Origin of the sequence: Colwellia sp. 6M3 (genome assembly GCF_014077595.1) — a bacterium.
In the GTDB taxonomy this organism is placed as follows: Bacteria; Pseudomonadota; Gammaproteobacteria; order Enterobacterales; family Alteromonadaceae; genus Cognaticolwellia.
This window is the reverse complement of sequence record NZ_JACGWF010000011.1, coordinates 1-57671: the sequence shown is the minus strand read 5'-3', so window position 1 is coordinate 57671 and position 57671 is coordinate 1. Positions and strand designations below refer to the sequence as shown.

The window sequence follows — 57671 nt, the reverse complement described above, 5'->3', positions numbered from 1 at the left end:
AACACAAAATAAAGTGTTAGCCGGTGAAAAGCGTATACATATTGTAAAGTCAGGTGACACGCTTTGGGATCTTAGCCGTACCTATAATGTTTCAACGCGTAGCATTGCTAAATGGAATGCTATGGCACCTAGAGACACCATTAAACCAGGACAAAAATTAGTTATCTGGCAAAAAACTGCGGTTAAAGAAGTTTCGACAACAAACTTAACACCTAGTGAAAAAGCGATAATACGAAACATTCATTATCGTGTTCGCAAAGGAGATTCTTTTGCCCGCATTGCCGACAAGTTTAATGTAAAAATTAAAGATATTGAGCGTTGGAATAGTCTTAATCGTAATAAATATTTACAACCAGGGCAGATGTTGAAGCTATCGGTAGATGTTACGAATAATATTTAACGCGCTATATATTTTTAATACTCAGCAAAACTTGTGTATTGAGTAATTATTACGAAGTCAGAAATGAAAAACGCTAACTAGGTTAGCGTTTTTTTTGTCTCAATTTTGAACTCTACGAGTAATTTTTTTTGCACGTGCCTTGCTTAGAATTCTAAAACTTATTTAATGGCTCTTTATTCTAAGTATGATTAAACATTACAAGGCCTTGGCGTTTAAATTACTTCATTATAATTCTGCAACACCCTGAGTAATAATATTTTTTGTTTGATTAATAATATCGGTTAATGCTTGTTGATCATAAGCCTTAATTCTTGGCGTATGAATATGACCAACTGGCAATGTTAGATTAAACTGATCACGTAACAATATACTACGATATGAAATTTCGTTTGAAAGATAGCCGCCACCAGAGCCGCTAACTGATGTTTGTTTGATTAAATCTACAAGTGCTTGACCATTAAATGTACCACCAGAAAGGGTCGATACTTTACGATTATCATTAACTTGATACTTACCTGACCCTTTTAACATTGATGAAATCGGTAAACTAAACTCAACAAATTCAGGCCCACGTAATTCAGTGTTATGTAACTTAGGTACCAGTGGGTTACTTTTTGTCGCTCCGGTTAATATATTAAGATTGTCTGGGGCGTTGGCGCTGCGTCTTAATGCTGGATAACGCTCTAAATCAAAATTTTCTCGGCCCATACTAACCGTTAACACCATATCAACTGACTTATCAGCAATATAAGGTTTGAGCAGTTCTTCAATCATGCCTTGGTCAAAATCAGCAAATCGTACCGGTACAATTAACACTTCTATCTCTGCCGTTTGCCCTTCCATGCTAACCACGATGTCATCTAACGAAAGCGCTACAACACCAGACGGGTTACTTTGATCAATGTGCTTATCTAGAAAAAAGGGATCAAAGCCGGTCAGTAATATTTTTTTATCGGTATTTTTATCAAACTTAATATCCATTTGCCCACGTGAAATCAATTCAAGTGACCATAATAGTTTTTCTTGCTGATTAGAGAAAAGCTCTGCAAATGTTTTAGATGAACGCAGTGCCTTGCTCATTTGTATGCGCGCCCAATAAAGTGGACGGTCATCAACATCATTTAATTGATTAAAGGATGTTTTAGCATCAAGCCATAGCCCTGTACCATGTCGGATAACTAACTGCGTAAGTACGGTATAATTAGTGGCCTGATTTACTTGTTGAGTGAACTCGTCGACACGTGCACTTAATCTTAATGCCACATCAGGCATTGATTTAATGGCTTTATCTATGCGTAATTCTTCAACGGTGAGTTCAGTATTATTAACGACATTACTCTGAGCACTAAACACTAAACCTAGTGATATAGCGATAGCCAAAGACTTTATACTTATTTTTTTTATAGTGCTTAACATTGATAGCTCTTATTTTGAGTAAATTTAAGTTCAAAAAACGAATTTTTTGCTTATTTTCATCAACATATTAAGGTATCTATTTTTTTAACACTAGCGTTTATTATTCCGAAAGCACATGTGATTATGGTTTTTTATTACTTTAGAGTAAAAATTCTATTGATTTATTATCAAATACTGTCAAAGTGTACCAACAGCAGGTTTGCTGAGCGATAATTTATCTGTGAACAGCTTAAGGTTTACTTTGAAATAAAACCGCAATTTACGGTTCAGCTAATTTAGCTGACGTATCCATCACACAATTTGTCATTAATAAATATAAAGGGGTAGCACTTCAATGTGTTCGATATTTTGTATATTAGATATTAAAACAGGTGCAGACGCACTTCGTCCTAAAGCTTTAGAATATTCTCGCTTACTTCGTCATCGTGGTCCAGATTGGTCTGGCATTTACAACAATGAACATGCAATTTTAGTGCATGAACGTTTATCTATTGTTGACACTGAACATGGCGCTCAACCACTTTATAATACTGATAAAACAAAAGTTTTAGCAGTCAATGGTGAGATTTACAACCATAAAACATTAGCCAGTCAGCATACACCTGATTACCCTTTTCAAACGGCGTCTGATTGCGAAATTATTATTCCAATGTTTGAAAAATTTGGTAGTGATTTTGTCGATAAACTTCAAGGTATGTTTGCTTTCTGTTTATACAATGAAGTTGATAATAGTTACCTAATTGCTCGTGATCACATGGGCATTATTCCACTTTATACTGGTTATGACGCTGAAGGTAACTTCTATGTTGCCTCAGAAATGAAAGCGTTAATGCCGATTTGTAAAACAGTAGAAGAGTTTCCTCCAGGGCATGTATTAGATAGTCGCGTGGGTAAACTTGAAAAATATTACCAACGTAACTGGCAAAAATACTCTGCAATTAAAGATAACAATACCAGCAAAGAAAAAATTCGTGAAGCGCTTGAAGAGTCTGTTAAAAGTCATTTAATGACTGATGTACCTTACGGTGTATTACTTTCTGGTGGTCTAGATTCTTCATTAATATCTGCAATTACACAAAAATTTGCCGCTAGACGTATTGAAGAAAACGATCTATCAGAAGCTTGGTGGCCGAAAGTGCATTCTTTTGCATGTGGTTTAGCCGGTTCTCCAGACTTAATTGCTGCAAAAACCGTTGCTGATAGCATAGGTACGATACACCATAGTGTTGTCTTTACCGAGCAAGAAGGTATAGATGCACTTAGAGAAGTTATTTATCACCTAGAAACTTACGATGTAACTACTATTCGTGCGTCTACACCTATGTACTTAATGGCGAGAAAAATTAAAGCCATGGGTATTAAAATGGTGCTTTCTGGTGAAGGTGCTGATGAAATTTTTGGTGGTTATTTATATTTCCACAAAGCGCCAAATTCTCAAGAGTTTCATGAAGAATTATTACGTAAGCTTGATCGTTTACATAAGTTCGATTGTCTTCGCGCTAACAAATCAATGTCAGCTTGGGGCATTGAAGCACGTGTACCATTTTTAGATAAAAACTTTATGGATGTTGCAATGCGCATCAACCCTGAAGATAAAATGTGTGGTAATGGCAAAATGGAAAAAGCGATTTTACGTGAATCATTTGAAGGTTATTTACCAAAAGAGATTTTATGGCGTCAAAAAGAGCAATTTTCTGATGGTGTAGGCTACTCGTGGATTGATGGTTTAAAAGCCTATGTAGAATCACAAGTAACTGACCAACAGCTTGCCAGTGCTAGCTTTAAATTTCCAGTAAATACACCAGATAGTAAAGAAGCTTACTTTTACCGCTGTGTATTTGAAGAGAAGTTTCCTTTAGCCACTGCGGCTGATTGTGTTATCGGCGGCAAGTCGGTTGCATGTAGCACGCAAGAAGCATTAGCTTGGGATGAAAGCTTTACTAACATGGCAGATCCATCAGGTCGAGCTGTGCAAAGTGTGCATAACGACAGTTACTGATCAAAGCTAACGTAATTAACATTACGTTTAATCAAATAAAAACCGACTTATTAGTCGGTTTTTTTGTACAAAATTTAAGAAATATTATAAAGTTACTTTATGCTTTAATTTATAATTCAATTAATTTTATAACCACCGTTAGTAGGATGCTCTTTTGTCAAATCGTGTAGAACCAGAATTACCAACAATTAACATCGATCGAGATCAAGTGAAAGTTGCTCGTGACCCTTCAGTAAAAACACAAAAAACTGACAATTCACAGCAAGCTGTTAAATCAAAAAAACCTTCTTCTGTGGCAAAAATATGTTTAATGTTAATGCCCTATGTTGCACTCGCAGGTACAGGTTGGTACTTATATCAACAACAAGTCAATGTTAATAATGTTGTAGAGTCTAGCTCGCAACGAATACAACAATTAGAAAACCAACTCTCAGCTACAGGCGAAGAGATGGGAGAATCTACCATTGCTTTAAAAGTTAAATTAGAAGCAATTGGCGAAAAAACTGAATTATTACTCTCTGAAATGGATAAACTTTGGGCATCAGCTTGGCGTAAAAATCAAAAAGAAATCAAAGAATTGAATTCACAAAGTATAAAGATGGGGCAACAGCAAGATAAAATTTCTGAAACTACTAGTCTTCACAGTAATACCTTAAGTGAATTAAAAGACAAAATTACGGCAACAGAATTTTCGATTAATGCTGTTTCAGAGCAGATGATCGCTGTCAACAGTGTAAAAGCTGAAATTAAAAAGTTATCGTCGGCATTAGACACCTTAGATGCCAATGCTAAGAGTCGTGATAAACAACAAATGTTTACCGCCACAACAGTGAATGAGTTTGATACTAGCTTACAGTTACTTTTAGAGCGTATGGAACGTTTAGAAGCTATTTTAGCCAGTAAATCTTAATCGTCCACCTAGCAAAATAGCAATACTAGCTTTTAATAGAAATTAAAAAGGCCATCAACTACACAAGCGTTGATGGCCTTTTTGTTTTAACTAAAGTAATTCGATGTTTAATAATTTTTTATCAAAATGTTCGTTCTGCAGAGTTTAGCTATATTATTCGGTATGCTGCTTATTTAAAGCTTTTTACAATGTCTTTAATTAATTCAGGACCCTGATAAATAAAACCAGTATAAACTTGAACTAACTTTGCACCCGCAGCTATTTTTTCTTGAGCATCTTCACCTGAAGCAATACCACCCACACCAATAATCGGTAGTTTATTATCCAATGCTTTGGCAAGCAATTGAATAACTTTAGTGCTTTGATCTTTCACAGGAGCGCCACTTAAACCACCCTGCTCATTACCAAAAGGTAAGTGTGATACTTTGTCACGAGCTAACGTGGTATTGGTAGCAATAACGCCATCAATATTATTAGCAATTAAACACGCTGCAATAGAGTTTACTTCTTCTTCATTTAAGTCAGGCGCTATTTTCACAGCAACAGGAACATATTTTCCATATTGCTCAGCGAGTGCTGTTTGCTCTAATTTTAATGCGGATAACAACTCATTTAACGCATCACCATATTGTAATGAACGTAAACCAGGTGTGTTTGGCGAAGAAATATTTACCGTTATATAAGTGGCAAAATCATAAACCTTGCGCATGCAATGAATGTAATCATCTTTAGCGTTTTCATCTGGCGTATCTTTATTTTTGCCTATATTGATACCCAAAACACCACTGTATTTGGCTTTGATTACTTGGTCAACAAGATAATCAACACCTTTATTATTAAAGCCCATGCGATTAATAATGGCATTAGCCTCAGGTAACCTGAAAATACGAGGTTTGTCATTACCAGGTTGTGGTCGTGGTGTAACGGTACCAACTTCAACAAAGCCGAAACCTAAAGCTTCAAACGCTTTAATACATTCGCCATTTTTATCTAGTCCAGCAGCTAACCCTACTGGGTTTGGAAATTTAATGCCCATAACCTCAACAGGCTTATGGGGTATAGTTTGCTTATAAAGCTTATTGAGCGGCGAAGCACCTGTTGCTTTAAAGCCTTTAATCGTTAATTCGTGAATTGCTTCTGGATCGAATTTAAAAAACACTTTACGAATAGCTGAGTAAAACATAATACCTCTTTAATTAAATGTAATAAGAACCGTACGAGAAATCGACCTGATATAAAATTGAAACAAAAAAATCCCCGCTCATGGCGGGGATCTTAACACTTATTTCACTGGGTCGCAGTGTAAACTTAACAACATCAATTCTCGTAAAGCAACCGAGAATTTAGCAAACTCATGTGTTTTACCAATTCTAAAGTCGGCCAAAATATGTTGCCAGCGCTCTAATGGTTGAGCGCTTTCTACAAGCCAACGTTCAATCATAGTATCTACGTCAGTCTCAGCTTTATGACCACGTAATATTACAGAGGTTAATGAACGTTGTTGCCAATCTAACTCTTCTCTGAAAGACGCTCTTGCGAGTGCTTGCCAATGATTATTCACTGGTTGAGAAGTAATTTGGTCTAAGAACCAATGTAAATCTAATCTTGCACCAAGTTTAAAGTAAAGATCAGTAGCTAGTTCAGTTGATACTTCATCAGATTTTGAAATCTCAGCCAAATCCATCACAGAGAACAATGTACTCAATAGTGAGATTCTAAGTGCTACAGACTCTGGCACACCTGCTTTGACTAAGTCAGTTTCAACACGTTTAATTTGTGCAGCTTCTTTTTCAATCATGAAGCTTGCAATATTGCTAGAGAGCTCAACAAATGTTTCATGATAAAAAGCGATAGACTGCGCAATATTGAGTGACTTATTACGGTGACGCAAGAACCAACGTGTCGCTCGGCGAACCGTTCTACGTAACTGAAACAGCATTTCTGTTTGTATTGAAGTAGAAATTTTATTATCTAAATCACTGATTTGTTTCCAAACATCTGAAAGCTCAAACACTGCACTTGCCATCGTATAACAATTAGCAATTTCTGACGTTGTTGCGCCAGTTTCTTCCTTCATACGATGAACAAAGTTAAAGCCCATATCGTTGCCAATATTATTAGCTAATTGTGTAGCTATAATTTCAGCACGTAATGGATGATCTTGCATTTGTGCACTGTAACTTGCTTGCAATTGCTTAGGAAACGCTTCAATCAATAAACTTTGATGATATTCATTGTCCGTTATTTCAGGACAAACCAGCTCTTCTTTAAGTACCATTTTGCTATAAGCAAGTAACACAGATAGCTCAGGGCGAGTTAAGCCTTTACCTAATGCTAAACGTTCAGCAATTTCTTCATCACTAGGAATAAACTCTAAGGCTCTGTCTAGCTTACCTGAACGGTCTAATTCACTAATAAATTGTGCTTGTTCTTTTAACTGTCCACCACCACGTAATTCAGTGATTGATAATGAGTGAGTTTGACGGTAACAATCGTCAATAACGATATCACCCACTTCGTCAGTCATGTCGTATAGAATTTTATTACGTTGCTTAACGGTTAAATCACCATTTTGCACTAAGCCGTTTAATAAAATTTTAATGTTAACTTCGTTATCTGAACAATCAACACCACCAGCATTATCAACCGCATCAGTATTTATTCGGCCACCTTTAGCACCAAATTCAATACGCCCAAGTTGAGTGAAACCTAAGTTACCGCCCTCACCAACTATTTTAGCTTTAAGATCCGCGCCATTAATACGTAAGGCATCGTTAGCTCTATCACCGACTTCTAAGTGTGTTTCTTTCGAGCCTTTAACATAAGTACCAATGCCGCCATTCCACAACAGATCAACCTGCATTTTTAAGATAGCTTGCATTAATTCAAGCGGAGACATAGTTTGCTTTTGCGTACCCAACATTTTTTTAATTTGAGGGGTCAACTTAATTGATTTTGAATGACGACTGAAAATAGCACCGCCTTCAGAAAGCAAATCTTTATTATAATCATCCCACGTACAACCCGGTAAGTTAAACAAACGCTCGCGTTCAACATACGAACTCGCAGCATCAGGCGTTGGGTCGATAAAAATATGCATATGGTTGAATGCAGCTTGCAAACGAATATGCTTTGATAACAACATACCATTACCAAATACATCACCCGCCATGTCGCCAATAGCGATACAAGTAAAGTCGGTTGTTTGACAATCTATATCCATTTCACGGAAGTGACGTTTTACCGACTCCCAAGCGCCTTTAGCTGTAATACCCATAGCTTTATGGTCGTAACCTACGCTACCACCAGAGGCAAAAGCATCACCCATCCAGAAGTTATATTCTTCAGAAATAGCGTTAGCAACATCAGAGAACGTCGCTGTTCCTTTATCTGCTGCAACTACTAAATATGGGTCGTCTTCATCTAAGCGCACAACATTAACCGGTGGTACTATTTCACCATCGACAATATTATCAGTAATATCTAATAAACCACGTATGAAGGTACGGTAGCACTCTTTACCTGCTTCAAAAATTTCATTTCTGTCACCATCAGGTAGCTGCTTACAAACAAAGCCACCCTTTGCACCTACAGGTACAATAACGGTATTTTTAACTTGTTGTGCTTTTACAAGACCTAAAACTTCAGTACGGAAATCTTCACGACGGTCTGACCAACGTAAACCACCACGAGCAACCTTACCACCACGTAAATGAACACCTTCAACTTGAGGTGAATATACAAAAATTTCAAATGCTGGCACAGGAAGTGGTACATCAGAAATTTGTGAAGGTAAAATTTTAAATGAAATGTAAGATTTTTCACCAGTTACAGCATGCGGTTGGAAGTAGTTAGTACGAATAGTCGCATTAACCATTTCAACAAAGCGACGTATAATGCGGTCATCATCCAAACTGGCAACACTGTCTAGAGAAGACTCAAGACTCGTGTGTACTTTTTCAATTGCTTTTTCATTTGACTTTTTATTAGGTGTGAATCGTAATTTAAAAAGTTTAATCAATAATTTGGCAATACTTGGATATCTAGCAAAAGTATCTTCAATATAGTTTTGGCTAAAAGTACCACCAATTTGACGTTCATATTTTGCATATGCACGGATAATTGAAACTTCACGGCCACCCAATTCAGCACCTAAAATTAGACGGTTAAAACCATCATCTTCTAATTGACGTGACCATACTCTTGCAAAAGCGTCTTGGAATAAGCTCTGAACAATTTCTAAATTAAATTTACCCTTGCCTGTTAGCAACATAGAGAAATCTAAAATCCAATAAACTTCACCGTTATCTGCTTTTACCGCGTAAGGGCTTTCACCAATAACACGTAAACCAAAGTTTTCTAACATTGGCAAAACATCTGATAGATGTATAGGGTCACCTGAATGGAATAACTTTAATTTAACAAAGCGGCTGTTAGCATCTTCTTCTTGTGGCTGATAAAACAGCATTTCAAGTTGATTTTCAGGTGTTAACGCTTCAAACTTTTCAATATCTACAATCGCGGTACCTGGTAATACTTCATCTTTATAGGCTTGTGGAAAGTTGATATATTTACGGCTTAACGCCTTGCCTTTAGCCTCACCTTTATGCGAATTTAACGCGTCAGCTAAGTTATCATCCCAGCTGCGTGCAGCATGGTTTAAATTCTTTTCAATTTCTTTCACATTAATGTCTGCTTTTGTCGAATTAACTCTAACGATATAGTGCGTACGTGCCTGTGCTGATTCTGAGAAGTACGTGGTAAATTCTACTTCTTCATTACTGCCTAGCGCTTCTTGTAATAGCTTTTGTGTATTAATACGTAGCGCGGTGTTATAGCGCTCACGCGGAACATAAACCATACATGAATAGAAGCGATTAAAAGCATCACGGCGCATAAATAAGCCTGAATAATCACGCTCTTGCATTTGGAATATACCCAGAACGTTTTTCAATAATTCAGCAGGTGAACTTTGTAAAATTTCGTCACGTGGGTAAGTTTCAAGAATATTGATCAACGCTTTGTACGCGTGTGTTCCTTCAGCAAAACCAGAGTCTTTGCAAACCCCAGCCACTTTAGATTTAATTAGTGGTAAATGCAGCGCACTATTTGTGTAATAAGCAGAGCCAAATAAACCAACAAAGCGCTCTTCTCCTATAACGTTACCTTTATCATCAAAGCGCTTAATACCAATATAGTCTAAGTGTGCAGGACGATGTACGCGTGATTTAGAATTAGTTTTGGTTAAAATTAATAAATTTTTTCCTAAAGCAATTTCTCTAGAAGATTCACTTAGTTCAGAAATAAGACGTTCTTTAGTGCCGTCATATTGGTTCATTAAACCTAAACTAGAGCTAACATCTGCCTCTAATGCCATATCACCTTCTAAAGCTTTGATATGGTATGCACGATAGCCTAGTAAAGTGAAGTTATCGGCTAAAATCCACTCTAAAAAATCGATACTGTCTTTATGTTCTTCAGATGAACAAGGTAACTTAGCTTTTTTAACTTCATCAATTACGGTGCTTAAACGCGCTTTCATTGGTTTCCAATCACTTACCGTTACGGCAATATCACTCACTACTGAGTGCAACTCTTTGGCGATACTTGAAAGCACTTTTGTGTCATTTTGACGGTCAATCTCGATAAAAAATACCGTTTCAACCGAAGTCGATGTAAACGATTGGTCAACAGAAGAAGAAAGTTTAGTAATATTTTTCTTGTTATCACGAATTATTTTAATTGGTGAATTTAACATTAAATGGGGTGTTAGGTTCAATCGACTTAAAGCTATGCGCACAGAGTCGACTAAAAATGGCATATCTTTAACAATAATTTCGATTATAGTATGGCTAGATTTCCAACCATTTTTTGAAACCTGTGGATTAAAAACTTTAATAACAGGGTTATCATCTTGATGATCGTTTAATGTATTCCAAAGACTTAGCGTGGCACCGTACATGTCACTATCATTTCTATGATCTAAATCTAAGGTTGAAATATTTCTATAAAGCAACTCTGCAAACTGCTTAACAAGAGGTGCTGTTCCCGCTGGAACTTTTTTTTCTATTAACTGTGCTACGTTCGAAAGTATCACTGAAGGTAAACCGTCTACTAACGCCATGCCTTTTTCCTTTTTGGATAAAACGCTTGAAATGATTATTTGATTCTAGTCTTTATAGAATAATAGTCTAGAATCTTGATCTTATTAATAAACTCGGGCGATTGCGAGCACTATTTTAGATGCATTACTTTAAAAATGGCTTATTTATGTGTTTGATATGAAAACATTCAGTTGTTTATTCAGAAGTTATAAATAGAAAATGACCTTTCGGCCATTTTCTTGTTTATTTATGCATAATTATATTATTAATTAATTATAATTTATTTTCGCTCAGGCCAGAGAAATGCTGCTATAGCTGGTAATACCAGTACAGCTGCAATCATATTAACTAAAAACATAAAGGTTAATAGTATGCCCATATCAACTTGGAATTTTAAATCTGAGAAAAACCAAGTCGACACACCAATAGCTAAAGTTACGCCCGTAATTAATACTGCACTACCACGCTCTTTCAATGCGTCAAAATAGGCACTTTGAACGGTTGCACCATTTCGCAGTTTAACACTCATGGTTGAGAGGATATAAATGCCGTAATCAACACCAATACCTACGCCTAATGCAATAACAGGTAATGTTGATACCGTTAAGCCGATATCAAGCGCTGTCATAAGCCACTGTGCTAACGTTGACACAACATAAAGAGGAACAACGACAGCAATGGTAGCTCGTAAACTTCTAAAGCTTAATAAACATAAAATAATTACCGCGCCATAAACATAAAGCATCATAGGTATTTGAGCTGCTTCTACTGCCTCATTAGTTGCCGCCATTACACCGACAGGGCCTGAAGCCAATTTGAAGACTAAATTATCATTACCTAATTCTTTCGCCACAACTTTAACAGCATCAACGACTCTGTTAATTGTTTCAGCTTTATGATCTTTCAAAAATAAAATAACGGGCATAGCGCTACAATCGCTATTGAGTAGTCCACTTGATGATGGTACTCGTGCGATTGATTGTACTAAGGTTTGTGGGTTACGTGATAAAACGCGCCATTTAGGGTTACCTTCGTTATAACCTGCATTAACGATTTTTGCGATTGAGGCTAAACTAACAGCTGATTGAACACCTGGTACATTCTCCATACGCCATTGGAACCGATCAATAACGCTCATCTGGTCGTAATAAGTACAAGCATCAGCGGTAGTTTCAACGATAATAGACATATAATCGACGCTAATAGCGTACTTATCCGTAATTAAAAAGGTATCTTGGTTATAACGTGACTCTTCATGCAGTGAAGGTGCACCGGCATGTAATTCGCCTATTTTCATATCTTGCGCATTTATATAGCCAACGATATAAAGTACAGCAGTAAACGCTAAAATAAACATAGCAACTTTACGCGTAGCAAATGTAGACATTAAGTGCCAAATACCATCGGTACCTGAAGTGGCTTTTTCTTTTGCTGTATCATTTTTTGTTGGCACTTTCATATAAGAAACTAACAAAGGTAACAATACTAAGTTAGTCAAAATGATCATGGCAACACCTAAAGATGCTGTAATAGCTAACTCACGAATAATACCAATATCAATTGATAATAGGGTCATAAAGCCAACAGTATCAGATAGTAAAGCAATACCACCGGGCACGAGTAATACTCTGAAACTTAGTTGCGCAGCCTCTTTACTACTTTTGCCCTTATTAACCATTTTAGAGACCGAGTTAATCATTTGCACACCATGACTAACGCCAATAGCAAAGACTAAAAATGGTACTAAGATTGACATAGGGTCTAAACCAAAACCTAATGTCGATAGCATACCGAGCTGCCATACAACCGCGATTAATGAACAAGCGATAGGCAAAATGGTAAGGGAAATTGAACGACAAAACCAAAATACCATCAAGGTTGTGATAGCAATAGCAATGGCAAAAAAGGTCACAACACCTTTAGCTCCTTGAGCTACATCACCCACCATTTTAGTAAAGCCAATAATATGTACTGAAATATTATCTTTTTCGAATTCACCACGAATTTCATTTTCTAATTGTGCAGCAAGCACAATACTATCTAACTTTTCGCCCGTATTTGGGTCAATTTCCATCAATGAAGTCTTAACCATTGAACAGCTATAATCATCGGCAACAATACTACCAACAATGCCTGCTTTTTCTATATTGCCTTTTACAATTGCTAAGCCAGCTTCATCAGGTTGAAAGTTAGCAGGTATAACCGGACCACCAGCAAAGCCGTCTTCGACAATTTCAACAAAACGAGTGCTTGGTGAAAATAAAGATTTAACCTGAATTCTGTCAACCCCTGGAATAAAAAACAGTTTGTCATGTACGCCTTTTAAAGCAGTAAAGAATTCAGGGTTAAAAATATCTCCACTGGTATCACAAACTGAGATCAAAACGTTATTAGCACCACCAAAGTTTGCCCTATGTTCTAAATAGGTTTTCATATAACTGTGGTTTAGTGGAATGTGTTTTGTGAAAGCGGCATCAAGTTTAATTTGGCTGGCTTGAAACAACAAAAATATGCTGGTGAGCATAAAAAACACCAACACAGCTAAACGACGACGGAAAAGTGTTGCTTCTACAACATTGATAATAGAATTAAATTTCATGACAATTACTTCGTTACGTTAATAGTTTTAATGCCAACATCAGAGACGGCGATAATTTTATTATTAAACCAAACCCCTGCGATAAGAGGTTTACCATCTTTTTGAATATGTTTGGTAAATGTAGAGCCATCATCACGACTTTCTAAAAGCACTCCGTTATTTCCAAGTACGAATATACGATCGTCGTCTGTAAGTACTATAGCACTTAACAGTGCGGTAACCTGGCTATCACTTTCTTGCCAAGGAGTACCATTGCGTAAACTGCGGAATATATGCCCTCGTAAACCCACAACAAGCAAGTTACCTTCCTGTGTACGATTTATGTCATAAAATGAACCTGGATATATTTCGTCGAGTTTTTGCCAATTGACACCAAAGTCATTACTTTTAGCGATTAAACCGATTTCACCGGCAAGATATAAAGTACGGCCATCGGCAACTACGCGATTAAAATGCGGTAAAATACTGCTTTGTTCATCTAAATAAGCTTTCTCATCTTGGAGTTTTAACTCTTGTAGATACGCTTGGTCTTCTGGAAAAAGAAACTCATTATGATATTCAACAACCCAGTGCTCGCCGCCATCATTGGTTCGATAAAATAAACCGTAAGCACCTATGGCTATACCATTTAGATCATCTGTAAATAGTACATCTAACAATGGTTTTTCAACCTGTGGTAAATGTTGTTGCAGCTGCCAAGTCAAACCACCGTCATTGGTTGATAATATTGTCGCATCATGACCAACAGCCCAACCATTATTTTCGTTAGTAAAATAAACGGCAGTTAATGTTACTTGTACCGGCACTTGAGCTTGTTGCCACTGTTCACCGTCGGTGGAAAGAACAATATGACCACGCTCACCCACGGCAACTAATTTTGAATTGTTTACAATAGTAATATCGAGTAAAAGAGATTTGCTCGCTAAAGGAGCACGTATCGCGTCTAGCGTTTGTGCACTGGTAATTGAGATAGTAAGAAAACTGATTAAAAAAACGAGAAGGCGCATCATTAACTATATTAGCTCCATTGATTTGGACTGAGACATTATGTCTAAAAATAATATTTATAGAGGTATTAGCGCGAACAGAGCCCAACGCTTGTAAATTAACCGCTTAATTTAGTTTAGCTAAAATTACGCGGAATGAAAAATAAATAACCATTTGAAAACTTTAAAACAAAAACGGCTAGCACTAGCCAGCCGTTTTATCATTATGATTATTTATCTGCGACCTTCACGGCGCAATGCTGAAGAGGTAAAGTCTACATCTTGTAAGTCAGCTGAAAAGTCATACATGTTAGCTTCATTATCTAAACCCATCGCGATATAACGACGAGATTGTAGATCATGAAATACTTCTAATGTTGACCATTGTGTCGGTACTTCATAGTAATTAATACCATGTGCAACACCTACGCGATATAACTCGTCTCGGTTATCATAAATATCGGTAACCGCTACTTGCCAGCTATCTTCGTCGATATAAAATACACGTTTTTTATAAGTATGACGTGTATCCGACTTTAAGTTAGCTTCTACTACCCAAACACGATGTTTTTCATATCGAACTAGCTCTGGGTTAATGTGACCAGGCTGAAGGATTTGATCATATTTTAAATCATCACTGTGTAAACGATAATCATTATATGGGATTAATAGCTCTTGCTTACCTTTTAATGTCCAGTTGTAACGATTAGGTGCACCGTTAAACATATCAAAGTCATCAGTTGTTCTTAAACCATCTGACGCTGTACCTGGTGCATCATATGCAACATTAGGCGCACGACGAACACGACGTTGACCCGTGTTATAAGTCCATGCTTGGCGAGGAGTCTTTATTTGATCCATTGTTTCATGAACTAATAAAGCTGTACCTGCTAAACGTGCTGGCTCTGTAACTTTTTGCTTGAACTTAAATAAAATATTAGTTTCTTGAAGCTCTGAAGCTTTAACCCCTTTTACACCATAAGGGATCAATAATTGGTCATCGAACCCCATGTAAGTATAGTCACCTGATGCCGTTGGCGCAGCTTGACCACCTTCGCGTACAATTTTTTCGCCGCGATAGCGTAAAATATGATTCCAAATAGCTTCTAAACCATTTTTTGGTACCGGAAATGGAATACCAATTGCCGCTTCAATTATACCGTTACCACCTTCAACTAATTCAGTTTTAGTCGCATTTTCCAAAGTAGCTTGATAAACGTGTTCAGGGTATGACGCTGAACGACGTGATTTATAAATACTCATTTTATAAGTATCAGGGTAAGTTTCAAATAACTTAACTTGTCCTGGTGTTAATAAGTTTTTATATTCAGCTAAGTTCTTAGCAGTAATAGTATAAAGCGCTTTATCTTCAGCAAACGGATCAATGTGATGATCGCCAACGGTATAGCCTGCAGGTGCAGATGTAATACCACCTGTCCAAGCTGGAATAGAACCGTCTTTATTTGCAGCACGTACCGCACCAAAAGGTGTTAACTCTTTTTCTAATTTAGCCGCATCTTGATCACTAACTTTAGCAGAAGCAGAAGCTGACGCTAATGCTACCGTCACCGCCATTGATACTATCGTTACCTTTTTAAAGGTGTTTTTAAAAATGTTTCTCATGAAAATAGTCCTCATACAACCTTAAATTGAATACTTAATGTTAAAAGATACGTAATCGCGGTCTTCCATTTGATTGGTTGTGCCTACACCACCAAAAAAGCTGTTGTAGCTTAAGTCTGCAGACCAACGGCTTTGGTAATCGAAACCTAAACCTAGTGATACTGACTTTCTATCTTCAACAAACAAAAATAAAGGATCCGGAGTAATACCGTTCACATCATGTGAAAACACAACTTTTGGCGAAACGTTAATGCCTGCAAATACATCGTTATAATCAAGTTTTGCTACAAAGCGGTAACCCCATGCAAATGCACTTGGGAACGGGTTAGTTTCAACACCATCTTGCAAGGCCATTTCAAGACCTTCTTTACCTGCAACACCACCATTTCTAGATGTACCTGGACCATTTAAACGTAAAACGTCTTGATCAGGCATATCTTGAATATCGATAGCACCAACTTCAAGCAATGTTACGAATTGGCTTGCACCAAAACTTGGACCCCAAAGATGAGTTAATGTCATTTGTGCTTGCAATGTATCAGATAAAATATAACCGTTTGCACGCTCTCCACCGGCAAAAACTGGCATTTGTGAAATACCATCTAATTCAGAGCGTCCTAAATTGTTTGCTAACTGTTGTGGCATAGCGGCAAATAATAACTCAACATCATCAATTTGAAGTGGTTCATCTTGACGGAAAGTTACTTCACCAGCGACAGAAGTTGTTCCTATAGCCGTATTAAAGCTTAATGCATAAAGTTTAATATCTTCAATATAATCAAGTTCTACACGAGAAAATGCTTTTAAATCAGTATAGTTGTCATAGGTTATTTCAGTTGATGCTAGCATGCCAACATCGTGAGCTAAAGCAGCTGGTGTAAAATCAGCTGTAACTCCAGAAAATACTGGACGACGACTATGATAATTCATGTGGTAAAAGCTAATTTCTGTATCATTTAGCTCAGGTAAATACCAAGAAAGGCGTAGACCATATTGACCACCGTCTTCAGGATCGTTTTCAGCACCCTCTTCACGCAGTGTTAACTTAGTTGGAAAACCACCAACATAAGCTCCACCCGCATCAGAAATAGGTACGTTACCATTTAAAATTTGAGCTCTTAAGCTATTTAAATTAGTAATTAGTGAATCAAGATCCATATCTGGATTGCTAGCAAAATTTAACTGTACGTTATTAAATTGACCACCATCACCAGCAAAATCGTTAGTAGAGAAGTAGCTTCCAGGTGCTGGTAAAACTGTTTTCTCCCAATTATATTGATAAAACATTTCAACGTTAAAGTTTTCTGTAACACCTAAAGATGCCCAAACAGCGCCAAATGGAATAAACGCTTCTTTTAACTCAGCACCAGGTGCTTTAAGACGTGAAATATCAACTGGGTTTAATTCACTAATACCATGAGAAATCAGCGTACTTTCGCCCCAGCTAATGACTTGCTGACCAACACGAACAGAAAATGGCATTTCACCTAAGTTAAAGTCGCCATAAACAAAAGCATCTAACATACGTAGATCGCGACATACTTGGTCACGTGCATCATCATCACGGCACGGGTCATTTACCACACCTGAACTAGGATTAGTCCAAGCTCTTTCACCGTCAACCATTTCAAAATCGTAGAAATACATGGCACGACCAAAGAAACCTATGTTGTCATAACGTATATCTAGATCGTGTGAACCTTTAATAAGTTTAGAGAAACTGTCGCCTGAATTATAATTTAAATTACCATTATCACCATTAGTTGAATAACTACCAGCGCCATCCCAAACTGTTGATGCACTTGGAGTAGTATTTAATATTGGATGATATTGGCTAAAGTCGAAACCGTTATTAACATTGTTAGATTTACCGACGTTATCATTCCAATTTCTGTCTTCTACGCGCCAGCTTGTACCGGCTGAGAAGGTAGAATCAAAACTGATATCAAAGTTACCTAACTGAAAGTTTTTTGCCTGGACATTAGCAGAAGCCAATGTGATTAAGGCGGCGGCTATACTGACAGCCAGTGGCTTTTTGTAGAAGCCTTTACGAAGGTTTTTTTTCATTTCCTATCTCCCCAGATGTAATTCTGCATTTTTATTTTTATATCCACGTACATGGTATGAAACAATAATTACATCATTTAGACCAAGTGGCAAGCGCTAAAACCTTACTTAAAGTCCTTTATATTAAAGACTTGAATCAAGTGATCAGATGAGAACAAAAGGGCGTTTAAAACACTTGTTTTAAACGCCCTTATAATTAAGCTACAATATGCAAATAGTGAACAGAAATAGCCTCCGTCATAGAAGTTGTAACTCGATGCTGTCAAGTTGCGATGGTCTGACCACTGTTTAAAGCAATAACTCTAATCAAGATATTATATCTAAAGACAAAAATTTATTGTTCAATGTTTGCAAACAAAAGTACCCTTTTATACCCATTCCAGTTAAGTGTTTTCGCAAATGCATAGCAGGAAACTCTACTTTAACGCCCTGCTCTGTCATTACTACAATCGACTGAACTCGTCCTTGATAATAAGGTAAATACTCTTGATTCGTTATATTTAAGTAAAAGTAATACTTCATCACGTTTTCCTATAATGCTAACGCCGCATCAAGTTTTTCTTTTAAATCCTTTGAAAGATCAACCTGTTTAGATAATTGCTCAAGTTTAGCCTTTATCATGGTTTGTCGGTGATGATCAAAAGATTTAAATTGAATAAGTGGTGTGATCATACGTGATGCTACTTGTGGATTAATTTCGTTAAGTTTAATTAATTGCTCAATTAAAAATTGATAGCCCCTACCACTAGCACAATGGAAGTAACGCGGATTATTGTTGATAAAGGCACCGATTAAAGAACGCGCTCTATTAGGGTTTTTCAAACTAAAAAGTGGGTGTGAGAGAAGTTGCGGCAGTTTTTCAAATATCGACTCATCATTAACACTACCTTGTATAGAAAACCATTTATCCATTACTAAAGGTGTATCACGCCACTTTTTCTCAAAGTCAGCCATCATTGCATTATAATTTTCATGAGAGTACTTTGCTGCACAATTAAGTGCAGAAAGTGTATCAGTCATATTGTTCGCACTACTATACTGTTGTGTTACTAAGCTTTGTTGATCATTTAAGTTGTTTAAGTAACTTAAACAAACATTTTTTAATGCTCGTTTGCCAATAGACTTGCCATCATTAGCATAATCAGCCTGGATATTTTGCTGATATTGCTTTAAAAACATTGGCGCGAGCTTATTCGCTAATTGAAGCTTCATGCTTTCAATTGCATCAAGTAAAGCGATAGGGTCAACTTCTACAATACTATCAGCTAACTCACTAAAGCTAGGTAGCGTTAACTGCTCAGCTTTAAAAGCCGGAGAAATATCAGCATTTAAAATTTCAATAAACGCTGCATATAAACTTTCAGGTAGCGTTAATGTCGGCTGCTGTAGTAACTTCATAATATAGGTAGTTAGCAGCTTTTGTCCTGCATCCCATCGACAAAATTCATCAGTTGCATCTGTCATTATGCATTGTAATGCTTGATCAGATTGTGTGAACTTTGTTTTAACGGGTGCTGAAAAATTAGTTAATAAGGCTAACACAGGCTTTTCGCTGTAGCCTTTAAAGGTCCAGGTTTGCTCTTGTTGAGTTAATTGCAATAATGTTGATTGATTTTTTTGACCATTTAAATCGATTAGTTCAATTCCAACGGGAATATGTAATGCAGGATTATTACCATTAGCTTGGACAAGTGTTAATGAGTATTCAGACAGTTCAGCATCAAAGCTTTCGCTAACACTTATTACCGGTGTACCTGCTTGAGTATACCAATGCTTGAATTGGCTAAGATCAATATTTGATGCATCAGACATGGCATTAATAAAGTCGTCGCAAGTTACTGCCATGCCATCAAAGCGTTCGAAATATAAGTCTATGCCAGCTCTAAATTTATCTGCACCTAATAAAGTATGTATCATGCGAATAACTTCAGCACCTTTTTCATAAACCGTTAACGTATAAAAATTATTCATTTCTATAACTTTTTCTGGTCTGATAGGATGTGCCATTGGACCCGCATCTTCAGCAAACTGAAGCGAACGTAAAACACGCACATTTTGAATTCTATTTACAGCGGCAGAATGCATATCGGCACTGAATTGTTGATCTCTAAATACCGTTAGCCCTTCTTTAAGGCTCAATTGAAACCAATCTCGGCACGTAACACGATTACCGGTCCAGTTATGAAAATATTCATGAGCAATAACCGCTTCAACATTAAAATAATCAACATCAGTTGCACTGGTTTCGTCAGCTAATACAAATTTACTATTAAATACGTTTAAGCCTTTATTTTCCATTGCCCCCATATTGAAAAAATCGACCGCTACTATCATGTAGATATCTAAGTCATATTCAAGTCCGAAGGTATCTTCATCCCATTTCATAGAATGCTTTAACGATGCCATTGCATGATGGGCTTTACGAACATTGCCTTTATCTACAAATATCTCTAGGTCTACATTGCGACCAGAACTGGTCATGAAGTTATCTTTTAGCACATCAAAATCACCAGCCACTAAAGCGAATAGATAACAAGGTTTCGGGAATGGGTCATGCCATTGCACAAAATGCTGACCAGAAGCTAATTCTCCTTCTGCTATTTTATTACCGTTAGATAATAAATAAGGAAAATTTTCTTTGTTGGCAATAACTTTTGTGGTGAACGTAGCCATGATATCAGGACGGTCTAAATAATAGCTGATACGCCTAAAGCCCTCGGCCTCACATTGCGTACAATAAGCATCCCCTGATTTGAATAGGCCTTCAAGTGCGGTATTTTCCACAGGGTTAATTTCAGTAATGATTTCTAAGGTAAACTCATCTCGGTCAATAACGATAGATAAGCTATCTTCGTTTACTTGGTAATCTTTACTCGTTAAGGCGATATCATCTATTGAAACCGATAATAGCGTTAGGTGCTCACCATCTAGAATAAGTGGTTGCTTTGTATCTACTTTGCGTGTCATTTTCATTCGATTAGTAACACGGGTTTTATATTCGTCTAATTCAAAGCTTAGCTCGACAGTGGAAATGGAAAAATTAGCTTCGCTGTAATCAGCTAAATATCTTGGGGCAAAATCACTCATGTGCATCCTCAGTAGATTCTAAATGTATATCTGTCAGTAAATAACACAGGTAACAGATATTAAAAAGCCTGTAGTAAACAGGCTTTATGAATATTTATTAAAATTTAAATATATTAAGTTTTTGTCACTAATTTTTTAATTTTAAAGCCCATATAGCCATATGTCACGGCTAAAATAGGGTTAATTAAGTTAAAGAAGCAATAAAATATATAATCATAAGAAGTTAAGGCCATAGCGCCAAACATAAAGGCACCACATGTATTCCAAGGTATTAATGGTGATGTGATCGTTCCAGAGTCTTCTAGAGTTCGACTTAATACAACAGGATGTAAACCGCGCTTTTCATATTCTTCTTTATACATTCTTCCAGGCATAACAATAGCCATATATTGATCAGCAGTGATTAAGTTGGTGCCAATACATGTTGCAACCGTGCTGGCAATCAAGCTACCAATTGATTTTGCTTTCGCTAAAATTGACTCGACAAACTTTTTCAACATACCTAAGTGCTCTAAAATAGCACCGAAACTTAGGGCTGTAACAACAAGCCAAATAGTATTTAACATACCAGACATACCACCACGGCTTAATAGCTGGTCTATTTCTGCATTACCGGTTTCAACCACAACGCCGTCGAAGAAAGCAGTCCAAACCACCATAATCGTGGCTTTAGTTGAGTCAATACCCTCAACAGCCATACCTAAAATTAATTCCTGCTGAAAAATCAACGCCCAAATAGCACCAATTACAGCGCCGATAGCAACCGCAGGAAATGCTGGCATTTTCTTATAGGCCATCACTAATAAAATAAGCAAAGGAATTAAATTTAAGGCAGATATGTTGTATGTATTTTCTAAGGTGCTCGTTAATGACACTATGCTGTCTGTACTACCAACTTCTACTGATGAGTGATTAAAACCTATAATCAGAAAAAGAATCAGCGCAATGGTGATTGAGGGAATAGTTGTCCATAACATGTAACGAATATGTTCGAATAACTCGCTGCCTGCGACTGCTGGTGCTAAGTTAGTTGTTTCTGATAAAGGTGACAGTTTATCACCAAAATAAGCCCCTGATATCACTGCGCCAGCGGTAACTGATGCAGAAAGCTCAAAGCCTCCAGCAATCCCGATGAACGCAACACCGACGGTAGCCGCTGTGGTCCAAGAACTGCCTATACTCATTGCAACAACGCCACATACTAGGCATGTTGCAGCATAAAACCAGCTAGGATCTATAATTTTCAATCCATAATAAACCATGGTCGGTACAGTACCAGATAACAGCCATGTACCAATTAATGAACCAACGGCTAATAAAATTAATACAGCGCCTAACGATATTGATATACCATGGATAATCGCCTTTTCCATAGCATGCCACTTATGACCATTTTTAAGTCCTATTACGGCTGCAACACCAGTAGCTAATAATAGTGCAATTTGGTTAGGTCCAGATGATGAGCTATCACCAAAGAAGGTAACACCGGCTATTAATAAACAAATGAGCACAATAATTGGAATTAAAGAATCCAACATAGACGGTTGTCGAATTGATTGAGGATCAGACATAGATAAATTTACACCTTATTATCTTTAGTTATTATAGTGGTTAAATTATTAGTATGAGTAAGATGCCGACTGTTGTCATAGAGTGCAAGTTTTTTTTGATAAATCACAGTTAACAAGCCCTTTGTTTACAAGGGATAATAAGAATAATTATGCAAAAATTTCAGGTAAAAATTAGTAACGGCATCATGACAATAAAAAACCACCTTTCGGTGGTTTTTTTAGAAGTTGTAAAAATGCTATTTTTTAACCATTTTATCTAGTGATACTAAATCGAGAGTAATTTTTGCAGTTTCATCTAAAAATGGATCTAACTTCTCTAAATCTTCTGGTAAGTCATCTAAGTCAGTAACTTTTTCTTTACCCATCATGGTTAGTCGTTCATTTGCACGCTTCAACTGTTTAGCTTTGCGACTTTCTTTTTTCTCTTTTCGTTCAGCTAAGTTTAATGAAATAGTCTTATCATCTTTTTCTGCTTTATATTCTGCAATATCAGAAAGCAAATAATTAAACTCTTTATTTTGTGCAACACGCGAGTTGTGCAATGAAGTTAAGTAAGTGACATCTTGGCTAATATCTTTCAGTTTATTATAACGCGCTTGTGGAATTTGGTCCCAAGGTAAAGCGTTTTCTTCTTTACTCTCACCCCAGTCAGCCGGATCTATCGCCGATGGAAATTCAATATCAGGTAAAACACCACGATGTTGAGTGCTACCACCATTAATGCGATAAAATTTAGCAATAGTAAATTGAATACTACCAAAAGGGTTTTCGTACAGGTCATAAACACGGCCTAAACCACGGTGTTGTTGAACCGTACCTTTACCAAAAGTATGTTCACCTACTACCAAGCCCCTGCCATAATCTTGAATGGCTGCGGAAAATATTTCAGACGCTGAGGCACTGTATCGATCAACCATAACGGTTAATGGACCTTCATAAAAGCTAATACCATCTTTGTCGCTATTAACTTGCACGCGGTTAGCACCATCACGTACTTGTACTACGGGGCCTTTATCAATAAACAATCCAGTAAGTAAGGTCGCCTCAGTTAATGAACCACCGCCATTACCACGTAGATCAACAATAATTCCTGATACATTTTCGTCTTTAAGTTTTGCTATTTCTAACTTAACATCACGAGAAAGATTGTTATAAAAACTAGGTATCGTAATAACACCTAGTTTTTTCGCATTTTCATCAGCTTCATTTTCATAATAGACTTCTGATTTAGCTGCACGGTCTTCAAGTTTAATTGTGTCTCTGATAATTGAAACGATTTTAATGCTGCTATCGTCTTCAGATTCTTCACCTAATACTTGTAACCTAACTTTAGTGCCTTTTGGGCCTTTAATCAGTTCTACAACATCATCTAAACGCCAGCCAATAACATCAACAAATTCTTTGTCGTCTTGAGAAACACCGACAATACGATCTTTAGGGTTTAATTCTTTAGATTTATCAGCAGGGCCGCCAGCAACAACACTTTGAATAACGGTATAATCTTCTTCTGCACGTAAAACAGCGCCAATACCTTCCAAAGATAAATTCATTTCCATTTGAAAGCGTTCAGCGTTTCGCGGAGATAAATATGATGTATGAGGTTCAACAACACGTGCAAAGCTATTCATGACTACTTGGAATACGTCTTCACTTTCACTTTGCTTTAAACGTTTAATAGCATAGCGATAGCGTTTACCGAGTACTTCTTGAATTTTTTCCCACTCTTTACCTGCAAGCGTTAAATTAAGTGCATCATATTTTACTTTTTTGCGCCATAGCTCGTTAAGCTCAGCAGTAGAGGTAGGCCACTCGGCATCTTCACGGTCAAAGTTGTAATACTCATCAAGTTCAAAGTTAAAGGGCTTATCGCTCTCTAATAAGCTAATTGCGTACTCATAACGCTCAAGTCTGCGTTGTAAGTTAAGATTATAAATTTCATAGGCAATATCGAGTTTACCACGAGATATTACGGTATCAAATTCATCGCGATATTGCTCAAAACCTTTAACATCCGAGCCCAGAAATACGTTACGAGCATAATCTAGTTGCTTGATATAACGGTCAAAAATTTGTTCAGACAGTAAGTTATCTATTTTAATTTGTTTGTAGTGTGCACGCGTAAATTGCGCCGTTATTCGCTTAGTAGATGTAGCGTGTTGGCTCTCTGGCGCTAATACCGGTAAAACTAAATTGTCTTCTTTGGTGTCAGCAAATATTGATATGCTGACAAATGACAATGATACCGCAACAGCTAAACGACAAAACTTATGCATTCACTTACTCCAAATTTATTCTGTAAAAATATTTTTAACTTGTGTTTTAACAACCATACCTGAGTTTAATTGTACGCTAACATCTTTACCTGAAACTTCTGTTATCACAGCGTCCATTGAAGATTGACCCAATTGCACTTTAATATTTTTGCCAACCACAACATTACTTGTTTCAACAGGTTTAAGTTTAACGGCGGGTTTTGTAACAGCACGTTTAGTTGACTTGACCGTATTGAACTTTTCTTTGCGACTATTATCAGTAGAGTCTTTAGGAGCTGGTTTAGTTCCCTTAGCAGCATTACCTTTATAAGGTTTTTTCCCTGCTTTGTCTTTTGATTTTTTGTTACCAAATTTTTCTTGGCTTTCGGCAAGTGTTTTACTCGCGTAGTCAGCTTGTTCTTGATCGATTTTAGCATCGTCATTACCGTCGATATCAACACGATACACATCAAGTTTAATCGCTTTTAGATAGCGCCAACTACTTGTGTAATGTCTTAATGCTTGACGTAAACGTGTTTTGCTAACAGTTTCATCATCCGTTAACTTTTCTGCTAAGTCCTGAAATATACCAATTTTTAATGGTTTTGCAGCACCTTCAATAGAAAAACAAGCCGGAAATTTCTCTGCTAAATAAGCAATAATTTCTTTCGTGCTAATACGTTTAACTTCTGCTTCAGCATTTGACGTTGTTTCAACTACTTCGTCTGTTGCTACTTTTACTTCACTTTCTGTTTTAGTTTCCATAAATACAACTTTTAAAAATTTTCATTCTGATCTGCAAGATATTGTTCACGATTTTCCAACAAATGTCGGCACCAATCATAAATATCTTCACTTTCGATTTCAGCTAAGGCTTCTTGCCCTATCCACGTATCCCACACCAAAGCAAGTAACTGCTCTAAAATCTCTGGTGCAATATCTTCTTCTGCCAAATCATAAACGGTATGATAAATCTCGTTAATACGTTCAGCAACTTCTTCTTCTTGACCATCCCAATCACCAACTACGGCTTCTGATACGAGATAGTCATGAATAACAATAAATTCTTTCATTAGTTTAACACGCCATGAGAGATCATAACATTTTCAAATAAACTAATTATTTTTTCTAATCCTACTTGGTCGTCAGCATCAAAGCGATTAAAAGCTACGCTGTCTATATCAAGTACTGCGATAACCTTGTTGTTCATGGTTAAAGGTAATACTATTTCAGAGTTAGTGCTAGCATCACAAGCAATGTGGCCATCAAATTCATGCACATCGGCAATACGCTGTACTTTATTCTCACTTACAGCGGTACCACAAACACCACGTCCAACGGGGATGCGAATACAAGCAACTTTGCCCTGAAATGGACCTAATACAAGCTCATCATTTACCATTCGGTAAAAGCCTACCCAGTTAACGTCTGATAGTTGCTCAAATAATAAGGCGCTTACGTTTGCCATATTGGCAATAACATCAGCTTCGTCACTTATCAATGCTTCAACTTGGGTATATAAGTCACGATAAAAAGTATTTTTAGTCATTAATAATCATGCCTAGAATAAAAGCGCATAACATACCCTGATAGCGCATTAAATTAAAGCGCTATCAGCAGGATTTAGCAATTATATGTAAAATTATGGCACTTTAATGCGAAATATTAACCCTACTAGCTATTTTTAATTAAATATTGGCTTAAACATTTATAGTTTTTAAAATTAAGCCCGTTGCTTCCTATGTACATTTTGCTAGACATCTAAAAACTATTTATTTACCGGGCACCTTAGCAAAACTTGGAATATTTACAATATCACTGAGCCAAGGCACTGAAGCACTAAACCACATCTGAGTTTTTGGTACTAATTGATTACGTTGATCGATACAACCCGCTCGAATGCCATATACCCTGTTATTTGTATCTTCAGAAGTAGCATAAATGGCACTGCCACAATTTTGGCAAAATCCTTGAGCTCGTCGATTACCACTTTCGGCTACCTTGATGTATTCTTTAGTTTTTCCGCGAGTAAAAGTCAAACCGTTTGGCTCAGAAACCACCACAACTCTAAAGGCTGTGCCTGATAATTTTTGACAATCTTGGCAATGACACAACAAGACTTTATTTTCGTCAATTTCAGCTTCAAATGTTATTTCACCGCAATGACAGCTACCGTTTATTTGCATCTTTATCACTCATCTATCTTAAAGGAGGTTAGTGCTAAGTAATTTAAATTCAATTAGCGTAATATTAATTTTATTTTACCTTTTTAAAAATCATTAGAAAACATGTGTTTATATTGTTCAATAAATTATATCTATCAAGTACAAAAGTTAACAACCAATATCTGAGTTTTAACGATATTGAAATCTAACTCAACCTACAGCATGTTAACTTTTAGAAAACTCATTATTGCTTCAAATTAACTAAACCTGAGTTGAATCGAATTATTAATAGGATGGATACCCTCAAATAATGTATCAGTTATGCTAATCTCACAGGGTAATTATAATAACAACCGACAGCAGGACATCGTTATGTTTATTCAACCTTCGCAAAGTAAACGTTTTTCACTTAAACCCTTATTAAATTTTATTACCGGTAGTAGCCTAGGTCTATTCTGTGCATTGAGCACTTTAATACCTACTTATGCCTCAACGATTGTTGTACCTGCTAATGAGCAATTAGTATTACGTGAAATACAACAACAAGTCAGCGCAGAAAGACTAAAAAAAGATGTTACAACGTTAGTTGGCTTTGGAACACGACATACCTTGTCGGAAACAAAGTCAGATACGCAAGGTATTGGTGCTGCGCGTCGTTGGATTAAAGCAGAGTTTGAAAAAATTTCCGCACAATGTGGTGGTTGCTTAGAAGTAATCTACCAAAAACAAGTGTTTTCAGGGGAAAAACGTATTCCTGAACCTACAGAAGTTGTCAATGTCATTGCCATTCAGCGTGGCCAACTTGATCCTAATCGCTATATTGTTATGTCTGGTGATATTGATTCTCGTGTCTCTGATCCGCTTAATTTTACCAGTGCATCACCGGGTGCAAATGATAATGCTTCGGGCGTTGCTGGTGTTATCGAAACAGCGAGAGTGCTTTCACAACATAAATTCGCCGGTACAGTTGTATATGCTGCTTTGTCAGGTGAAGAGCAAGGCTTGTTTGGTGGAAAAATTATGGCGGGTATTGCTCAAAAAGAAGGCTGGCGTGTTGAAGCCGTAATTAACAATGACATGATCGGCAATATTTCAGGCATTAATGGCGTTATAAACAATACAACCGCAAGAGTTTTTTCTGAAGGTGTTAGGTATGTTGAAACCCCTGAAGAAGCTAGAAAACGCCGATTTACCGGTGGTGAAGTTGATTCTCCTTCAAGAAATGTCGCTCGTTATATTGATAAAATTGCCGACCAATACATCCCAAACTTAGACGTTATGATGGTTTACCGATTAGATAGATTCGGCAGAGGCGGACATCACCGCCCTTTTAATGCTGTAGGTTATCCTGCGGTTCGAATTATGGAAACGAATGAACATTACGATCGTCAACATCAAGACCTACGTACAGAAAATGGCCGTGAATTTGGTGATGTAATTTCTGGGGTAGACTTTGATTTTAATGCAAAATTAACATCGCTCAATGCAGTCACTATGGCGGCAATGGCTTGGGCACCAGCACCACCTGCCAATACTGAAATTTCTGGCGCAGTAAAAGCTTCAACTACCCTAGAGTGGCAACGACCAGAAGGTAAAATGGCAGAAAATTTGGCTGGGTACCGTGTTCATTGGCGCTTAACAACTGAACCAACATGGACACATAGTCAATACGTGGGTGATGTTAATAAATTTGAATTGAAAAACATTGTAATTGATAACTACTTTTTTGGCGTAAGTAGTGTTGCCAAAGATGGCTTTGAAAGCCCTGTGGTTTTTCCTGGTCCTGCGGGCTCTTTTGGTGGCTATAATAAAGCAAATAAATAACTCGCTACTTAGTCTAATACTATATTGGAACTTAAGGACTTAACTTGAGGGCTTAATTTAAGGACTTACATAGACAAAAAAGCTGTTAGGAATTGAAATTCCTAACAGCTTTTTTATATCATTGTATATCGTCAGTTTGACTCAATACTCATATTATAGTTAAAACGAATCTTCGGGAATACGCACCCACCCTTCCATTAATATTCGAGCACTTCGGCTCATAATCGCTTTATTTACCGTCCACTGTTCATCAATCTTGGTTGCTTGAGCACCCACTTTCAACGTACCGGATGGATGACCAAAAATGACAGACTCACGATCACCACCGCCAGCAGCTAAGTTGACCAGTGTACCTGGAATGGCAGCCGCAGTGCCAATGGCAACCGCTGCTGTGCCCATCATTGCATGATGTAGCTTACCCATTGATAAAGCACGCACATGTAAATCTATATCTGATGCAGACACCACTTTACCACTTGACGTTACATAGTCTTTAGCGCCAGAAACAAAAGCGACTTTTGGCGTATGCTGACGAGCAACCGCTTCTGAAACATTGTTTATCAAGCCCATTTTAACCGCACCCGTTGCTCGAATAGTTTCAAAACGTGCTAATGCAGCATCGTCATTATTAATGGCGTCCTGTAGCTCTGTACCAGAATAGCCAAGATCTTCTGCATTTAAGAAAATAGTTGGTATGCCCGCACTGATCATGGTCACTTTATACTTAGCTGCTTTAAAAGTTCCAATTGCCGGCACGTCGAGTTCATCAACAACATTGCCTGTTGGAAACATAGCTTCTGATGGATCAACGGGCGCGATGAATTCTACTGGCACTTCTGCAGCTGGAAACGTGACACCATCGAGTTCGAAATCACCCGTTTCTTGTACTTGACCATCAGTAATAGGTACACGTGCAATAATAGTTTTAGCAATGTTTTTCTGCCAAATACGAACAATACAAACGCCATTCTTTGGAATACGAGACGCGTCAACTAAGCCAGCATTTATCGCAAAAGAGCCAACAGCAGCGGTTAAGTTACCGCAATTACCCGACCAATCAACAAAGGCTTTATCTATAGCAACTTGACCAAACAAATAGTCTACATCGTGATCTGCAACCTCACTTTTAGCTATAATAACCGTTTTACTGGTACTTGATGTTGCACCACCCATACCGTCAGTTTGCTTGCCGTATAGATCAGGACTACCAATCACACGCAATAGCATATTATCGCGCGCTTCTCCTGGCACTTGGCATCGCTGTGGTAAATCAGTTAGATTAAAAAATACACCTTTTGATGTGCCGCCGCGCATATAAGTAGCAGGAATTTTTACTTGAGGAACCTGAGACATAACAATCTCCTTTATTATTTATTTTTTATAAAAAAAGCAGTAAATAGTCTCTATTTACTGCTAATAAATCATACCATTTGAAGCAGGACTCTGACTCTCGTTCAAAGAGGTAGCCTTGGTCATATCTATACTTGTACATGACCAAGGCCGCTATTATCAAAAATAAAGCTTTAGGTAGTAGACTCCAAAAAGTCGTTAGCAAATTTTTGTAATACGCCGCCAGCGGCGTAAACAGACACTTCTTCACCAGTATCTAATCGACACTTAACTGGAATAGTCACTACTTCACCATTACGACGTGTCATCACTACTGACATCGCTGCGCCCGGTGATGTTGTCCCTTCAACGTCAAAGGTTTCAGTACCATCAATTTTATATGTATGACGTGTTTCACCTTTAATAAATTCAAGCGGTAAGACACCCATACCAACTAAGTTAGTACGATGTATACGCTCAAAGCCTTCAGAAACAATGACTTCAACACCCGCTAAACGTACACCTTTTGCCGCCCAATCACGTGATGAACCTTGTCCGTAATCAGCACCGGCAATAATAATCAGTGGTTGTTTACGTTCCATGTAGGTTTCAATCGCTTCCCACATGCGTGACTCAGTGCCTTCAGGCTCTATACGCGCTAATGAGCCTTGCTTAACTTCACCTTTGTCATCACGACACATTTCATTGAATAATTTAGGGTTAGCAAAAGTTGCGCGTTGCGCGGTTAAGTGATCACCACGATGCGTTGCGTAAGAGTTAAAATCAGCTTCTGGCAAGCCCATTTTATGCAAATATGCACCGGCAGCACTGTCCAATTGAATCGCATTTGAAGGTGATAAATGATCAGTTGTAATATTATCGCCTAAAACGGCTAAAGGACGCATACCTTTCATGGTGCGCTCACCCGCTAATGCACCTTCCCAATAAGGTGGACGACGAATATAAGTACTGGTTTCGTCCCAAGCATATAATGGGCTTTCGGCCGGTTCAAAAGCACCTAAATCGAACATCGGTGTGTAGATTTTTTTGAACTGCTCTGGCTTAACACATGAAGCAACGATAGCATCAATTTCTTCATCACTTGGCCAAATGTCTTTCAGTGTAATGTCATTACCGTTTTGATCTTGCCCTAAAATGTCTTTTTCAATATCAAAACGAATTGTACCGGCAATAGCATAAGCAACCACCAACGGCGGTGACGCTAAAAACGCTTGTTTTGCATAAGGATGAATTCGACCATCAAAGTTACGGTTACCTGACAATACAGCGGTTGCGTATAAATCACGGTCTATAACTTCTTGCTGAATTTTAGGATCTAACGCGCCAGACATACCATTACATGTAGTACAGGCATAACCGACGATACCAAAACCTAATTTTTCCATTTCAGAAAGCAAACCGGCTTCTTCTAAATAAAGCTTGGCCACTTTTGAGCCTGGAGCAAATGATGATTTAACCCAAGGTTTGCGCACTAAACCAAGTTCATTGGCTCTTTTGGCTATTAAACCCGCCGCAACAACATTACGAGGGTTAGAGGTATTGGTACAAGAGGTAATCGCCGCAATAATAACCGCGCCATCAGGCATTTCGCCATTGGCTTCTTGTACTTTACAGGCCGCTAAGTCTTTAGCGATGTCTTTCGAGGCTAAATCAGCTGTCGCTAAACGACGATGTGGATTAGAAGGACCTGCTAAGTTACGGCCTACTGATGATAAATCAAATTCGATCACACGAGGATATTGCGCTTCAACTAAATCGTCAGCCCATAAGCCTGTGTGTTTCGCGTAAGTTTCAACTAACGCTACTTGCTCTGGCTCACGACCGGTAATTTTTAAATAATCAATGGTTTGTTCATCGATGTAAAACATACCTGCAGAGGCACCATACTCTGGTGTCATGTTTGAAATAGTGGCACGATCACCAATGGTTAAACTCTTAGTGCCTTCACCAAAGAATTCTAAATAAGCCGATACAACTTTTTGATTACGCAAAAATTCAGTTATTGCTAAAACAATATCGGTTGCGGTAATACCGGGTTGGCGTTTACCCGTTAGCTTTACACCAATAATATCAGGCAAACGCATCATAGATGGACGACCTAGCATAACTGTTTCAGCTTCTAAGCCACCAACACCAATCGCGATAACACCTAAAGCATCAATGTGCGGCGTATGAGAGTCAGTACCAACACAAGTATCAGGAAAAGCGACACCGTCACGCGCTTGTATAACAGGCGACATTTTTTCTAAATTAATTTGATGCATTATGCCGTTACCGGCAGGGATAACATCAACGTTTTTAAAAGCAGTTTTAGTCCATTCGATAAAATGAAAACGCTGTTCATTACGACGGTCTTCAATTGCTCTGTTTTTATCAAAAGCTTCAGGATCAAAACCCGGTGCTTCCACCGCTAATGAATGGTCAACGATTAACTGTGTCGGTACCACAGGATTAACTTTTGAAGGGTCACCACCTTGTTCAGCAATGGCATCTCGCAGGCCGGCTAAATCAACTAACGCGGTTTGCCCTAAAATATCATGACAAACAACACGTGCTGGATACCAAGGAAAATCAAGGTCTTGTTTAGATTCGATTATCTGCTTTAAAGCTTCATTTAACGTAGCAGGATCGCAGCGTCGAACTAATTGCTCAGCGAGTACACGTGATGTGTAAGGTAATGTTTTATAAGCGCCAGGTTTAATATTTTCAATAGCTTCACGAGTATCAAAAAAATCTATGGTTAAGCCGTTGTGTTTATAGCCTGGTAAAGGTTTGCGGTAATCATAATTCATAATTTAATCCACATTTTGACAAAGCGAAAATAAACGCTTTGTCATTAATTTAATGAGTGATAAAGCCTTATCTAAGAAGATAAGGCTTTATGGGGTCGATACTAGCGCAATTTACCTTTGTGCAATTGGCTGAACTTTACGTGGCTCGGCACCAATATAATCCGCAGAAGGACGAATAATACGGTTATTTGAACGTTGTTCCATAACATGAGCAGCCCAACCTGTTAAACGTGAACAAACAAAGATTGGCGTAAACAATTTCGTCGGTATATCCATATAATTATAGGTAGAGGCATGAAAGAAGTCGGCATTACAAAATAATTTTTTGCTGTCCCACATAAACTCTTCACAGGCGACTGAAATATCATATAAAGAAGTATCACCGTTTTCTGCGGCTAGCTTTTCAGACCATGCTTTGATAATAACGTTACGTGGATCTGACGTACTATAAACTGCATGACCAAAACCCATTATTTTTTCTTTACGCGCTAACATACCGGCCATTTGTTCTTTTGCATCGGCAGGAGATTTAAATTTTTCAATCATGTCCATTGCCGCTTCATTCGCGCCGCCATGCAGTGGTCCACGTAAAGTACCAATAGCACCCGTCACACATGAGTACATATCAGATAACGTTGAAGCACAAACGCGCGCCGTAAACGTAGAAGCGTTAAATTCATGCTCAGCATATAGAATTAATGACACGTCCATAACGCGTTCATGCTGCGCTGACGGACTTTTACCACTTAATAAACGTAAAAAGTGCCCACCAAGAGAAGCTTCATCTGACATACAGTCAATTTCTACCCCTTCGTGTGAAAACTTATACCAATAACACATGATGGCAGGAAAAGCGGCGAGTAAACGGTTAGCAGCGTTATTTTGCTCGCTAAAATCATTTTCTGGCTCTAAATTACCTAAAAATGAACAACCGGTGCGCATAACATCCATAGGATGAGCTTCTTTTGGAATAAGCTTAAGCACTTCTTTTAATGCTTGCGGTAAGTCACGCATAGCAAGTAAATCGGCTTTATATGTCGCTAAGGCTTTTTCAGTAGGTAGCTCACCGTTGAAAAGTAAGTAAGCTACTTCTTCAAAAGTTGAATTTTCAGCTAGATCAGCAATATCGTAACCACAGTAGGTTAAGCCCGAGCCTGATTTTCCTACCGTACATAATGCTGTTTCGCCTGCGCTTTGACCACGTAATCCAGCACCTGATAATTTTTTCTCTGTCATCATTCTTTCCTCTTGTCCTTTAACGGTAATAAATTCACCGCTAATGGTTAAAAATTAGTTTCTCGTTACAAAAAGTATACTCGTTACTTGTTTTTGCCTTCAGTGAACAAGGCATCAAGTTTTTGTTCGTAATCGTGGTAACCCAAATAATCATACAAATCCATACGTGTTTGCATGTTCTCTATCTCTGCTTTTTGGTCACCATCATTTAGCAACGTTTTATAAACCGACTCTGCCGCCTTATTCATTGCTCTAAAAGCAGATAAAGGATAAAGCACCATGGCACATCCCCACTCACCTAACTCGGCTTTATTCCAAAGCTCTGTTTGTCCAAACTCGGTAATATTCGCTAATACTGGAACATCAAGTGCTTCAGTAAAAGCACGATAATGTTCTTCGGTTTTAACTGCCTCAGCAAAAATACCGTCAGCACCTGCTGCTACATAAGCTTTTGCACGCTCTAATGCTGCTTCTAAACCTTCCTGTGCAAAAGCATCAGTTCTTGCCATGATAAAAAAGTCTTTATCTGTACGTGCATCAACAGCGGCTTTAATTCTATCCACCATTTCTTGCGTTGAAACAATCTCTTTATTTGGACGATGACCACAGCGTTTTTGTGCTACTTGATCTTCAATATGAACAGCAGCAGCTCCCGCTTTTTCCATATCCCGAATGGTTTTGGCTATATTAAATGCGCCGCCCCAGCCAGTATCTATATCAACTAATAAAGGTAGAGTAGACGCGCTAGTAATTCGTTGAACATCAGCAATAACATCATTAAGAGATGTCATGCCTAAATCAGGTAATCCATATGATGCGTTAGCAACACCGCCACCAGACAAATAAATAGCTTGATGACCTAATTCTTCAGCCATCATTGCACAATAGGCATTAATAGCACCGACAACTTGTAAGGGTTTATTGTTCGCTATAGCACGACGAAACTTAGCGCCGGGAGTTAATTGTGTAGACATTGTTAAGTCCTTATTTATCAAATTATGTAATATAAAATAGCTGAAAATAGCTGGCCGCTATTGCTGTTGTGCAATTTTGTTTTCAATATTTTTACGTGAAGCGGCAATATGACGCCTCATTAGCATTTCGGCTAATTCGCCATCTCTATCGGCAATCGCTTCAATTATGCGGGAATGTTCATCAAACGCTTTAGTTGCTCGTGGGCTGTTCATACCAAACTGGCAACGATACATTCGAACAAGGTGATATAGCTGACCACATAATATATTGATTAGCTGTTGATTATGACTACCGAGTATCACTTTATAGTGAAAATCTAAATCCCCTTCCTCTTGATAATAAGCAATACCATCACGCAAAGCTTTTGCACTTGCATGTTGCTTAAGCATAGCTCTCATTTCGGTAATTTCGTCTTCTGTCATGTTTTGTGCTGCTTGTCGACATGCCATGCCCTCTAAAGCTTCACGTACAACATAAATCTCTAGCAAACCAGAAATTGAACATTGCACTACGCGAGAGCCTACATTGGCTTTACGCTCAATTAAGTGACATTTTTCTAAACGATTTAAGGCTTCACGAAGGGTTGAGCGACTTATTTGAAATTTTTTGGCTAACTCTGGCTCACTAATTTTACTACCCGCTTCAATGTTGCCCTCAACAATATCATGCAACATTTGTTCGAAAACTTTATCAGCAGTGGTCACCGCCGCTTGCATTGTTGGATTATCTAAAGCCATTATTGTCGACACATTGAAAAAACCTGAGCTAATACTAGCTAATTAAATGCATTAGTCAATATAAAAACAGATTTATTGTCGACAATAATAAAGATAATTAATCGCACTTAGCTTATAACCATGATGAATAGTATGTTTTAAAATATAGATGCAAAACCACCTAGAGCCTGCTCAGCAAAGGCTGTAACAAAAAGCTTAGTAGCTTAAACGGAGGGAATTATTAAGACAGGTGTAGAGTGAATAAAACCAGCTCACTGTCACAATTAAATAAATTAACCAAAAAACCAATAACAAACGCCAATGGCAGCGGTTATGCCAGCCGCATCGGCAATTAAACCACAAGCTAAAGCATGACGACTATATCGAATACCTACAGAGCCAAAATAAACCGCTAAAACATAAAAGGTTGTCTCTGTTGACCCTTGTACAATTGATGCTAATCGACCCGCAAACGAGTCTGCTCCATGAGTGTTCATGGTTTCTACCATCATCGCACGGGCGCCAGAGCCACTTAAAGGTTTCATAAAAGCAGTAGGTAAAGCATCAACAAAGCGAGTATCGCCATTAAAAAATAAAACTAACTGTCGTATAGCGTCAACTAAAAAATCTAAACTACCACTCGCTCTAAATACGCCAATTGCACATAACATAGCCAGTAGGTAAGGAATTATTTTTATGCTGGTTTCAAAGCCTTGCTTTGCACCTTCAATAAAACTGTCATAAACATTAACTTGACGTTTTAAGGCTAATAATAAAAAAATAATCAGCGTACTAAATATTAAAAAATTACCCATGAGCGAAGATTGCTGGGCCAACAACTGAGCACTCAACGTACTAAAGTAAACAACAATCCCGCCAATCAGTGCAATACCAGCCGCTAAATACAGTAAAATAACCTGTTGATATAATTTTATTTTTTGTACAAAGGCCACAGCAAATAACCCTGCAAGAGTTGAGGCAAAAGTCGCTAATAAAATAGGGACAAAAACATCGGTAGGATTAAGTGCACCTTGCTGCGCACGGTAAACAAATACCGTCACTGGAAACAAAGTGACGGCTGATGTGTTGAGCACTAAAAAGAGAATTTGTGCATCGCTGGCTGTTTCTTTATTAGGGTTTAATAATTGCAAGTCTTGCATTGCCTTTAAACCCAGTGGCGTTGCTGCGTTATCTAAACCTAAAAAGTTTGCCGACAAGTTCATCGTCATCGACCCGATTGCCGGGTGTCCTTTGGGTACCTCAGGCATAAGGCGTATAAATAAAGGTGATATAAACCGTGCGAGTTTGTCAATTATTCCTGCATGCTCTGCTATTTTCATCATGCCAAGCCAAAAGCTTAAAATGCCAATCAAGCCAATGGCAATTTCAACCGTAACTTTTGACATAGTAAAAATAGCGTTAACGATTTCTTCAAATATTAAAATGTGATCAAATACTAGCCATTGCACCATTGCAGAAATAAAGGCAACAAAGAAAAATCCGCTCCAGATACGATTTAACAATTTTTAACTCTTTTAATATTAGTATTAATGAAAAATATCATGACACACAAGTCTTGTATTACCTAGTTAAGGCACAGTTAAGCCATAGCTAGTAAGTTGATTACAATCGGTGAATGTATAATTAATAGGCTTTGAGGCCTTTAATTTAGCTGACTTTACCTAACCATAGTTACTTTTCTAAACCATTGTAATTAGGTAGATTAATGACAAAAATTAATTTTTGCAATTATAAAACTGTGCACTACACTTAACTTTACAGAAAGTTTTTCAAGTTAATGTTCGCTCCCCGTAATGTCTGTCGTGTACTACAAGGATGATAAGTATATTAGAATGTTTTATTAGCGCAGGCTCAGTTGATATGAGCCACCCCCTGGGCCCAAAACTAGCAGTAGTTTTGGGCATTTTTTTATCAAAAATTTAGCTAACAACCGTTTGTGGAAACAAGCGATGAAAATTTTCGCTTGATTGCTTGGCAATTTCTGCCACAGAAGTACCACGAATACTCGCGAGGTGTTTTGCTACTTCAACAACATACGCAGGTTGATTTTGTTTACCACGGTGCGGTACTGGTGCTAAATAAGGAGAATCTGTTTCAATTAAAAAACGATCAGCGGGTACTTTTTTTGCGACTTCCCTAAGTGCTGCTGCATTTTTAAAAGTAACAATGCCGGAGAATGAAATATAAAATCCCATCGCGATAGCTTGCTCAGCCATTTCCCAGCTTTCTGTAAAACAATGTAAAATACCACCCACATTTTCTGCTTTTTCTGCCCTTAAAATAGCTAAAGTATCTTCTTGGGCATCGCGGGTATGAATAATTAAAGGCTTATTTAATTTATTCGCCACACGCACATGTTTGCGAAAAGAGTCTAATTGTACAGGTTTAGTTTCTGGTGCATAAAAATAGTCTAGCCCCGTTTCACCAATGGCAATCACTTTCGGGTGCGCTGCTAAATCACTTAAGAGTTCAGGATCTATTTCATCTTCTTGATTTAACGGGTGTGCGCCACAAGTAAGCCACACATGATCGTATTTAGCGGTTTGTTCGGCCATTGCAGGAAAGTCTTGTAAAGTAACACTTACGCACAACAGTGTGTTTACTTTTTCTGTCAGTGCAGCATTAATTACATTATCTAAATTATTGTCAAACTCTTCGAGTTTTAGTCGATCTAAATGACAATGAGAATCTATAAACACGAGGGTACTCCGCACGAATGTGCTTAACTTAATATGGGAATTACTAATGCGAATGACATTAGTATTTTATGTAAAATTCAATTTTCATCAATATGAAATACTTGTTCAATGTTCAAAACATAGTCTTTACATAGATAAAGTAGGATCAGACGAATTCAGCAACCGACCGATTGATTTATCGATTTGATTACGAATGTTATCTGGATCTTCGACAAAACTAACACCTATGCCTGCCGGTGTGCCATTTTGCGCACCTATAGGTGTGATCCAAGAAACTTTGCCTGAAATTTCAGAAGGCTCAAGCGAGTCAGGTAATGTAACAAATAAATTTACATCTGCGCCCAATTCAAAATGTTCAGTTGTTCTAATAAATAAACCGCCATTTTTCATAAATGGCATATATGACTGATATAAATCACGATCAGAAATAAATTCAAGCGTAATATTTTCCAAAATCATTCCTCTACTGTTTGCTCGTTGTTTTGTAAAACAACCTTAATATCGGCGAGTAGCTGTTCACTCAAAAACTGTTTATTAACTTGTACAATTGTTTTTAACTTGCCATTGGCAACTTGTACTAAATTATAAATATCCCATAACTGATGCTTATTAATGCTATCAGTAGGTTCATTATTACTCGCCACTGTTGGCCAACCAGATTGATGGCGCATCATATCGACAATAATTTTCTCTAACCACCGATAACCAGCTTGATGTTCAACTAATATGGCCAGTATATCGGCACGGTGTTGGTGAGCAAATAAATATTTGTTGACCATATCACGAAATGCCGCAAATGCAACGGCGCTTTCTGCATCTGATAATTCACTTAAATGGCTGAGATTTACAAAGGCATCATCCCCTTGTTGATTAAATTCAGCTAAAAGTTCTTTACCTACCGGTGGACGAATTTCAAATTCATGGCAACGACTGATAATGGTAGGGAGTAATAAATCACTGCTGTCTGTAGTTAAAATAATAAAGCTGTTTTCTGTTGGCTCTTCAAGCGTTTTTAACAAAGCATTGGCCGCCGACACTGTCATGGTATCAGCTTGATTAACTAACGCTGTTTTCATATCACCAATGTGAGCAGTTTTTTCAAAAAAGTGACTAAGATCACGAATTAACTCTACACCAATATTTTTCTTGTCAGAAACTATAGTAAGGTGATCAGGATAACTATTATTTGCGAACAACTTACAGGTTTTACAAATACCACAAGGCTGTAGAACAGCATCGACTAGTTGAGCACTATCGGCATTTATCTCTTCAAGCACACTAGCTTTGTTAAGCGTTTTGTCGACATGCTCTTTTAAGCGTTGGCATAACAATACATTAATAAGCCATTGTGCTATTTCTTCTTGCCCAGCACCGTCTACACCCGAAAACAATAAGGCATGGGGCAATTTGTTATCGCGTACTTGTCGCGATAATTGTTGTTGCATAGCAAGTAACCAAGTTTTCATTTATTACCTTTAAGTGTCACTAATATCGCATCAAAAAACTTATAAATGGTTATTTAACACGAATGTATATTTTTATCTATTGTGAATTTAATTACTAACTTTTTAAGCTTATTAGATACAAGCTCTTTTCTGCACAACACCTAACTGTTAACTCTGTTTTAAAATTAACGTATCTATGACGTTAATGACATCATTTAATACAGCAGATTTAGATTGTGATGCATCAATAATGACGAAGCGTTCTGGCTGTTCTTCTGCTTGTTTTAGATAACCATTTCTCGCTTTAATAAGAAAGTCCAACTTTTCATCTTCTAAACGGTCCAATCCTTCGCCACGACTCATTACTCTGTTTAAACCTTCAACCGGGTCTAAATCTAAAATAATATTCATGTCAGGTTTAAAACCATTGAGTGCTAGGTTATTAATTTTTTTGATACTCGAAAGATCAATACCACGCGCATAATGCTGAAAACTAAATGTCGCTGCATCGAACCGATCTGAAATCACAATTTTACCGGCTTGTAATGCTGGTTTTATTTTTTCTTGAATATGTTGAGCACGTCCTGCACCAAATAACATAAGCTCTGTCATGTCACACATTTCTGGAGTCGTAGGATCAAGAATAATATGCCTGATTTTTTCTCCAATGTTTGTGCCACCTGGCTCTCTAGTTAAAACAATATCTAAACCTTTTGATGAGATATATTTTTCTACTTCATTTATAACGGTTGTTTTACCAGCACCATTGCTACCATCAAAAACAACCATAAAACCTTTATTCATATAATTCTCTATTTCTCATTGCTACTGTAAAGCCAGCCGTAAACACAAATGTATTAAAATGGACCTAACATTTATCATCAAACAAACTCAATAATAAATATTTTCCATCAACTTTGTTACTGGCGCATGCAAAAGTAACACTTTATTGTAAGTTACTGGTTATTTTCGCTGATATTTATTCACTGCACGATTATGATCGGCAAGGTTTGTGGAAAATATATGATCTCCGTTCCCATTACTAACGAAATATAAGTAATCACTCAATTCAGGGTTTAAAGCAGCTTGCAAAGCTTGAGCACCAGGCAAGGCGATTGGCGTTGGCGGCAAGCCTTTAATTTTATATGTATTATAAGCGGTTTTTTCACGCAAATGAGCGTAAGTTATATCACCTTGATATCTATCACCCAAGCCATAAATAACGGTGGGATCGGTTTGAAGGCGCATACGTTTATTTAGTCGATTAACAAACACAGATGAAATACGGGGATGCTCAGCGTGTTTACCACTTTCTTTTTCTATAATAGACGCCATAATCAGCGCTTGATATGGTGACTTATAGGGTAAATTCTCTGCTCTATTGAGCCACAGTTCAGCCAGCGCACTTTGCATTTTGACATAGGCTCTTTTAATAATACTGATATCAGTGGCATTTTGAGTAAAAGCATAAGTTTCAGGAAATAGCCAACCTTCAGGATTATCCTGCTCAATAGCCAGTTTTTTAGCGACAACAGCAGGAGATAAGTCGGTGAGTTCATGCGATACATTGGGGTGCTGTGCAAGCTGGGCTAATACCTGTTTGAATGTACTGCCTTCAATAAAAGTAATCGAAAATTGATGTTCTTTACCCGAAACAATTAAACTCAATAACTCAGATACTGTTGTTTTCGCAGCTACTTGATAGGTACCTGACTTAATTTTACTTTGCTGCGGGTTAAACTTTGCATAGACACGTAACCAAAAATTATTTTCTAACCACCCTTTATTAACCAACAGGGTTGAGAAGGCATTAAAAGAAGCACCTGGCTTAATGGTTATAAACTCATTTTGCTCAATGGCTAAAGGCTGTTGTGCTTTTTCTTCTGACATTAACATGACAACAATGACAGCCAAAATGCTAAACAACACCGATGCGGCTAGAGTATAAAGTGCCCTTTTGGCTATAACAGGTAAATTAATAATTTTTTTATTCATTTTTGTTAACTTCAGTATTCATGCATTGGCTTTGTAGGGCTGAAACCAATGAAATATCTAATTTATGATCATTAAAAATCTTAACGGGCACTATACCTAATATAGCGTTGGTTATAAACATGGCATCAATATTATTCAAATCAGTTAAAGCGTAATTAGCAGGCGTAATATCGACATTATTTAATAATACTTTTTCACGCATTAAGCCTGCAACACCTGCGGTTGATAACATGGGTGTATGCCATTTCCCTGCTTTTAACCAAAATACATTAGCGCTGCAACATTCAATTACATTGCCATTTACATCACAGGCAAGTAAATCATCTTCTGAGCGTTTATCAAGCTCTACTCTTAACATTACCTGCTCTAAACGATTTAAATGTTTTAAGCCTGCAAGCATCGGGTTAATACCCAGTTTTTGTTCACTAATGCCAACAGATATTCCGACTTTTTGCCATTGAGGATAGTTTGTTGGATAGTCGTGCACAGATACAATCACTTTTGCGCTTTCAACACCCAAGCGTGAATAGCCTCGTCCACCACTTCCACACGTAATAATAACTTTTAGAACACCAATGTGAATATCTGCACTTATGTCATTTATCGTGACTTTCAATGTCGTTAAATCAACGTCTGGTAAGCCAAGTTTTTGGCTTTGTACAACTAACCGGTTAAGGTGTTGTGGCAACATAGCAACTTCACCATCAATAATTAAAGCGGTGGTAAAGCAACCATCTCCATAGGCTAACCCGCGATCATTAATCGGGATCGAGTCAGCGAGCTGTCCATCTACAAAACTTAACGCGACGCTTGTCATAGTTACCTTACAAATTGCCATAAAAAAGCCTGAATACTAAGTATTCAGGCTTAAGCAATTGAATTCAAGTTGTTTTAACGCTTAGATAAAATTTAGTTGAACAAATCGTCTGTGGACGATAAATCAATTAAACTTTTTTAAATATTAATGACCCGTTAGTGCCACCAAATCCGAACGAGTTACATAAAACATAATCTAAATTCACATCGCGTGCGGTGTGAGCAATATAATCTAGATCACAGCCTTCATCAGGGTTATCTAGGTTAATGGTTGGCGGCACAGCATTATTGACTAATGCTTGTATGCTAAAAATAGCTTCAACAGCACCTGCAGCACCTAATAAGTGACCTGTCATAGATTTAGTAGAACCTACCATGACATCGTAAGCTAAATCACCAAATACCGACTTAACCGCATTAGTTTCAGCAATATCACCTGCAGGTGTCGACGTACCATGGGCATTAATATAACCAATTTTAGCAATATCAACTTTGGCATCGTTGATCGCATTCTTCATTGCTAATGCAGCACCAGCACCATCAGCAGGCGGTGAAGTCATATGATAAGCATCACCACTCATGCCAAAACCTGCTAGCTCTGCATAAATTTTAGCGCCACGGGCTTTTGCATGCTCGTACTCTTCAAGTACAAGTACACCTGCGCCATCACCAAGCACAAAGCCATCTCGGTCTTTATCCCATGGGCGTGAAGCTTGTTGAGGAGCATCATTACGCGTTGACATGGCACGTGCTGCACCAAAGCCCCCCATTCCCATCGTAGTTGAAGCTTTTTCTGCTCCACCAGCAACCATAGCGTCAGCATCACCATAAGCAATCATACGCGCAGCATGACCGATATTGTGTACACCACTAGTACAGGCAGTAACTATAGAGATGTTTGGGCCTTTCATACCGAACATTATAGATAAATGACCAGAGATCATATTAATGATGGTAGAAGGAACAAAAAATGGCGATAACTTACGAGGGCCATTTTTTAACAATTTTGTATGATTTTCTTCAATAAGACCTAAACCACCTATGCCAGAGCCTATCGCAACACCAATTCGCTGAGCATTTGCTTCATTAACTTCTAAGCCAGAGTCCTTGATAGCTTGCACACCTGCTGCAACGCCATATTGAATAAATAAATCCATTTTTTTGGCTTCTTTACGAGCCATGTAGTCTTGTGCATCAAAATCTTTAACTAAGCCAGCAAAACGCGTTGGATACTCAGAAGTATCAAAATGCGTAATGTCAGAAATACCACTTTTACCAAGTAGTAAGTTTTGCCAAGTTGATTCAGGGCTATTGCCTAAAGGGCTAAGCATGCCAAGACCGGTAACTACAACGCGTCTCATGAGATGTGCTGCCTCCGAAAGAGTTGAATATTTGTGAGTTGTAAATCTAATTGATCAAAACCAAAGTATATGATTTTGAAATGGGTATTAATATTTTCAAACGATAAAAACAATTCAGGCGGTAATTAAACCGCCTGAAATCATTACATTCGTTTATTATTACTGGTTTGCAGTAACGTAATCGATTGCAGCTTGAACTGTTGTAATTTTCTCAGCTTCTTCATCTGGAATTTCAGTATCAAATTCTTCTTCTAACGCCATTACTAATTCAACAGTGTCTAAAGAATCTGCACCTAAGTCATCAACAAATGAAGCTTCAACTTTTACTTCGTCTTCGCTTACACCAAGTTGCTCAATAGTAATTTTTTTAACGCGTTCTTCAATAGTACTCATATTTCTTCCTTTACTAGAAAATACAATTTTTCAAAATTGTGTGTAGTTTATTCGTCAAAAGCCAACCTTGCAAGCTTCTAATTTTACTTTTTTGCTGGTCTAACCTGTTGACTGTATATAATTTATTCAAATTCAACATAAAATAGCCGTTAAGCTAGCTTATGTTAAACCATGTACATGCCACCATTTACGTGCAATGTCTCACCCGTAATATACGCTGCAGAATCAGATGCTAAGAAAGCAACAGCGTTAGCAATTTCTTCAGGTTTACCTAAACGGTTTGCCGGAACTTGTGCAAAAATGCCTTCTTTTTGCTCATCAGTCAATGTTTGAGTCATATCGGTATCAATAAAACCAGGTGAAACTGTGTTAACCGTTATACCACGAGAAGCTACTTCACGGGCTAATGATTTAGTAAAGCCAATCAACCCTGCTTTAGCTGTAGCATAATTTACCTGACCCGCATTACCCATTGTACCAACAACTGAACCAATATTGATAATACGACCATTACGTTTTTTCATCATCGCACGTAATACCGCTTTACTGATTTTAAAGACTGACGTTAGGTTAGTATTAATAATATCATTCCATTCATCGTCTTTCATGCGCATCATTAAGTTATCACGCGTAATACCAGCATTGTTAACTAATATATCAACCGAACCATGCTTTTCTTTAATTAAATCAAACATAGCACTGATTGAGGCATCGTCAGTAACATTTAATACTAAGCCTTGCCCTTCACCTAAATACTCGCTGATATTGGCTGCACCGTGCTCTGATGTTGCTGTACCAATAACATTACCACCTAGTGCTTTAAGTTGTGATGCAATTGCTTTACCAATACCACGACTTGCGCCTGTCACTAAAATGACTTTACCTTCTAATGAAAACATATAATTTACTCTACTGATTCTAATGCTTTGGTTAACGATGTGTTGTCATTAACTGATTGACAACTAATAGTTTTATCAATGCGTTTTAACAACCCCTGTAATACTTTACCTGGACCTGCTTCAATCGCTGTATCAATACCCTGCTGCGCTAAATACTGAATAGTTTCTGTCCAGCGAACGGGACTATACAATTGTTTAATAAGTGCTTCTTTTATCGCTTCAACCGAAGACTCAGCGGCAACGTCAACATTATTCACTACCGGGATAGTAGGTACGTTAAACGTAACATTGTTAAATTCTTCAGCTAATTTTTCAGCTGCATCTTTCATTAATGCACAATGTGATGGTACGCTAACAGGTAAAGGCAAAACACGTTTTGCACCCGCTTCTTTACATAAAATACCAGCACGTTCAACAGCGGCTTTATGCCCTGCTATAACGACTTGCCCTGGTGAGTTAAAGTTTACCGCTGAAACCACTTCATTATTAGCCGCTTTTGCACACGCTTCAATAATCATTTTATCATCTAAACCAATGATCGCAGCCATAGCACCAACGCCTTCAGGTACTGAAGCTTGCATAAATTCGCCACGTTTTTCAACAAGCTTTACAGCATCAGTTAACGATAATACGCCTGCACATACTAGGGCTGAATATTCACCCAAGCTATGACCCGCTAAAAGTTTAGGTGTTGCTGAAGAAGAAGCATGCCATAAACGCCAAATAGCAACACTGGTTGTTAATAAGGCTGGTTGAGTGAAGTTAGTTTGATTTAGTTTTTCAACCGGTCCATCTTGAACCAATTGCCATAAGTCGTAACCTAGAGCTTCAGATGCTTCAGAGAAAGTACTCTGCACTACTTCATGCTCAGCAAAGTCAGCTAACATTGCTAGAGATTGTGAACCTTGACCTGGGAAGACAAACGCTAAATTATTTTGCATTATTTGACCTAATATTAATTTGATTTACCACTATAACCACGCAAATCATGACCCGATCTACGCCGATGTAATTTGTTAAGCTTTTATTTACCTTTTGTTCAGGTACTTAAAGCTGAGCCACCAACATTATTTATGGCATAAGCTCTGTTCAAGCTTATCTTTAATTTTTGTTGGCACTTGTCGTTCAACCTCAGTAATCGCTTCAATAATAGCGGTATAAAAAGCCGTTATATTCGCATTACCGTGACTTTTCACCACAATACCGCGCAATCCTATCAAACTTGCGCCGTTATACTGGTCGGGGTTCATGGGTTTAAAGAGTCTTTTTAATGGTCGAGACAGTAATTTGCCCATAATTTGAGCTAAAAAGTGTTTTTTGATGATTTCTTGTAGTTGTGTGTAGACCATTCTTGCTACACCTTCACATGTTTTCAAAGCAACATTACCTACAAAGCCATCACAAACAATAACATCAGCTTTATTAGTAAAAATATCATTACCTTCAATAAAACCAATATAATTAATATCATCATTCGCCATTAAATAGCTGGCGGTTTGTTTAATATGATCGCTACCTTTATTGTCTTCTTCACCCATATTCAATAACGCAACTTTCGGGTTTTCAATTCCGTCGACTTCTTTTGCCATTACAGAACCCATAATCGCAAATTGATACAATACACTTGAATCACAGAAAACATTAGCACCTAAATCCAACATAAATACATGTTGATCAGGTTTATTACTCGGTAATGCCGAAATTAATGCTGGGCGTTCTACACCAGGTAAGGTTTTTAAAACAAAGTGCGCCATAGAAAATAGTGCCCCTGTATTGCCGGCACTGACACAAGCTTGTGCTTGTTCATCATTAACAAGATCTAACGCTTTACGCATTGAAGATTGTTTTTTATGACGTAGAGCAAATATAGGTTTATCGTCCATTTCAACCACTTGGGTTGTTGGAAAAATAGTTATTCTAGGGTGAGGGTAAAGATTTTTTTTTGAAAGTGTTTCAACAATGACAGTTTCGTCACCGCACAATAATAAGTGAAGATTAGGGAAGTTTTCTAGTGCGAGCATTGCCGCAGGAAGTGTTACGTGGGGGCCTTGGTCGCCCCCCATAACATCTAACGCTATGGTTAGATTAATCAAGGTAATCGTTACAGATTACTTATTGATTACTTTAACACCTTTGTAAAAGCCATCAGCTGTTACATGGTGACGACGGTGAGTTTCACCAGATACTGGATCTGTTGATAAATGCGTTGCCGTTACTGCGTCATGTGAACGGCGCATGCCACGTCTTGAACGAGACTTTTTGCTCTTTTGAACTGCCATTGCCTACTCCTAAAATCGGTTATTAGCTAAATTTAACTATTTAATTTTCTTTAATATATCAAATGGATTCGGTTTCTCAAGCTCTTCAGGCAATTCCCCCCAAACACTATCAGATGGAGCCTGACAATCTTTGATTGGATGCCTTGGAATTAATGGAATCTCGAGTAAAAACTCATCTTCCACTAACTCTCGCAAGTTAACTTCACCATTCTCATCTAATTCAATTGCGTCATAATATGACGGCAACTCCGCTGCGGCTTCAGCGTCTTTCACTGGACTAAAAGTAAAATCTACTTTTAATTCCAATTCAAACTCTTCAGTACATCGCTGACAAGTTAATGCAACCGTTGCCGATGAGCTGCCTGATATTACTACCAAACCCACTTCATCCACACTAAAATTAGCACTTACTTGTACTTGCTCACTTTGTGCATCACACACAGCAAGCAATCTATTCATCCCAGATACTTCAAAGTATCCTTCACACACTAACTTTCGCTGTGCGCTTCTAGATGGGTCTATCGTTATCGGGAGTTTAAGATTCTTCATAAGGCGCGCATAATAAAGTGCCTACCCGCCTGTGTCAAAAGAAAAATAGCTAAATTTGTTTAAAAACTCAAGATAGTCCATATATTAACAATAATCTGATTATATTTTGAGTGATATTAATGAAAGAACTTGTTTTAGGCTCCACATCCCCTTTTCGTAAAGAAATTTTAAATAAACTCAACATTCCTTTTACTTGCGCTAAACCAAATGTAGATGAAACCGCGTATGAAAACGAATCTCCAATTGATTTAGTTCAACGTTTAGCAATTGAAAAAGCTAAAGCTGTGGCTAGAGAGTTTCCTGACGCGCTGATCATAGGCTCAGATCAAGTCGCTATGTGCGACGGTGAAATTTTAGGGAAACCACACAACTTTGAAAATGGAGTTAAGCAATTACAAAAGTTTAGTAACAAAACTGTGGCCTTTTATACTGGGCTCTGTGTATATGATAGTGGTTTAGATTACACCACAACGTTAATAGAACCATTTTTAGTGCATTTTAATGAACTTTCGCTCAGCGACATTGAAAACTATCTTCATGCAGAACAACCTTATAATTGTGCTGGTAGTTTCAAAAGTGAAGGGTTAGGTATTTGTTTATTTAAAAGACTCGAAGGCGATGACCCCAATAGCTTAATAGGATTACCGCTAATCAAACTTGTTGAGTTATTGAAACAACATGGCGTTGACGTTTTAGCCGAGCAGGCTAAGTCGCTATAAATGATTTTAAATATTAATTTTATCTGCTATATAAGATATAAATAATATTTTGTCGAACGATGTAAATATACTGACTAAAGTAATAAATATAAACTCGCCCTTTATATTTATTACTTTTAACTTGAATTTACATTATCAAGCTCCATAACATTAAGTATGATGACAAATAACATACATTTTAAAAGTATCAATTAATGTTTAAACTCTTTTTCATATTAACGGTTTTACTTACTACTGTTTCAGTCAATGAAATAGAGAGTGTTACGTTAAGTGATTTAAGTTTTAATCAAGCAAACTCTGTTGAACTTGATACCACAGAAGATTTAGATTCTGATAACCTTGCACTATTAACCCACACAGCCAATTATCTTCGCTCTTATACCTACATTAATGTTCGTTATCACAATCCTGACATTATAGAACCATACTTCCAAAATTTTCATTCCAGAGCCCCACCATTTATTTCTTAATAAACCACAGCACATGAAATAAGGTTTTTGTACATTTCAAACTTTTTTTAAATTAAGTATCAGGATATTAATAAATACCAAGTGTATTCGTTTATCGCTAAGCCATTTAAATAAAAAGTACAAATAACCTAAATTTTAGTTCAGTAATGCAGCTCAATTAAATTTTCAACGCCGGGAGTCATAGCGTTAAGAATGGTCAATAATGACAAAATTGAAAAATATCGATTTAAAATGATAAAAACCAAATTATCATTTGATAAAAAGCAGCTGAATTTGACCTAAGCATATATCAGTCGTTAAAAACTTGAACGACCATGCTGAAATAAATTTTGAGGTACATATGAAAAAATTACATTTAGTTAACTTAGAAGCAACAGACAACATTATAACACCTGAGCAGTTTGAAGAGATTAACTTAGCCTCTCCAGCAGTTGAAATATTTACTGATTTTAAGGTCCATAAAGCGCTGATGATTGATGGCGACACTATGGCTGTAACCGCCTTACAATTAATGCTAAAAACACACGTTAGAATGAATATAGTCGTTGCTGAAAACGATAATTTTATTGGTATTATTAGTACAAATGAATTATCAGAACAGCACATTGTTGCAAAACTCGCTAAAGGTATTGCTCGCGAAGACATATTAGTCAAAGATTTAATGATCCCAAAATCAGATTTTCATGCTTTTGATTATAGTGAATTATTGCGTGCGTCCGTTGGTGATGTGGTATCAACTTTAGAGAATTATCAGCTTCGTCACTGCTTAGTACTAGATAGAGAGAGTCATCATATACGTGGTGTAATATCGACTAGTGATATAGCAAGAAAACTTCATATGAACATGGATCTTAATGTTCAACAATCATTTGGCTCTGTCTATGATGTAGTCCATCAAAAAGCCAGCTCAATGTAATACTAAGTTAATTAATTAGCGGCTCATTTTTCTTCGTATAAAAGTAGAACACTTAATTAATCAAATTAGTACACAGCTATCTCAACATTAGGTGGGATAATAGAAAAAGGCTCAGTCACGGGATAATATCTTTATCCGGTGATTGAGCCTTTTGGTTTTACATTACATGTTCAGGTTATATAACAAAACTAAACAAGTTTACGTTGAGTGAACATCCGCTTTGGTTAATTTATTTAACAATTTTTCCAACGAGGGTTCTAAAGGTGCTTCAATTTTAATCCGTTCATTACTTAATGGATGAATAAACTCAATACTAGCCGCATGTAAAAATAAGCGTTTTAAACCTAGTTTTTTCATTTCCAGATCAAAGTCTTCATGGCCATATTTAGCATCACAGGCAATTGAATGCCCTTTGGTTTGACAATGAACACGAATTTGATGAGTACGTCCGGTCACAGGAAAGGCTCTCACAAGCGTTGCATTTTTATAATGTTGCAATACTTTGAAGCGTGTTTCAGATTCTTTACCGTTAATATTATCAACGACCACAACCCGCTCACCTGACTTTAAGTCATTCTTCTTCAAACCTTCAGAAACACGCGTTAACTTAGTTGACCAACGCCCCTTTACTAAGGCGTGATAAAACTTTTGTACGGTTTTATTTCTCAGTTGCTCATGCAAGTGTCGTAATGCAGAGCGTTTTTTTGCTACAACTAAACAACCAGAAGTATCACGGTCAAGGCGATGAACCAATTCAAGCATCCGGGCATCAGGTCTTAAAGCTCTTAAGGCTTCAATTAAACCAAAACTCAAGCCACTACCGCCATGAACTGCCATACCTGAAGGTTTATTAATAACAATTAAACGTTCGTCTTCAAACAATATTTGTTTTTCTAAGTTGGCAACAACATTTAATTGTGTCGACACCGTATTCGTATTTTCAGAAACACGAATTGGCGCAACACGAATAATATCTTCATCAACAAGTTTATATTCTGGTTTTGTACGTTTTTTATTAACCCGTATTTCACCTTTACGTAACAGGCGATACAACATGCTCTTTGGCACACCCTTGAGGGTTTTCACTAAAAAGTTATCAATGCGTTGACCCGCATCTTCACTGTCTACGGTAATAAATCTAACTTGAGGTTTTGGGCTATCTGTCATATCTGTTTTACTAAGAACCATAATGCTGCGCAGTTTAACATGTTTTTTTCTAAATACAGGCAATTTAAACGAGGATTTTATTGCCTTATCTATAAATAAAGTGTGATAATAGGATGGTTACCGCTATATTTAAGCCGTAACAAGTAAAAAGGATGCTTTAAGCGAGACGTAAGAGGCAAATATGCGGCCACGTTAGTGTTAGATAATTTTATTAATCATCATTATCCAGATACTAAAAGTAAGGCCTATTGTGAATTTGACGCGTGTAACTTGTCAAAAACAACACATAAACATATTGTCCCGCGCAATAAAGCAATTATGTAATTAAACAGAAGAAATAAGTCACATTTCCAATCGTTAAAATATTAGAAAAACACGATAAAATTATCGAACTAACATTAACGAGGCACTTTTTTTCTGTTGCGCACAGCACACATGCTGGGCACATAAAGAATCAATTTTACTGTGGTGTTTTACATCTCAGTTATAAAGACAATCAGAATTTTTAACAGCTTGCTGCGTAATATGGCGTAGTAAGATTGACACCCGTGAGGCTGACAAGTTGCTGTTACCATAGCGATAGATTACTTTGTGTTCTAAGCAATGGTGTGTTGTGACTAAAATGAGTCACACAAACTATGAAACGTATGTTAATTAATGCTACACAATCTGAAGAATTACGTGTAGCACTTGTCGATGGTCAACAACTTTACGATTTAGATATCGAAAGCCCTGGTCACGAACAAAAAAAATCAAATATTTATAAAGCTAAAATCACCCGTATTGAACCGTCGTTAGAAGCGGCGTTCGTTGACTACGGTGCTGACCGTCACGGTTTCTTACCAATGAAAGAAATCGCTCGTGAATACTTCCCTAAAGGTTACAGCTTCCAAGGCCGTCCTAATATCAAAGAAGTGCTTCGCGAAGGCCAAGAAGTTATTGTACAAATTGATAAAGAAGAGCGTGGCCAAAAAGGCGCAGCGTTAACTACTTTTATCAGTCTTGCGGGTAGCTATTTAGTATTAATGCCAAACAATCCTCGTGCAGGCGGTATTTCACGTCGTATCGAAGGTGATGAGCGTACCGACCTTAAAGCTTCATTAAGCAAACTTACCCTACCTAAAGGCATGGGTTTAATTGTTCGCACCGCTGGTGTTGGCAAAGAATATGAAGAGCTTGAATGGGATTTAAATGTTTTAACACACCATTGGAACGCTATTTCAGAAGCTGCTGCTAGCCGTTCTGCTCCATTTTTAATCCATCAAGAAACCAACGTTATTTTACGCGCAATTCGTGACTATTTACGTCGTGATATTGGCGAAGTGTTAATTGATCGTCCAAAAATATTTGAAAGTGTTAAAAAACATATCGAGATTGTTCGTCCAGACTTTTTAAGCAAAGTTAAGCTATATAGCAACGACGTTCCTCTATTTACCCATTATCAAATAGAAACACAGATAGAAACAGCCTTTCAACGTGAAGTTCGCTTACCTTCTGGTGGTTCAATTGTTATTGATCCAACTGAAGCACTAACATCTATCGATATTAACTCTGCCCGTGCAACAAAAGGCGGAGATATTGAAGAAACAGCATTCAACACCAACTTAGAAGCCGCAGAAGAAATTGCTCGTCAATTACGCTTGCGTGATTTAGGTGGTTTAGTGGTTATCGATTTCATCGACATGACCCCTGTTCGTCATCAACGTGAAGTTGAAAATAGAATGCGCGATGCAGTCAAACAAGACAGAGCGCGTATTCAACTTGGTCGTATTTCTCGTTTTGGTTTACTTGAAATGTCACGTCAGCGCTTACGCCCTTCTATTGGTGAAACTAGCCAAGGTGTTTGTCCTCGATGTAGCGGTACAGGTCATGTTCGTGGTGTAGAGTCATTAGCATTATCTGTTTTACGTTTAATGGAAGAAGAAGCCATTAAAGACAATACACAGCAAGTTCAGGCGCAAGTGCCAGTACCTGTTGCTACGTATTTATTAAACGAAAAGCGTCGCTCAGTATTTCATATTGAAAAACATCACAATGTTAATATTTTGATTATCCCTAATCCGAATATGGTTACACCACAATATGAAGTTATCCGAGTAAGAAAAGACGAAGGTATCGAAGAAGCAAGCTACGACATGGCGATTAAACAAGCAGTGCCAGAAGAAGCTGTAATGCCTAAATTCGATAAAGAAGTTAATAAGCGTGATGAGCCTTTACTTCAAGGTATGTCTTCACCTAAACAAGCGCCTAAAATGGCAGAGCCTGTAGCTGTTGTTGAGCAAAAAGCTCCAGAGAAAAACTTAATCACAGTTGCTATTGACTGGGTTAAATCACTTTTTGCTACGGAAGAAGAAGTAAAACCAGCAGTCAAACAACCAGAAAAAACTAACAATAGAAATAATGAACGTCGCCCACAACGTGGTCGTCAAGGACAGCGTCGCAATAACCGTAATGACTCTCGTAGCGAAAATCGTAATGACACTCGTAACGAAAGCCGTAATGATAATCGCAACGACAAGCGTAAAAGCCAAGCACCTGTAGCAAATACTGACAATGCTCAAAAGCAAAGTAGTACTGAAAGCGCTGCACCGGCTAAGCCTCAAAAAGAACGAGTTCAAAAACCTAAAGAAGAAAAAGTTGCTGAACGTCGTCAACGTCGCAACAATCGTAAAAAAGTTCGTGTAGATACCAGTGATAAAAACACTACGACGACTGAAACAACTAAAGTTGAAGCTAAAGTGGTTAACACCACTCCAGCAGACACTAATGTGGTTGAAAGTAATAATGTTGAAGCAAAGATTGTTAATACCGCAGCAACTGAAGCGACTATTAATGTTGATACAACATCTGCTGAGCAAACAACTAACGCGACAAAAGATGAGCAACGTCCTAGAAGTAGACGTTCACCTCGCCACATGCGTGCTCACGGTCAACGTCGTAGACAAAATACAGAAACTAACGATGTAAGTGAAATTACTGAAGATCCTGTTACTGCTCGCTACCCTGAGCAAGAAACAGTTTCAGCTGATACTAACGTAAACGAAGTTAGCGAAGCGAATGAAGTAACTGAGTCTGCCCCAACTGTCGAACAAGTTCAAAAAGTTCAAGCAGATGCGTTAAGCGAAGTTATTAATGACCCTGAAAATGAAGTTCAACAAAACTTACCTTTTGATGAACCTCAGGCTGAAGCTACTGAAGAAGTTAGTGCTCCAGTAAAAGAAACAGTAACACCTGTTGAATCAGTTATTACTCCTGTAGAAGATGTAACACCTACAGTAGTAGTTGCTGAAGAAAAAACAGAAGTGGTTATCAGTGAAGCAGTTGTAGAACCTGTCGCAGAAACTGTTGCAGAAACGCCTGTTGCAGCTACAGTTGAGCAAACGACACCTGTAAAAGAAATTTCAGATGAAGTAAAAACTGAAGCTTCAACAGATGTAGTAGTTGAAGCAAGTTCAGAGGTAACTGCAGAGAAAACTCCAGCAGTTGATGAAAAACCTGTAAAAGTGCGCGCTAAAGTTAAAAACATTAAGCGTCAAGTTAAAGCTTCATCAAAAAAAGCAGCAGGTAAAGCATCAGCACCAATGACTAAGCCAGAAACTGTTGAAACTAGTGGCACTATCCCACGCGACTTTGTAACCGCTGAGAATAGAGCAGTACATGCAACCTCAGGTAAAACTGCACTTGTTGCTAATGTTACTAGCCGAACATCAGCAGGACCAACTAAACCGACATTGAGTTAAGTTATCCTGTAACTCTCACTATCAACGTAATAGTTTGTCCCGTCCTAGAATATGTTGACGGTTTTAATGAAAGGCCAGTGGCTTAAGCTCCTGGTCTTTTTTGTGCACTTGGTTTGGTGTTTTCATTGCCAAACTTAAGTGTGGCCTCATTTCATTATAGATAAATATTGATTCTTTAACTAGCTGTCTTAGCTCTTCAATATTACGACATTTATATAAAATAAATTCTTGTTTTAATATCCCATTGATACGCTCAGCAAGTGCGTTTTGGTAACAGTCATATCCATCGGTCATCGAGGGAATGATATTGTTTTCATGCAATTTTTCTTGATAGACTTGAGAGCAATATTGTAAACCTCTGTCTGAGTGATGGATCGCTTCATGCTGATAACATCTATTCATCAGTGCCATATCTAATGCTTTTACTACATCCGTTGCTTTCATTTCATTACTAAGCTCATATCCCATTATCTTGCGGCTATAAGCATCGGTGACTAATGAGAGGTAATGTACACCTTGCTCTGTTTCAACATAGGTTATATCGCTTACAAACACTTCTTCAGGCGCTGATGTCTTTACTTCTTTTAATAGATTGGGATGCTTTCTCATCCAATGCTTACTGTTTGTTGTTTTGATATAACTCTTTTTGGGTTTAACTAACAGGCCTTGCTCACGAAGGTAGCTGAATAAAGCATCCCGGCCAAGTTTGATGTCTAGCTTTAAAAGCTCAGGCTGAATGAGTTGATAAAGCTTCCGTGTGCCAAGTCGAGGCATAAAATTACGCCAATACATCACGAGCTTCACCACTGGCTCGAGTTCGTTTGATCTCGCCTTTATTCGCTTAATCGATTGATAAACAGATTGCGTTGACATATTTAATGCTCTGCATACCGGAGCAAGTTTTATCTGGCCTGCTTCTTTGGTTTGCCAGAGGCATCGGATAAGTACTTTTTTCTTAGGCCAGCACCATATTCCTTATCCATCACATCAACCATTTTATTGAGCACAACATTCTTCATTTGCTCTGTTTCAAGTTGACGTTCAAGCCGTTTGATTTGTTGGGCTGGAGTTTCTTTTGATTTAGGCATGTTTGGCATACATATGGGTTGCGACCAATCAAGTTTACCATGCTTTCGGAGCCAGACGAGTACAGTACTTCGTCCTTGGATCCCGTAATGTTTTTGAGCTTGTTTATAAGTTAAGTCGCCTTTTTCAACTTGCTCTATGACTGCTAATTTAAAGCCTAACGTATAATCACGTTGTGAACGTTTGGTGCCTGTAGTAATTGAATTTTTCATTTTAAAGTCCTAAATATGTAAACACATTTCAGGACGGGACAGGTAAAAAAAATAAGCCAATTGCATTACGCAATTGGCTTTTTTATTTGTTATGTACAGTGCTGAAATTTTTTATATACATATAGGACTTTACTATAAAAGCATTAAATACTGTCTGGCCCTGAACGCGCTTTTATACTTTTACCTTTCAACTTAAGATTCGACAGAGGCAACTCTTATGCGCTTTCAAGCCGTTTAATAAGGCCATCACTAGCATCTTCGACTAAATCTAATACAAATTGAAATCCTTTAGCACCACCATAATATGGATCAGGTACTTCTGTATCCTCAAAATTTTCTGCGTAATCTAAAAATAACTGCACTTTATATTGCAAATGTGAAGGAGCAATTTTCAATAAATCCTGCACATTTTTGTCATCCATGGCTAAAATAATATCAAATTTTTCAAAGTCATCTTCTGTAACTTTACGCGCTTTAATTTTATCAAAAGAATATCCACGGGCAATACCAGCTTTTTGCGCACGATGATCAGGTTTCTCACGCGCATGTGAGCCAACAGTACCGGCAGAGTCTATTGTCAGCGAAAATGCTTTAGCCTTGTGACGAAATACCGCTTCTGCACTCGGTGATCTACATATATTGCCCATGCAGACAAAAAGGATGCTTTTAATTTCTTTAAAATTCAATTGGTTACTTGTCATTTTGGCTTGTATTACCTGTTGCTTTTTGAGTGTTTACGCCCTAGTCAAATCAACAACTTGTAGTTTTGTTTTGGGGAATATTTAAAGGGGATTTACCCTATAATTCAAACGCTAGGTTAAAATAATAACCC

At 37.6% G+C, this 57671-nt stretch carries 45 protein-coding genes (1 of these 45 running past the window's edge); 8 read left to right on the top strand and 37 right to left on the bottom strand.

Going from position 1 to position 57671, the window contains the following annotated elements; genetic code table 11:
• A protein-coding gene (locus H4J50_RS04360; protein ID WP_182254677.1) for a LysM peptidoglycan-binding domain-containing protein crosses the window boundary here: on the top strand, positions 1-400 show its final stretch. It extends 1253 nt beyond the left edge of the window; the window shows 400 of its 1653 coding nt (coding positions 1254-1653); its start codon lies beyond the left edge, outside the window; the stop codon is at positions 398-400.
• Between the two features lie 225 nt (positions 401-625).
• Here the strand turns inward: H4J50_RS04360 and H4J50_RS04355 are convergent, their stop codons facing one another.
• On the bottom strand, positions 626-1816 hold the full coding sequence (locus H4J50_RS04355) for a hypothetical protein (protein ID WP_220466095.1): 1191 nt from the start codon (positions 1814-1816) through the stop codon (positions 626-628).
• Positions 1817-2150: 334 nt separating this feature from the next.
• Between H4J50_RS04355 and asnB the strand changes: the two genes are divergently transcribed.
• Together asnB and H4J50_RS04345 are read left to right on the top strand one after the other, a co-directional pair.
• Positions 2151-3815 (top strand): asparagine synthase B, encoded by a 1665-nt coding sequence (gene asnB, locus H4J50_RS04350; protein WP_108456247.1) that lies wholly within the window; start codon positions 2151-2153, stop codon positions 3813-3815.
• Between the two features lie 154 nt (positions 3816-3969).
• Entirely contained in the window at positions 3970-4725 is a 756-nt protein-coding gene (locus H4J50_RS04345; RefSeq protein ID WP_182254675.1) for a hypothetical protein, read from the top strand.
• A gap of 169 nt (positions 4726-4894) precedes the next feature.
• Here the strand turns inward: H4J50_RS04345 and pyrD are convergent, their stop codons facing one another.
• From pyrD to H4J50_RS04275, 14 genes are all read right to left on the bottom strand, one after another.
• On the bottom strand, positions 4895-5908 hold the full coding sequence (gene pyrD, locus H4J50_RS04340; RefSeq protein ID WP_182254673.1) for a quinone-dependent dihydroorotate dehydrogenase: 1014 nt from the start codon (positions 5906-5908) through the stop codon (positions 4895-4897).
• A 99-nt stretch (positions 5909-6007) separates the two neighbouring features.
• Positions 6008-10849 (bottom strand): NAD-glutamate dehydrogenase, encoded by a 4842-nt coding sequence (locus H4J50_RS04335; RefSeq protein ID WP_182254671.1) that lies wholly within the window; start codon positions 10847-10849, stop codon positions 6008-6010.
• Positions 10850-11109: 260 nt separating this feature from the next.
• Positions 11110-13428, bottom strand: a complete 2319-nt coding sequence (locus tag H4J50_RS04330; RefSeq protein ID WP_182254669.1) for an RND family transporter — start codon at positions 13426-13428, stop codon at positions 11110-11112.
• Between the two features lie 5 nt (positions 13429-13433).
• Positions 13434-14438, bottom strand: a complete 1005-nt coding sequence (locus H4J50_RS04325) for a YCF48-related protein (protein WP_239058961.1) — start codon at positions 14436-14438, stop codon at positions 13434-13436.
• Positions 14439-14648: 210 nt separating this feature from the next.
• Entirely contained in the window at positions 14649-15989 is a 1341-nt protein-coding gene (locus H4J50_RS04320) for a DUF1329 domain-containing protein (RefSeq protein ID WP_404842739.1), read from the bottom strand.
• A gap of 69 nt (positions 15990-16058) precedes the next feature.
• Complete coding sequence (locus tag H4J50_RS04315; RefSeq protein ID WP_182254667.1) at positions 16059-18104, bottom strand: DUF1302 domain-containing protein; 2046 nt, start codon at positions 18102-18104, stop codon at positions 16059-16061.
• Between the two features lie 306 nt (positions 18105-18410).
• Positions 18411-18626, bottom strand: coding sequence for a DUF2835 domain-containing protein (locus H4J50_RS04310; protein ID WP_108456254.1), 216 nt, complete (start codon positions 18624-18626; stop codon positions 18411-18413).
• A gap of 9 nt (positions 18627-18635) precedes the next feature.
• Positions 18636-21191, bottom strand: coding sequence for an aminopeptidase N (gene pepN, locus H4J50_RS04305; protein WP_404842738.1), 2556 nt, complete (start codon positions 21189-21191; stop codon positions 18636-18638).
• A 113-nt stretch (positions 21192-21304) separates the two neighbouring features.
• Positions 21305-22762: a Na+/H+ antiporter NhaC gene (gene nhaC, locus H4J50_RS04300; protein ID WP_108456255.1), complete on the bottom strand. Its 1458-nt coding sequence runs from the start codon at positions 22760-22762 to the stop codon at positions 21305-21307.
• Positions 22763-22998: 236 nt separating this feature from the next.
• Entirely contained in the window at positions 22999-25035 is a 2037-nt protein-coding gene (prc, locus tag H4J50_RS04295; RefSeq protein WP_108456256.1) for a carboxy terminal-processing peptidase, read from the bottom strand.
• A 15-nt stretch (positions 25036-25050) separates the two neighbouring features.
• Positions 25051-25779, bottom strand: a complete 729-nt coding sequence (gene proQ / locus H4J50_RS04290; protein WP_108456257.1) for an RNA chaperone ProQ — start codon at positions 25777-25779, stop codon at positions 25051-25053.
• Positions 25780-25790: 11 nt separating this feature from the next.
• Positions 25791-26087 (bottom strand): hypothetical protein, encoded by a 297-nt coding sequence (locus H4J50_RS04285; RefSeq protein ID WP_108456258.1) that lies wholly within the window; start codon positions 26085-26087, stop codon positions 25791-25793.
• Positions 26087-26563, bottom strand: coding sequence for a GAF domain-containing protein (locus tag H4J50_RS04280; RefSeq protein WP_108456259.1), 477 nt, complete (start codon positions 26561-26563; stop codon positions 26087-26089). The genes H4J50_RS04285 and H4J50_RS04280 overlap by 1 nt, the downstream gene beginning before the upstream one ends.
• A 223-nt stretch (positions 26564-26786) precedes the next feature.
• Positions 26787-27200 (bottom strand): GFA family protein, encoded by a 414-nt coding sequence (locus H4J50_RS04275; RefSeq protein ID WP_108456260.1) that lies wholly within the window; start codon positions 27198-27200, stop codon positions 26787-26789.
• Positions 27201-27551: 351 nt separating this feature from the next.
• Here H4J50_RS04275 and H4J50_RS04270 point away from each other — a divergent pair, with 351 nt between their 5' ends.
• Positions 27552-29003 (top strand): M28 family peptidase, encoded by a 1452-nt coding sequence (locus H4J50_RS04270; protein WP_182254663.1) that lies wholly within the window; start codon positions 27552-27554, stop codon positions 29001-29003.
• A 159-nt stretch (positions 29004-29162) separates the two neighbouring features.
• Here the strand turns inward: H4J50_RS04270 and prpF are convergent, their stop codons facing one another.
• The 19 genes from prpF to yceD all read right to left on the bottom strand — a co-directional run bounded on the left by prpF (position 29163) and on the right by yceD (position 48529).
• The gene (gene prpF / locus H4J50_RS04265; RefSeq protein ID WP_182254661.1) at positions 29163-30356 is read right to left on the bottom strand and encodes a 2-methylaconitate cis-trans isomerase PrpF; all 1194 of its coding nucleotides are present in this window, start codon (positions 30354-30356) and stop codon (positions 29163-29165) included.
• A gap of 170 nt (positions 30357-30526) precedes the next feature.
• Positions 30527-33145, bottom strand: coding sequence for a Fe/S-dependent 2-methylisocitrate dehydratase AcnD (gene acnD / locus H4J50_RS04260; RefSeq protein ID WP_182254659.1), 2619 nt, complete (start codon positions 33143-33145; stop codon positions 30527-30529).
• Between the two features lie 111 nt (positions 33146-33256).
• A complete protein-coding gene (gene prpC, locus H4J50_RS04255; protein WP_182254657.1) occupies positions 33257-34381 on the bottom strand; it encodes a 2-methylcitrate synthase in 1125 nt (374 codons plus the stop codon).
• Between the two features lie 83 nt (positions 34382-34464).
• Positions 34465-35355 carry a methylisocitrate lyase gene (gene prpB, locus H4J50_RS04250; protein WP_108456265.1) on the bottom strand — a complete coding sequence of 297 codons (891 nt, stop codon included), beginning with the start codon at positions 35353-35355 and terminating at the stop codon, positions 34465-34467.
• A 57-nt stretch (positions 35356-35412) separates the two neighbouring features.
• The gene (locus H4J50_RS04245; protein WP_108456266.1) at positions 35413-36093 is read right to left on the bottom strand and encodes a GntR family transcriptional regulator; all 681 of its coding nucleotides are present in this window, start codon (positions 36091-36093) and stop codon (positions 35413-35415) included.
• A gap of 272 nt (positions 36094-36365) precedes the next feature.
• Entirely contained in the window at positions 36366-37595 is a 1230-nt protein-coding gene (locus tag H4J50_RS04240) for a nucleoside recognition domain-containing protein (protein WP_182254655.1), read from the bottom strand.
• 417 nt (positions 37596-38012) lie between these two features.
• Entirely contained in the window at positions 38013-38792 is a 780-nt protein-coding gene (locus tag H4J50_RS04235; protein ID WP_108456268.1) for a TatD family hydrolase, read from the bottom strand.
• Between the two features lie 126 nt (positions 38793-38918).
• Positions 38919-39245, bottom strand: coding sequence for a PilZ domain-containing protein (locus H4J50_RS04230; RefSeq protein ID WP_239058962.1), 327 nt, complete (start codon positions 39243-39245; stop codon positions 38919-38921).
• Positions 39246-39247: 2 nt separating this feature from the next.
• Entirely contained in the window at positions 39248-40258 is a 1011-nt protein-coding gene (locus H4J50_RS04225; protein WP_182254653.1) for a hypothetical protein, read from the bottom strand.
• Positions 40259-40405: 147 nt separating this feature from the next.
• The gene (tmk, locus tag H4J50_RS04220) at positions 40406-41041 is read right to left on the bottom strand and encodes a dTMP kinase (RefSeq protein ID WP_182254651.1); all 636 of its coding nucleotides are present in this window, start codon (positions 41039-41041) and stop codon (positions 40406-40408) included.
• Positions 41042-41200: 159 nt separating this feature from the next.
• Positions 41201-42232 carry an endolytic transglycosylase MltG gene (gene mltG, locus H4J50_RS04215; protein ID WP_182254649.1) on the bottom strand — a complete coding sequence of 344 codons (1032 nt, stop codon included), beginning with the start codon at positions 42230-42232 and terminating at the stop codon, positions 41201-41203.
• Positions 42225-43070: an aminodeoxychorismate lyase gene (gene pabC, locus H4J50_RS04210; RefSeq protein WP_182254648.1), complete on the bottom strand. Its 846-nt coding sequence runs from the start codon at positions 43068-43070 to the stop codon at positions 42225-42227. Before pabC ends, mltG begins: the two co-directional genes overlap by 8 nt.
• A gap of 106 nt (positions 43071-43176) precedes the next feature.
• Complete coding sequence (fabF, locus tag H4J50_RS04205) at positions 43177-44409, bottom strand: beta-ketoacyl-ACP synthase II (protein ID WP_182254647.1); 1233 nt, start codon at positions 44407-44409, stop codon at positions 43177-43179.
• A gap of 159 nt (positions 44410-44568) precedes the next feature.
• Positions 44569-44802, bottom strand: coding sequence for an acyl carrier protein (gene acpP / locus H4J50_RS04200; protein ID WP_077286054.1), 234 nt, complete (start codon positions 44800-44802; stop codon positions 44569-44571).
• 164 nt (positions 44803-44966) lie between these two features.
• The gene (fabG, locus tag H4J50_RS04195; protein ID WP_108456275.1) at positions 44967-45701 is read right to left on the bottom strand and encodes a 3-oxoacyl-ACP reductase FabG; all 735 of its coding nucleotides are present in this window, start codon (positions 45699-45701) and stop codon (positions 44967-44969) included.
• A 5-nt stretch (positions 45702-45706) separates the two neighbouring features.
• On the bottom strand, positions 45707-46642 hold the full coding sequence (gene fabD, locus H4J50_RS04190; RefSeq protein WP_182254646.1) for an ACP S-malonyltransferase: 936 nt from the start codon (positions 46640-46642) through the stop codon (positions 45707-45709).
• A 126-nt stretch (positions 46643-46768) separates the two neighbouring features.
• Positions 46769-47794, bottom strand: coding sequence for a phosphate acyltransferase PlsX (gene plsX / locus H4J50_RS04185; RefSeq protein ID WP_220466094.1), 1026 nt, complete (start codon positions 47792-47794; stop codon positions 46769-46771).
• Positions 47795-47809: 15 nt separating this feature from the next.
• Entirely contained in the window at positions 47810-47980 is a 171-nt protein-coding gene (gene rpmF, locus H4J50_RS04180; RefSeq protein ID WP_077286058.1) for a 50S ribosomal protein L32, read from the bottom strand.
• A 36-nt stretch (positions 47981-48016) separates the two neighbouring features.
• Complete coding sequence (gene yceD, locus H4J50_RS04175) at positions 48017-48529, bottom strand: 23S rRNA accumulation protein YceD (protein WP_108456278.1); 513 nt, start codon at positions 48527-48529, stop codon at positions 48017-48019.
• 119 nt (positions 48530-48648) lie between these two features.
• Here yceD and H4J50_RS04170 point away from each other — a divergent pair, with 119 nt between their 5' ends.
• The 3 genes from H4J50_RS04170 (at position 48649) to H4J50_RS04160 (ending at position 50634) form a co-directional block, all read left to right on the top strand.
• Positions 48649-49248 (top strand): nucleoside triphosphate pyrophosphatase, encoded by a 600-nt coding sequence (locus tag H4J50_RS04170; protein WP_182254645.1) that lies wholly within the window; start codon positions 48649-48651, stop codon positions 49246-49248.
• 194 nt (positions 49249-49442) lie between these two features.
• Positions 49443-49718: a hypothetical protein gene (locus H4J50_RS04165; protein WP_182254644.1), complete on the top strand. Its 276-nt coding sequence runs from the start codon at positions 49443-49445 to the stop codon at positions 49716-49718.
• A 340-nt stretch (positions 49719-50058) separates the two neighbouring features.
• Positions 50059-50634: a CBS domain-containing protein gene (locus tag H4J50_RS04160; RefSeq protein WP_108456281.1), complete on the top strand. Its 576-nt coding sequence runs from the start codon at positions 50059-50061 to the stop codon at positions 50632-50634.
• 198 nt (positions 50635-50832) lie between these two features.
• Here the strand turns inward: H4J50_RS04160 and rluC are convergent, their stop codons facing one another.
• Positions 50833-51801 (bottom strand): 23S rRNA pseudouridine(955/2504/2580) synthase RluC, encoded by a 969-nt coding sequence (gene rluC / locus H4J50_RS04155; RefSeq protein WP_182254643.1) that lies wholly within the window; start codon positions 51799-51801, stop codon positions 50833-50835.
• A 638-nt stretch (positions 51802-52439) separates the two neighbouring features.
• On the opposite strand from rluC, the gene rne reads away from it, so the two are divergent.
• The gene (gene rne, locus H4J50_RS04150; protein ID WP_182254642.1) at positions 52440-55541 is read left to right on the top strand and encodes a ribonuclease E; all 3102 of its coding nucleotides are present in this window, start codon (positions 52440-52442) and stop codon (positions 55539-55541) included.
• Positions 55542-55604: 63 nt separating this feature from the next.
• On the opposite strand, the gene H4J50_RS04145 is transcribed toward rne, so the two are convergent.
• Together H4J50_RS04145 and H4J50_RS04140 are read right to left on the bottom strand one after the other, a co-directional pair.
• Positions 55605-56839 (bottom strand): IS3 family transposase gene (locus tag H4J50_RS04145; protein ID WP_404842737.1). Its coding sequence is split into 2 segments (ribosomal slippage): positions 55605-56488 and positions 56488-56839, totalling 1236 coding nucleotides; the frame shifts between segments, so codons are not numbered across the junction.
• Between the two features lie 215 nt (positions 56840-57054).
• Positions 57055-57540, bottom strand: a complete 486-nt coding sequence (locus tag H4J50_RS04140) for a low molecular weight protein-tyrosine-phosphatase (RefSeq protein ID WP_182254638.1) — start codon at positions 57538-57540, stop codon at positions 57055-57057.
• Positions 57541-57671: the final 131 nt, after the last annotated feature.

Excerpts from the sequence above, each read along its gene's own strand:
- H4J50_RS04355 (WP_220466095.1), bottom strand. The coding sequence starts at position 1,816 with ATGTTAAGCACTATAAAAAAAATAAGTATAAAGTCTTTGGCTATCGCT.
- asnB (WP_108456247.1), top strand. The coding sequence starts at position 2,151 with ATGTGTTCGATATTTTGTATATTAGATATTAAAACAGGTGCAGACGCA.
- pyrD (WP_182254673.1), bottom strand. The coding sequence starts at position 5,908 with ATGTTTTACTCAGCTATTCGTAAAGTGTTTTTTAAATTCGATCCAGAA.
- H4J50_RS04335 (WP_182254671.1), bottom strand. The coding sequence starts at position 10,849 with ATGGCGTTAGTAGACGGTTTACCTTCAGTGATACTTTCGAACGTAGCA.
- H4J50_RS04330 (WP_182254669.1), bottom strand. The coding sequence starts at position 13,428 with ATGAAATTTAATTCTATTATCAATGTTGTAGAAGCAACACTTTTCCGT.
- H4J50_RS04325 (WP_239058961.1), bottom strand. The coding sequence starts at position 14,438 with ATGATGCGCCTTCTCGTTTTTTTAATCAGTTTTCTTACTATCTCAATT.
- H4J50_RS04320 (WP_404842739.1), bottom strand. The coding sequence starts at position 15,989 with ATGGCGGTGACGGTAGCATTAGCGTCAGCTTCTGCTTCTGCTAAAGTT.
- H4J50_RS04315 (WP_182254667.1), bottom strand. The coding sequence starts at position 18,104 with ATGAAAAAAAACCTTCGTAAAGGCTTCTACAAAAAGCCACTGGCTGTC.
- H4J50_RS04310 (WP_108456254.1), bottom strand. The coding sequence starts at position 18,626 with ATGAAGTATTACTTTTACTTAAATATAACGAATCAAGAGTATTTACCT.
- pepN (WP_404842738.1), bottom strand. The coding sequence starts at position 21,191 with ATGAGTGATTTTGCCCCAAGATATTTAGCTGATTACAGCGAAGCTAAT.
- nhaC (WP_108456255.1), bottom strand. The coding sequence starts at position 22,762 with ATGTCTGATCCTCAATCAATTCGACAACCGTCTATGTTGGATTCTTTA.
- prc (WP_108456256.1), bottom strand. The coding sequence starts at position 25,035 with ATGCATAAGTTTTGTCGTTTAGCTGTTGCGGTATCATTGTCATTTGTC.
- proQ (WP_108456257.1), bottom strand. The coding sequence starts at position 25,779 with ATGGAAACTAAAACAGAAAGTGAAGTAAAAGTAGCAACAGACGAAGTA.
- H4J50_RS04285 (WP_108456258.1), bottom strand. The coding sequence starts at position 26,087 with ATGAAAGAATTTATTGTTATTCATGACTATCTCGTATCAGAAGCCGTA.
- H4J50_RS04280 (WP_108456259.1), bottom strand. The coding sequence starts at position 26,563 with ATGACTAAAAATACTTTTTATCGTGACTTATATACCCAAGTTGAAGCA.
- H4J50_RS04275 (WP_108456260.1), bottom strand. The coding sequence starts at position 27,200 with ATGCAAATAAACGGTAGCTGTCATTGCGGTGAAATAACATTTGAAGCT.
- H4J50_RS04270 (WP_182254663.1), top strand. The coding sequence starts at position 27,552 with ATGTTTATTCAACCTTCGCAAAGTAAACGTTTTTCACTTAAACCCTTA.
- prpF (WP_182254661.1), bottom strand. The coding sequence starts at position 30,356 with ATGTCTCAGGTTCCTCAAGTAAAAATTCCTGCTACTTATATGCGCGGC.
- acnD (WP_182254659.1), bottom strand. The coding sequence starts at position 33,145 with ATGAATTATGATTACCGCAAACCTTTACCAGGCTATAAACACAACGGC.
- prpC (WP_182254657.1), bottom strand. The coding sequence starts at position 34,381 with ATGACAGAGAAAAAATTATCAGGTGCTGGATTACGTGGTCAAAGCGCA.
- prpB (WP_108456265.1), bottom strand. The coding sequence starts at position 35,355 with ATGTCTACACAATTAACTCCCGGCGCTAAGTTTCGTCGTGCTATAGCG.
- H4J50_RS04245 (WP_108456266.1), bottom strand. The coding sequence starts at position 36,093 with ATGGCTTTAGATAATCCAACAATGCAAGCGGCGGTGACCACTGCTGAT.
- H4J50_RS04225 (WP_182254653.1), bottom strand. The coding sequence starts at position 40,258 with ATGAAAACTTGGTTACTTGCTATGCAACAACAATTATCGCGACAAGTA.
- tmk (WP_182254651.1), bottom strand. The coding sequence starts at position 41,041 with ATGAATAAAGGTTTTATGGTTGTTTTTGATGGTAGCAATGGTGCTGGT.
- mltG (WP_182254649.1), bottom strand. The coding sequence starts at position 42,232 with ATGAATAAAAAAATTATTAATTTACCTGTTATAGCCAAAAGGGCACTT.
- pabC (WP_182254648.1), bottom strand. The coding sequence starts at position 43,070 with ATGGCAATTTGTAAGGTAACTATGACAAGCGTCGCGTTAAGTTTTGTA.
- fabF (WP_182254647.1), bottom strand. The coding sequence starts at position 44,409 with ATGAGACGCGTTGTAGTTACCGGTCTTGGCATGCTTAGCCCTTTAGGC.
- acpP (WP_077286054.1), bottom strand. The coding sequence starts at position 44,802 with ATGAGTACTATTGAAGAACGCGTTAAAAAAATTACTATTGAGCAACTT.
- fabG (WP_108456275.1), bottom strand. The coding sequence starts at position 45,701 with ATGTTTTCATTAGAAGGTAAAGTCATTTTAGTGACAGGCGCAAGTCGT.
- fabD (WP_182254646.1), bottom strand. The coding sequence starts at position 46,642 with ATGCAAAATAATTTAGCGTTTGTCTTCCCAGGTCAAGGTTCACAATCT.
- rpmF (WP_077286058.1), bottom strand. The coding sequence starts at position 47,980 with ATGGCAGTTCAAAAGAGCAAAAAGTCTCGTTCAAGACGTGGCATGCGC.
- yceD (WP_108456278.1), bottom strand. The coding sequence starts at position 48,529 with ATGAAGAATCTTAAACTCCCGATAACGATAGACCCATCTAGAAGCGCA.
- H4J50_RS04170 (WP_182254645.1), top strand. The coding sequence starts at position 48,649 with ATGAAAGAACTTGTTTTAGGCTCCACATCCCCTTTTCGTAAAGAAATT.
- H4J50_RS04165 (WP_182254644.1), top strand. The coding sequence starts at position 49,443 with ATGTTTAAACTCTTTTTCATATTAACGGTTTTACTTACTACTGTTTCA.
- H4J50_RS04160 (WP_108456281.1), top strand. The coding sequence starts at position 50,059 with ATGAAAAAATTACATTTAGTTAACTTAGAAGCAACAGACAACATTATA.
- rluC (WP_182254643.1), bottom strand. The coding sequence starts at position 51,801 with ATGACAGATAGCCCAAAACCTCAAGTTAGATTTATTACCGTAGACAGT.
- rne (WP_182254642.1), top strand. The coding sequence starts at position 52,440 with ATGAAACGTATGTTAATTAATGCTACACAATCTGAAGAATTACGTGTA.
- H4J50_RS04140 (WP_182254638.1), bottom strand. The coding sequence starts at position 57,540 with ATGACAAGTAACCAATTGAATTTTAAAGAAATTAAAAGCATCCTTTTT.